Source organism: Streptosporangium fragile (assembly GCF_039534445.1).
Taxonomy (GTDB): domain Bacteria; phylum Actinomycetota; class Actinomycetes; order Streptosporangiales; family Streptosporangiaceae; genus Streptosporangium; species Streptosporangium fragile.
Genome location: NZ_BAAAVI010000077.1, coordinates 1 through 40,832 on the forward strand (window position 1 = coordinate 1; position 40,832 = coordinate 40,832).

Below are 40,832 nucleotides of genomic sequence, written 5' to 3' on the forward strand. Positions count from 1 at the left end.
CACCGGCCGGGCCGTGCCGCGGCGCCCGCGCCCCCGGCTAGGCGGGGACCACCGGGAGGATGATCCGGCTCGGGCGCGCGGCGGTGTGGAACACCGTCTGGCGGGCGGGCCGCATGTCCCCGGGGCCGGCGGTGTGGACGGGGACCAGCCGCTGGGGGTTGCGGTCGAAACGGGGGAAGTTGGAGCCGGCGACCTGCACGCGCAGCCGGTGCCCGCGCCGGAAGAGCTGGCTGGTGGTGCCCAGCGGGAAGCGGAACACCTCGGGCTCACCGGGGGTCAGCGGGACCTCCCGGTCCAGGCCGCGGCGGTAGCGCGAGCGCAGGATGCCGTCCACCACGCCGTACGCCCGGCCGTCGGGGTGCACGTCGACCAGGCGGACCGCCCAGTCGCAGTCCTCCGCGTCCGACGCGGCGTGCAGCTCGACCACGACCTCGCCGGTGACCTCCAAGTCCTCGGCCAGCGGCTCGCTCGTGTAGACCAGCACGTCCGCACGCGCCGCCACGGCCGCCTGGTCCTTGGGCCCGGAGTTGCGGCCCAGCAGCACCCCGGGCAGGAAGCTCGCCCCGCCCGCCGTCGGGACGGGGTCCGCCGGATCGGACACGTAGTGGTCCGCGGGCTCGCCCGGGCCCGGCGGCTCCTGGCTCAGCCGGCCGTCGCCGCGGGCCGAGTTGGCGGCGCCCCCGCCGCGCAGGAAGAAGGAGGTCTCCCGCGCCCGGGAGAGCGGCCACTCGTCCTCGTCGCGCCAGACGTTCGCGCCCATCACGAAGATCTTGGCGCGGGGCAGGTCGGCGGGGCGCCGCTCGGCCGCCGCGCGGAAGAACTCGGTGTGCACGGCGGTGAGGTCCAGGGCCGCCGACGCCCCGCCGTAGCCGTACCAGAGGTCGCCCTGGTAGTCGCCGAGGTTGCCGTGGGCCCAGGGGCCCACGATCAGGTGCTGGCTCTCCCTCGCCCAGAGCGAGGGCGCCCGCCCGCGCATGCCCGTGTAGTTGCGCAGGGTGCCCTCCAGGAAGATGTCGTGCCAGCCGCCGATGTGCAGCCCGGCCACGTTCATCCGCCCGTGCGCCGCGCCGGGGTCGATGACCTGCCAGAAGACGTCGCGGGCCGGGTGGCCGAGCCACTCGCGGTAGTACGGCGCCAGCTCGGCGAGGTCGTCCCGGTCCAGCGGGAGGCGGGCGTAGGCGGCGTGCGGGTCGCGCAGGATCTCCAGCAGCGTCTCTCGCGCCCGGTCCAGCTCTGGGCCCTCGGGCCGTCGCAGCAGATCGACCGGGGCCAGCGACTCGGCGACCCAGAGCAGCAGGAAGCCCAGCTGCAGGGCGCCGCCGGAGTACGACCAGCCGTCGTGGTACTCCGACGCCGTCAGCTGCGGGGCGACGGCCAGCAGCCCTTCGGGGGCCGCGCTCGCCGCGAGCATCTGGGTGGCGCCGATGTAGGAGGCCCCGTACATCCCGACCCGGCCGTCGCTGAAGTCCTGCGCCCGGACCCACGCGATCGTGTCCAGGCCGTCCTCGGTCTCGTCGAAGAAGGGGTTGAACGACCCGCCCGAGCTGTAGCGGCCCCGCGTGTCCTGGATGACGACCGCGAACCCCGCCTCGGCCGCCTGCACCGGCTCCAGCCCGACGATGTGCTGCGCCATGAAGGAGGAGGACTTGTTGTACGGCAGGCGCTGCAGGAGTGTGGGCCAGGGCCCGCCCTCCCCGGGGCGCCACACGTCGGCCCGCAGGATCGTCCCGTCCCGCATGGGCACGGGCACGTCACGCTCGACGTGGACGGTGGTGCGCATCAGCCGGCCTTCCTGAGATACGTCTGGCGGAGCCGGTCGACGGCGACCGCGAGGATGAGCAGGACGCCCGTGGCCACCTGCTGCCAGGAGGAGTCGACGTTGAGCAGGGTCAGGCCGTTGCTCAGCACGCCGACGATCAGCAGGCCGACGACGGTGCCGAAGATCGTGCCGGTGCCCCCGGACAGGCTGGTGCCGCCGAGGATGACGGCCGTGACCACCGCGAGCTCCAGGCCCACGCCGGTGTTCGCCGAGCTCGAACCGAGCTGGGAGGTGACCAGCAGCCCGGCGAGCGCCATGCAGGCCCCGGAGAGCAGGAACCCCGCGAAGATCGTCCGGTTGACGCGGATGCCGACGAGCCGGGCGGCGACCGGGTTCGCGCCGATGGCGTACATCTTCCGGCCGAACACCGTGTAGTGCATGAGCACGTAGAACAGGACGACGACGACCACCAGCACGACGGCCGGCATCGGGATGCCGAGGAACGGGCGGGCGGTGGCCCAGTCGAAGCCCTCGATGAAGATGCTCTGACCCTTGCCGATGACCAGCGTCAGCCCGCGGAAGATGCCGAGCATGCCGAGGGTGGTGATGAGCGCGTTCACCCCCACCACGGTGACGAGGAACCCGTTGAGCAGGCCGATGCCGACGCCCGCGAGGACCGAGAGGAGCAGGGCCGGGCCGAGGCCGAGGTCCGGGGCGGTCTCGACCAGGACGATGCCGACGAACGCCACACCGGACCCGACCGACAGGTCGAACTGGCCGGCGACGAGCAGCAGCGTCCCCGCCGCGGCGAGCACGCCGGTGATCGACACGGCCGTGAGAATGTTGCCCCAGTTGTCCCAGTTGAAAAAGTACGGGGACTGGACGGAGAAGAAGACGATCTCCGCGGCGAGGAAGACCAGGAGTCCGATGGTCTCGGGGACCCGGCGCTTCCGCGGGCCTGCCGCCCGGCCGTCCCCGGTGGCTCCCTTCCCGGTTGTCCGGGAGGTCTTCCCGGAGACCGTCGCGGTGCTCGTCCCGGAGGTCCTCCCCGCGCCCGTCCCCGGGCCGTTCCCATCGGGTGACGCCGGCGCGTGCGACGATTCGGACAGCGTGGTGTCTTCAGGCATTGATGACTCCTCCTGCGGCCTGGGTGAGCGCCTCGACCGTGATGGCGTCCCCGGTGAATTCGGCCACGGTCCTGCCGCGGACCATGACGATCGCCCTGTCGGCGAGTTCGACGACGTCTTCGTAGTCGGAGGTCGCGACGACGATCGCGCTTCCGCGCCCGGCCAGGGAGCGGATCGCCCGGTAGATCTCCTGGCGGGCGCCGACGTCGACCCCGCGGGTCGGCTCGACCAGGACGAGGATCCGGGAGCCGCGCTCCAGCCAGCGGCCCAGGACGACCTTCTGCTGGTTGCCGCCGGACAGCGTCCAGATCTGCTGCTCGGGGTCGTTGCGGGAGCGGATGCGCAGCGTGTCGTGCCAGCGCCCGTAGGCGACGGCCTCGCTTCTGCGGGTCAGGAAGGTGCCCGCGCGGGCGATGCTGCGCCAGGTCGGCGCGGCCAGGTTCTCCGCCACGGACCGCGACCGGAACATGGCCTCGCGCTGCCGGTCGCCCGGCAGGCAGCCGATCCCGGCGGCGATCGCGTCGGCGGGGTGGCGGAACCGGGCCCGCCTGCCCTCGACGGTCAGGGTCCCGCCGTCGACGGGATGCATGCCGAAGATCGCCTCGGCGACCTCGGAGGCGCCGGAGCCGACCTTGCCGTACAGTGTCACGATCTCGCCGGCGCGTACCGCCAGGTCGACGTCGGCGAAGGCGTCACCGCTGCGGGCGCCCGCGAGTTCGACCAGGACGGGCCCGCCGCCCGCCGCGGAGTCACCACCCGCCGGGAGTTCGCCGGACGCCGGAGAGCCGCCGTCCGACGGCGGTCCCTGCGCCGCCGGCCCGGCCGCCGGGAGCCCGCCGTCCGGCGCGGTCAGGTCCCGCCCACGCCTGCGGCGCTCGACCGTGCGGCCGACCATGGCCTCGACGACCTGGTCCTTGCCGACGGCCGACACCTTGTCGTGCAGCACGATGTGGCCGTCGCGCAGCACGCACACCTCGTCCGCGAGGCGGAAGACCTCGTCCAGGCGGTGTGTGATGTAGAGGATGGACACCCCGCGTCCGCGCAGGCCGTTGATCACCTCGAAGAGGCGCTCGGTCTCGGCGTCCGACAGCGCGGCCGTCGGCTCATCGAAGATCAGGCAGCGTCCCTGCCCGGCGAGGGCGCGGGCGATCTCCACGGTCTGCCGCTCGCCGAGGCGCAGGCTCCCGACCGGGCTGTCCAGGGGGAGGTCCACACCCAGTTCGCCGAGGACCCTCCTGGCCGTCGCGCGGGTCTCGCCGTTCCTGACGAAACCGCGCCGGGTCGGCCAGGCGCCGAGGACGATGTTCTCGGCCACGGTGAGCGGAGGTGCGTCGCTGATCTCCTGGTAGATCAGCCGGATACCGAGCCGCCGCGCGGTGGCGACGTCCCGGATGTCGTGCGGTGTGCCGTCGAGGGCGATCTCCCCGGCGTCGGGGTGCAGGTCGCCCGCTATCACGCGGACCAGCGTCGACTTGCCGGCCCCGTTCTCGCCCAGCAGGGCCAGCACGGAGCCGGGGGCGGCGTCGAGGTCCACGCCGTGCAGGACCTCGACGTCGCCGAACGACTTGCGGATGCCGCGCACGCTCAGGAAGGGCTGCTTCGTCACGTGTGCTCTCCGGAAGGTCAGCAGGCGTACTGCGGGTAGTGCTGCTTGACGTTGTCCTTGTTCACCACGGCGTGCGGCACGAGCAGCTGCTCGGGAACCTTCTCGCCCTTGATGGCCTTGATCAGGTACGGGACGAGGATCTCGCCGTAGCGCTCGGGGAAGTAGGCCACGCTGCCGATCCAGTTGGGGTGCTGGTAGATGACGCAGTTGGCCGGGTTCAGGTTCTGCACGCCGAGGTAGAGGTCGTTGGTGCGGTTCTGCGCGCGGGCCGCGGCCAGGGCGCCGAGGATGCCGTCCTCGTTGATCCCGACGACGATGATCCGCTTCTGGCCGGGGAGGGCGGTGAGGGTGTCGGTCATCAGCTTCTGGGCGACGTCGCCGCCCGCGCCGCCGGTGTCGAGCTTGCGCAGGTTGCGGACCTCGCCGCAGACGCTCGCGAAGCCCTCGCGGACGCCGCCCATGCGCTGCTCGTTGACCGCCCCGACCTGCAGCGCCTCAAGGGAGATGAAGGCGTCGTACTCGCAGTTGAACTTCTCCTTGAAGTACTTGCCCACCTCGTACCCGGCGAGCTGGCCGGCGTAGGTGTTGGCCGCGCCCATGAAGGCGGTCTGGCAGGGCTTCTGCTCGATGTCCACCGCGAGGACCGGGACGGAGGGGCCGGCCGCGCAGATGCGGGGCGCGGCGTTGGTGTCGGCCTGGAAGGTGATCAGGCCCTTCGCGCCGCGGGTCTTGAACAGCTTGGCGCAGTCGAGCGCCTTGGCCGCGTCGAGCTTGGAGTCACAGGTGATCAGCTCGGCCCCGGCGATCTTCGCCTGCGCCTCGACCCCCTTCTGGACGTCCTGGGGGAAACCCGAGGCCAGCGAGAGCTGGGTGAAACCGATCGTCAGGCCCTTGCCGCTGCCGGGTTCGGCCTGCTCGAACTCCACCACCCCCGCCGGAGGCTTGGGCGGCTCGGCGGTCGCCGGGACGCCGCCCGTGCCCGCCGACCCGCCGGTCGCCGGAGCCGCCGAAGACTCCGTCGCCGTCGACGCCCCGCCCCCGCACGCGAGAGCGCCGGCGAGAACCAGCACGGCCGCCGCGGCGGCACGTCCTGCCCGCTCCCATGAACCCTTCACAACTACCTCCTCAAGACGGCGGGACTTGTATGAAACGTTTCAACCGTCTTGGCGGTCGAGGCTAGGTTTGTAACGGAAGGTGCGTCAAGAGTTACGAGCAGGTTTCCAGGTCACGAAGGCGTTTCGATCCCCGGTGTTGCCTCCGGGTCGTTATTACGTTTCAATCGGCCTGTCCCGCGCTGTAGTACCCTGCGCTCAGGTGGATCACGGCGACCACCGCCGCGGTCCGGACGGGGCGATCCGTTTAGGCGACGAGGGGCCATGGCGATAGCGAGCATCAAGGAGGTCGCACAGCTGGCCAGCGTGTCGGTGGGCACGGTCAGCAATGTGCTCAACCGCCCCGAGGCGGTGTCACCGGCGACCAGGGAACGCGTCCTGAACGCCATGTCGGAGCTGGGATTCGTCCGCAACGAGTCGGCGCGGGCCCTGCGCTCCGGCCGCACCCGCACGATGGGCCTCGTCGTCCTCGACGTGACCAATCCCTTCTTCACCGACGTCGCCAAGGGCGTGGAGGCCGCGGCCGACGCGAGCGGCATGATCGTCACGCTCTGCAACAGCGACCAGGACGGCCCGCGGGAGCGCCGCTACCTCGACCACCTGGAGGAACAGCGCGTCCAGGGCATCCTCATCACGCCGGTCGAGGCCCGCAACCCCCACCTGGAGCAGATCATCGACCGCGGCACGCCCGTCGTGCTCCTCGACTGCCGCACCCGCAAACGGAACCGCTGCTCGGTGGCCGTCGACGACGTCCTCGGCGGGCGCCTGGCGGCCGAGCACCTCCTCGCCCAGGGTCACCGCCGCGTCGCCTTCGCCGGCGGGCCCAGGTCCATCAGCCAGGTGGCCGACCGGCGTCGCGGGGCGGCCGCGGCCGTGGCGGAGGCGGGTGGGGAGGCCGCCCTGACGTTCCTGGAGACGCCGTCGCTGAGCTTCACCTCGGGCAGGCACGCGGGGGAACAGCTGCTGGAGACCGACCCCGCGCGGCGCCCGACCGCCGTCTTCTGCGCCAACGACCTGCTGGCCCTCGGGCTGCTGCAGGAGCTGACCGCGCGCGGCCTGCGCGTACCCGACGACGTCGCGCTCGTCGGGTACGACGACATCGACTACGCCGCGGCGGCCGCGGTCCCGCTGTCCTCCGTCCGCCAGCCCCGGGAGGAGCTGGGCAAGGTCGCCGCGGAGCTCCTGCTGGAGGAGATCGACGAGGGCGAGAGCCACCGCCACCGCCACGTGCTCTTCGAGCCCGAGCTCGTCGTCCGCGCGTCGAGCGCGCGCCCCTGAGGTTGTCCTTCCGAGACCTTCCGGTCCGCTGATCGGGGGACCGGCCTTGCGCCCACGGGATCCGGGAACGCCGGTGACCGGGCCCCGTGGCGGGGCCCGGTCACGCTCAGGGACGGGTGCCGGGCCGGACCGGCGTCGGCGGCCGGGGCGGCGCGGCGAGAGGTGCCGCCGGGGTCGGACGGAGATCTACTGGGCGCCGGCGCCGGCGGTCACGATCGACTTGACGCTGGAGGCGCTGTCGAGCGTGTAGGAGTAGGGGATGGAGGCGACGCTGCCGCCGGCCTGGCCGGTGCCGGAGTTGACGAAGTGGTTGTTCCGGGCGACCAGCGTGCCCGGCCCCGAGTCGCCCTCGCCCAGGTGGTAGGGGTCGTCGGTGTTCTCGAAGTAGTTGCCCTCGACCAGGACGCCGGCACCCTCGGTGGAGGCCACGCCGTAGCCGGTGACGCCGCCGTAGTAGTTGTTGTAGACGTGCACCGGGTTGCCGAACCGCACGCGCGGGTGGCGCTGGGTGGAGCCGTCGAACCAGTTGTGGTGGTAGGTCACCCGCAGGTGCCCGATGTCCTCGCTGCCGTTGCCGTCGCTGTGGCCGAGCAGCATGGACTTGTCGTGGTCGTAGACCTTGTTCCAGGAGACGGTGATGTAGTCGCTGGCCCGCTTGATGTCGACGGCGCCGTCGTTGCCGTTGCTGAAGGTGTTGTGGTCGATCCACACCCGGGTGGAGTACTGGACGTTGATGGCGTCGTCGTTCCAGTCGCGGAAGGTCAGGTTCTGGACGATGACGTTGGACGCCTGGGAGATGTTGAGGCCGCAGCCGTCGATGGTCGCCCCGGAGTTGCCGACGATCGTCTTGTTGGAGCCGACCCTGATCATTCCGGAGCAGGAGATCGTGCCCGAGACCCGGACGACCGCCGCGTTGGTGCCGGAGACCGCGCTGGCCAGCGCGGCGGAGGAGTGACCGTGACCGGCGGGTTGCCGCCGCCGCCGGTGGTGCCGCCGCCCTGGGTCGCCCAGCCGACCAGGGCGGTCGCGGTGGCCGCGGCCTTCGCCGGGGCGGTGGAGGCGGAGGAGACGCCGGCCGCCGCTCCTGACAGGGCGAGGGTCATGCCGGCGACGATCGCCCCGACAACCTTGCCGTTGATCCTGCGTCGCACAGTTGAGCTCCTTGCTGGTCCGGCAGGCCGGTGCGGCCTGCGATACGGGATCCCCCCAGCGAGCACTCGCCGTTCACATCTGTGGCCACGTACGTGTGAGCGAACAGTCACACCGTAGGTAAGCGCTTTCCCCACTGTCAATGGCCGGGAAAGATTTATTGACCGTCGTCAGTGTCGTACCGGTGAAGTCGTGTCCCGCACCGGCGCCGGACCTGTGGCGGGACCGCCTCCCCGGAGCGCGGGCCCGGCGGCCCGGAAGGTGAAAGTTTCACCGGCGGACGGGGCTCAGTCGACCTCGGCGCTGCCGTTGACGCGGAGCTTGCGGCGGGCGCGGTCGTAGAAGCTCTTGGGGCCCAGGCGGACCACCCACGCGGCGGCGCGGATCGAGGTGACGGTGAGCTCGTCGCCGGGCAGCAGGTGGGCGGCGACCGCGCCGTCCACCTCCACGGCCAGCCGGCCGCTCGTCGGCAGCAGGTCGAGCGCGACCTTCTCGTCGGCCGACAGCACGATGGCCCGGTTGAACGCCGAGTGCGCCGCCGCCGGGACCACCAGGAACCCCTCCACCGTGGGGGAGACGATGGGCCCGCCCGCGGAGAAGCTGTAGGCCGTCGAGCCGGTGGGGGTGGCCACGATGACGGCGTCGGCCGCGTACCGCACGAACGGGTGGCCCTCCACGGTGATCGACACCGCCGACAGCCCGGCGCCCGGTATCCGCACCAGGGCGATGTCGTTGAACGCGGTCACCGTTGTGCCGTCCGGCAGGTTCGCCCGGACCGCCATACGCGGTTCGACCGTGTAGTCGTGGTCGTCGATGGCCGACAGCGCGGGGGGCAGCTCGTCGACGTCGATCTCCGCGAGGAACCCCAGCTTGCCGAGGTTGACCCCGAGGATCGGCGTGGGCCGCCCCTGGATGAGCCGCATGGTGCGCAGCATCGTGCCGTCGCCGCCCAGGCTGACGAGCAGGTCGGCGCGTTCGACCAGCGTGGCGGTGTCGACCGCGACGGCGCTGCAGTCGATCCGCCCCACCTCCTCGGGCAGCCCGAGGACCGTGACGTCGTGGGCGCGGGCCCACTCCACGATCGTGTCGATGGCCACCTTCGAATCACGTTTCGGGTGCAGCACCAGCCCTACGGTCTTGACCATCCCCATGGACCACACTGTACGGGGACGCCTGTGATCTCGTGCGCGGACGCCCGGCGTCGCGGACCCGGCGGTGGGGGTCCGGTGGTTTCCCCGCGGGAATTCCCTCCGGTGGCTCAGGGCTTCTGGCGGCGCTCCTTCATCCGCGCCTCGTGCAGATGACGGCGCCCGCCCGCCAGCCGCTCCCGGATCCGCCGCTCCACGTCGGCGAAGACGCCGTAGTAGCCGTCCTCGTACTCTTCCACGACCTGGTACGTCCACCGGTCGGGCAGCACGTTCCGGCCGATCAGCTCGGAGGTCACGATGTCGGCCATCTCGGGGTGTCCGGCGGCGCGCAGCATCTCCACGGCCTCGTCGAGCTGCAGGTCGGCGTGGCCGGTCAGCTGGTGGAAGGAGTACAGGTGGCCGCGGGCCCGCTCGGTCGTCTCCAGGGCCTCGGAGAGCTTGCCCAGCGCCTCGACGGTCGCCTCGTCGATGGGCACGCCGGACCGTACGTCGTGAATCACGCGACCTCCTTCACACAGGACCATTCACACCGCTTGAGCTGCGGAGATGTTCTCTCTACCCCGGCTGGTCGCGGTGAACCGCCGCCCCGGCCCCCGGAGGGCCGCCCCTGGTCTCCGAAGTCCCGGCCGGGAACGCCGCACTTTCCGTCACTCGATCGGTTCCATCGTGAACACACAGTGAAATCCCAGGAAAGGCGGGTAGCCTCCCTCGGCATGAACTGGCAGCGTAAGGCCAACGACGCCCTTGTCAGGCTCACCGGATTCCAGATCAACCGGGTAGGAAAAGCGGGCAGTGCGGCCCGTCCCGCACCCGCCCCTCCGGCGGAGGAGGCGTTCCGCCCGCCCGCCGACCCCGCGGCCGACCGGCTCCTGGTGGCCCCGGTCTTCGTCCTGTCCCCGGTCAGATCCGGCTCCACGCTGCTGCGGGCCCTGCTCAACGCCCACTCGATGCTGCACGCCCCGCACGAGCTGCACGTGCGGCGCCTCCGGGTGGAGTTCGGCACCTCGCTCGCGGAGCGGGCGATGGAGGCGCTCGGGCACAACCGGGCCGACCTGGAACACCTGCTCTGGGACCGGGTGCTCCACCGCGAGCTGGTCAGGAGCGGCAAGACCGTCGTGGTGGACAAGACTCCGGCCAACGCGTTCGCGTACAAGCGCATCGCCGCCTGCTGGCCCGACGCCCGGTTCGTCTTCCTGCTGCGCCACCCGGCGTCCATCGCCCGGTCCTGGTACGAGGCCGGCCCCGACAGGAGGACCCCCGATGAGGCGGCGCTCGACGCGCTGCGGTACATGAAGGCGGTGGAGCGGGCGCGCGGCGCGCTCACCGGGTGCACCGTGCGCTACGAGGACCTGACCGCGGACCCCGAGACCGAGACACGCCGCGTCTGCGACTTCCTCGGTGTGCCCTGGGAGCCGGGCATGCTCTCCTACGGGGAGCAGGCCGTGCTGAGCAAGGGGCTCGGCGACTGGAAGGACAAGATCCGCTCGGGGAGCGTCCAGCCGGGACGCGAACTGCCCGACCCGGAGAAGATACCGCGGTCGCTCCGGCCGATCTGCGAGAGCTGGGGGTACCTGCCGGGCGGCGGGGGGCCGACGTGAAGACGCCGCGGCCGGAGGCCATGAAGATCCGCTACATGCTCCTGCACGCGTACGGCATGGGCGGCACGATCCGCACGGTGTTCAACCAGGCGAACGCGATGGCCGCCGCCGGGCACGAGGTCGAGATCGTCAGCGTGGTGCGGCGGCGGGAGCAGGTGCAGTTCCCGCTCGACGAGCGCGTCCGCCTCCTGACGCTGGCGGACCAGCGCCAGAGCAGGCCGGTCGACTCCCTGGGGCGCCGGGCGTGGCGGCGGATCCGCGGCAAGATCGTGCCCGCGGGCGAGTTCGCGGCCTCCTACTTCACCGAACGGGTGGAGAAGGCCGCCATCGACTACGTCTCCGGGCTGGACGGCGGCATCCTCGTCACCACCCGCCCGGCGCTGAACCTCATCTCCGCCCGGAGAGCCGCCCCCGGGGTGGTGCGGGTCGCGCAGGAGCACATGAACCTGGCCGCCTACCCGGAGGGCGTCCGGTCGGCGATCGCCCGCTACTACGGGCGGCTGGACACGGTGGCGGTGCTCACCGGTACCGACCGGCGGGAGTACCAGCGGCTTCTGCCCGGCACCCCGATCGTCCGGATCCCCAACGCGGTCCACGGCACCGGCCGGCCCTCGCCCCGGCATGAGGACCGGCTCGTGGTCGCAGCCGGGCGGCTCGTCGGGCAGAAGGGCTTCGACCTGCTGATCCCCGCCTTCCGCCGGGTGGTCGACCGGCACCCGGACTGGCGGCTGCGTATCTACGGCACCGGCCCGAAGCGGGACAGGCTGCGCGACCTGATCAAGGAACACCGGCTGCGCGACAGCGTCACCCTGATGGGCCGGACCGACCGCCTCGACGAGGAACTGGCCAAGGCCTCCTTCTACGTGCTCAGCTCGCGGTTCGAGGGGCTGCCGATGGTGATGATCGAAGCGATGACCCAGGCGCTCCCGGTCGTCGCCTTCGACTGCCCGACCGGTCCGCGCGACGTGATCACTCCCGAGGTGGACGGCCTGCTCGTCCCGCCCCAGAACGTCGCCGCGCTGGCCGCGGCGATGGTCCGGCTCGTCGAGGACCGCGAGCTGCGGGACCGGATGGGCGCCGCCGCCGCCGTGACCGCGCGTGACTACTCGCCCTCGGTGGTCATGCCCCGGTGGGAGAGACTGTTCGCCGAGCTCCTCGGCCGCGGCTCCGGCACGCCCGCCGAGCCTTCCGGCACGCCTCGCTGATCGTTCCGCGCGGCCTCGGTGTGTTCCGCCGGTCTTTCCGTGTGGTCTCCGGCACGCTTCGTTGGTCGTTCCGCGTGACCCCGGCGCGTTCCGCCGACTCCGCTGCGCGGCCCGGCTGCTCCCCCCGTGGTCTCCGGCGGACCCTTCGGATTTCCCCGCCGCCGTTCGGGCGCGCCCCGCGTATCTCCCCGGCCGGGGCGCCGGTGCGGTGATTTCTCCACCATGTCGCCGGAAAACCTTTCCTGGCCGTTTCCTGGCCCCATCGCCTGCTTTCGTGTGATGCCCGTATCGGGGGTCCGGGTTTCTGTAGAAATTCATTCGATGTCCGTTTCCGGCCCCGTCGGCCCGCCGGGGCGGCCCGCCGACGGCGAGCGAGAGGTGGGAGAAGCGGCAGCTCGACGACTCTTCGTGGACAAGTGTCCATCGCCATAAACAAGACATCGAGCCCTTTTTCTGTATCTGGCGATAATGCCGTTGCCCAATCTTGGTCCGGGCGTATTCAATGCTTGACAAGATATTTAAGGGCAACCCAATATTGAGGCGTCCACGATGCGGGCCGTACCCGGGTGCGCATCGGGGGGCGGGTGATTCGCATTTCCGTCGCGGATACCCGACGTTTCCCCCCTTTTCCATTCATGGCTTCACTTTCCCCTGCCAGTACGAGTACGGATCGGTGGTGTGTGTTGTGACGGAGTTCGAGGCTGGCCGGTCGCAGCTGAGCCTGGGCACGGACGCCGCGCGGAACCTCGCGACGACGACCAAGTCGACGCCCCAGATGCAGGAGATCTCCTCGCGGTGGCTGCTGCGCATGCTCCCGTGGGTGCAGGTGTCCGGCGGCACCTACCGGGTCAACCGGCGTCTGACCTACACGGTCGGGGACGGGCGGGTGAGCTTCACCACCACCGGGTCCCAGGTGGCGGTCGTCCCGGCCGAGCTGTGCGAGCTGCCCGTCCTTCGCGAGTTCGACGACGCCGACGTCCTCACCGCCCTGGCCGACCGCTTCGTCCAGCGTGAGTTCCGCGCCGGCGACGTGCTCGTCGAGGCCGGGCGCCCGGCCGACGAGGTGGTGCTCATCGCGCACGGCAAGGTGAACAAGATCGGCACAGGCCCGTACGGCGACCAGATCGTCCTGAAGGTGCTGGCCCACGGCGACCACTTCGGCGACGAGACACTCGTCGGCGACGCCCGCGAGTGGGAGTTCACCGCCAAGGCGGTCACCAACGGCACGGCCATGGTCCTGCCCCGGCGCACGTTCCTTGAGCTGGCCGAGCAGTCCGAGGTGCTCCAGGCCCACCTGCGCCGGGTCGAGAGCGCCCCCAAGGGCCCGCAGAACAAGTACGGCGAGGCCGCCGTCGAGGTGGCCGCCGGCCACGACGGCGAGCCCGACTTGCCCGGCACGTTCGTCGACTACGAGCTCTCCCCGCGTGAGTACCAGCTGAGCGTCGCCCAGACCGTCCTGCGGGTGCACACCCGGGTGGCCGACCTCTACAACGACCCGATGAACCAGGTCGAGCAGCAGCTCCGGCTGACGATCGAGGTGCTCCGCGAGCGGCAGGAGCACGAGATGATCAACAATCGCGAGTTCGGCCTGCTGCACAACGCCGACCTCAAGCAGCGCATCCACACCCGCTCCGGCCCGCCCACCCCGGACGACCTCGACGAGCTGCTCAGCCGCCGCAGGAGCACGAGCTTCTTCCTGGCCCACCCGCACGCCATCGCCGCCTTCGGGCGCGAGTGCAACAAGCGCGGGCTCTACCCCCTGGGAGTCGACGTCGGCGGCAGCGGGGTGCCCGCCTGGCGCGGCGTCCCCATCTTCTCCTGCAACAAGATCCCCATCACCGGCACCCGCACGACCTCGATCATCGCCATGCGCGTCGGCGAGGACAACCAGGGGGTCGTCGGCCTGCACCAGACCGGCATCCCCGACGAGTACCAGCCCAGCCTCTCGGTCCGGTTCATGGGCATCAGCGAGAAGGCGATCATCTCCTACCTGGTCAGCGCCTACTACTCGGTCGCCGTCCTGGTGCCTGACGCGCTCGGCATCCTCGAAGACGTCGAGATCGGCCACTGAGAGCACCCGTCATGCGGCCCTTCGGCCTCCCCGGGCCTTCTCCGACGAGTTCGGGGCGGGCCTCGGGGACGATCCGCCGGGTCCGGACCGGCTGCTGAAGGAGGAGGAAGAAGGGACATGACGGCCACTGAGGTGACGCCCCACGCACGATCCACCCGCGAGGTCCTGGCCTGGAGCCGGGACATGGTGGAGACCGCCCTGCGCCCGGCGGCCGAGACGCTTCCCGCGTCGATGCGGCGCATCGCCGGTTACCACTTCGGCTGGTGGGACGAGCACGGCCGGCCGATCACGACCGCCGGGGGCAAGGCGATCCGCCCCGCGCTGGCCCTGCTCTCGGCCGAGGCCGTCGGCGCCGCCGCCGGTACCGCGCTGCGCCCGGCGGTGGCCGTCGAGCTGGCTCACGACTTCTCCCTGCTGCACGACGACGTGATGGACGGTGACCGGACCCGCCGCCACCGGCCCACCGCCTGGGCCGTCTTCGGGGTCAGCCCGGCCATCCTCGCCGGGGACGCTCTGCTGACGCTCGCCTTCGACGTGCTCGCGACCGGCGGCCCCCCGGCCGCCGCGGAGGCGACGCGCATCTTCAGCGCCGCCATCCAGGAGTTGCTGGACGGGCAGAGCGCCGACCTCGCCTTCGAGGGACGCGACGACGTCGATCCGGCCGAGTGCCTGGCCATGGCAGCGGGCAAGACCGGAGCGCTGCTGGGATGCTCCTGCGCCCTGGGCGCGCTGTCCGGCGGCGGCAGCCCCGAGCAGATCGAGCACCTGACCGCCTTCGGCAGGGATCTCGGGCTGGCCTTCCAGCTCGTCGACGACCTGCTGGGCATCTGGGGCGATCCCGAGGTGACCGGCAAGCCGATCCACTCCGACCTGCGCAGCCGCAAGAAGTCGCTGCCCGTCGTCGCCGCTCTGGCCTCGGGCACCGGGGCCGGGCACGAGCTGGCCGGGCTCTACCGGGGAGAGCGGCCGCTGACCGACGCCGACCTGGCCCGCGCCGCCGAGCTGGTCGAGGCCGCCGGCGGGCGGGCCTGGAGTCAGGCGAAGGCCGACGAGATGCTCGCCCGGGCGATGCGCCACCTGCGGTCGGCCGACCCGCGCCCGCGCCCGGCCGCCGAACTGGGCGCGCTCGCCCGCCTCGTCACCCGCCGCGACCGCTGACCGGCGCGGATCGCGCACTGACGGCGGAAGCCCGGGTCGCCCCGGGCTTCCGCGTCATCCGCCGTCGCGGGGCGACTTTCAGCGGCGGCTGTAGACCCGCACCCAGTCGGAGCGGCTGGCGCTCTCGGCGAGCTCGTCGGTGCCGTCGAAGACGGCCCGGTACTCACCGCTCCGGACGGCGCGCGCCTTGGCGCGGAAGGTGCCCTTCCACCCGGTGTCGGCGGAGGTCACGAACTTCCAGGCGCTCGAGCCGCGCTTGCGGAAGTAGATCTCCACCTCCTCACCGCGCAGGCTCTTCCACCGGTCGTCGTCGTTGACCTGCAGGCGGCCGGTGAAGTAGACCCAGCGGCCCTTGCGGACCGACCCGGGGTCGGCGGAGAACCGGTACACCCGGGTCTCGGCCTTGCCCTCCTCGTGCTGGACGGAGAAGTTGACCTCGTCGGTCACCTTCTTGCCGTCCTTGTCGTAGGCGTCGGCGATCGCGACCCAGCGACCCTCGAAGTCCGACTCGTCGAAGCTGGTCGTGAAGCGCCACAGGTCGCCGTGGCGGAAGAGCTTGGGCTCCTGGGCGTCCTGGGTGCGGAACCGGTCGGAGACCGGCTTGAGACGGAGCTCGACGCGGGTGGCGTCGGTGGTGCGGACCTCGATCGTGACCCGAGTGTCGCGGCCGTCCTCGACGACGACCGGGTTCGGGTTGACGCTGTCGATGCGCACGCTGAGGGCGGCCCGCTCTGCGGAAGCGGGACCGGCGCCCATGAGCAGGGACCCGCCCACGACGGCGGACAGCAGACCGACGGCGATTCGTTTCATAACGATCTTTCCTTCTTTCCCCGTTGCCAGAAGCGCTCAGGGGTAAGCGCCTCCGACTCATAAGACGTTACGGAATTGGCTGATGTGGCCTGAAGTCGAGAAAAAGCCCGAAGAAAGTTTCAGTAAGATTACGTTTCGCCATAAAAACTGCAGGTCGATCGCCATAATTAGTGATCTTTATAATTTTTCCTCCGAGACAGAAGATGTCCGATTTGTCGGGAATAGGGTTCCGGGTGTGGGGAGACCGGTGCTCCCGTGAAACTTCTCACAAAGCGACAAAACCGACATAAACTGGTGACGTCGAGGTGCCGGGGGCGGATAGCGTTTGCGTATGAGTGCCACGATCGTCGCCAAGGACCTCGCCGCCGGACACGGCGACCGAGCGCTGTTCTCCGGGCTCGACCTGGTCGTCGCCCCGGGCGACGTGATCGGCCTGGTGGGGGTGAACGGGGCGGGCAAGTCCACGCTGATGCGCATCCTCGCCGGTCTCCAGCCCCCCGAGCACGGCTCCGTCCGGCTCAGCCCCGCCTCGGCGACGGTCGGCTACCTTCCCCAGGAGCGCGAGCGCCGCGCGGACGAGACGGTCGCCGCCTTCCTGGCCCGGCGGACCGGAGTGGCCGCCGCGCAGCGCGCCCTGGACGCCGCGACCGAAGGGCTGGTCGAGGGCCGTCCGGGCGCCGACGACGCCTACGCCGCGAGCCTGGAGCGCTGGCTGGCGCTGGGCGGTGCCGATCTGGAGGAGCGGGCCGGGGAGGTCGTCGCCGAGCTGGGCCTCGCCGTGGAGCCGGACCGGCCGATGACGGCGCTCTCCGGCGGCCAGGCGGCGCGGGCGGGCATGGCGTCCCTGCTGCTCAGCCGCTACGACGTCTTCCTGCTGGACGAACCCACCAACGACCTCGACCTGGAGGGCCTGGAGCGGCTCGAACGCTTCGTCGCCGGCCTGCGCGCCGGGACGGTCCTCGTCAGCCACGACCGGGAGTTCCTCGCCAGGACCGTCAACCGCGTCGTCGAACTCGACCTCGCCCAGCAGCTCGTCCGGGTTCACGGCGGCGGCTACGAGGCGTACCTGACCGAGCGGGAGGTCGCCCGCAGGCACGCCCGCGACCAGTACGAGGAGTACGCCGAGACCGTCGCCTCACTCAAGGCCCGCGCCCTCAAGCAGCGCAACTGGATGGAGAAGGGCGTCAAGAACGCGCGCCGCAAGATGACCGACAGCGACAAGATCGGTCGCAACGCCCGCATCGAGACCACCGAGAAGCAGGCCACCAAGGCCCGTCAGACCGAGCGGCTGATCGAGCGGCTGGACGTGGTCGAGGAGCCCCGCAAGGAATGGGAGCTCCGGATGGAGATCGCGGTGGCTCCCCGCGCGGGGGCGGTCGTGGCGACCCTGCGCGAGGCCGTCGTCCGTCGCGGCGCCTTCACCCTCGGCCCGGTGAGCCTGCAGATCGGCTGGGCCGAGCGGGTGGCGGTCACCGGGGCCAACGGTTCGGGCAAGTCCACCCTCCTCGGGGCGCTTCTGGGCCGGATCCCGCTCCAGGAGGGCCACGCCTCGCTCGGGCCCGGCGTGGTCGTGGGAGAGGTGGACCAGGCGCGGGGGCTCTTCCTCGGCGGCGAGTCCCTGGCGGACGCCTTCGGCGCCGCGGTGCCGGAGCTGGTCCCCGCCGACGTGCGCACCCTGCTCGCCAAGTTCGGGCTGCGCGCGGCGCACGTGGGGCGCCCGGCCGCCACCCTGTCGCCGGGGGAGCGGACCCGCGCCGCGCTCGCCCTGCTCCAGGCGCGCGGGGTGAACCTGCTCGTCCTCGACGAGCCGACCAACCATCTGGACCTGCCCGCGATCGAGCAACTGGAGTCCGCCCTGGCCTCCTACCCCGGCACGCTCCTGCTGGTCACGCACGACCGGCGGATGCTCGACGCCGTGCACACCACCCGGCACCTCCACGTCGACGCCGGTCGCGTCACGGAGCGCTGAGCGGGTCCGCGTGGCCGTCTCCGCCGGTGGACGGCGCTCCCCTCCGGTGGACGGCGCTCCCCTCACCCCGGGCGGGCGGCGCGGTCCGCTCTCCGCGGTTCCCTCCCGGGCCTCCGCGGTTCCCTCCCGGCCTCCGGGGCGCCGGCCCGCCGGGCGCCCGGCGGGGCTTGCTGGGGAATTGCTGGTTTTTTCGCAAGCGGCCCGCAAGTAATTGCTTGTTCTGCTCTATAGTTTCATCATGACGCGACGGCTTGCAGAGGTGGCCAAGAAGGTCGGAATGAGCGAGGCGACCGTGAGCCGCGTGCTCAACGGCAAGCCCGGGGTGTCCGAGGCCACTCGCGAGGCCGTGCTCACCGCGCTCGACGTGCTCGGCTACGAGCGGCCGACCCAGCTGCGGGGCGACCGGGCGAGACTGGTCGGGCTCGTCCTCCCCGAGTTGCAGAACCCGATATTCCCCGCCTTCGCCGAGGTGGTCGGGGGAGCGCTGGCCCAGCAGGGGTTCACGTCCGTGCTGTGCACCAGAACCCTCGGCGGTGTCTCCGAGGCGGAGTACGTCGATCTGCTGCTCCAGCAGCAGGTGTCCGGCGTGGTGTTCGCCGGAGGCCTGTTCGCCCAGGCCGACGCCTCCCACGAGCACTACCGGTTGCTGCTCGAACGGCGCCTGCCGACCGTGCTGGTGAACGCCGCGGTGGCGCACCTGGCCTTCCCACAGGTCTCCTGCGACGACGCGGCCGCCGCCGAGATGGCGCTCGGTCACCTGCGCTCGCTGGGGCACGAGCGGATCGGCATGGTGCTGGGGCCGCCCGATCACGTGCCCTCCCGCCGCAAGCTGGAGGCGGCCGGCATCGACCCGGAGTTCGTGGAGCACACCATGTTCTCCCTGGAGGGCGGGCACGCGGCGGCGGCGCGGCTGATGAAGCGGGGCGTGACCGGCGTCATCTGCGCCAGCGACGTGATGGCCCTGGGGGCCATCAGGGCGGCCCGCAGGGCCGGGCTCACCGTGCCCGGTGACGTCTCGGTGATCGGCTACGACGACTCCGCGCTGATGAACTGCACCGACCCGCCGCTGACGACGTTGCGCCAGCCGATCGACGCGATGGGCCGCGCGGTCGTCGACCTGCTCGTCGCCCAGATCGACAAGGCTCTGGTCTCCGCCGACGAGCTCCTGTTCGAGCCGGAACTGGTGGTGCGGGCCTCGACGGGCCCGGTCAAGCGCTAGAGGGGGAGGGCCCCGTTCTCGCGGCCGTGACGCGGGGTGCTGCCTGGTGCCGCGCCGTACGCGTCCGGCACGCGGAAAACGGCCGGATACCCCGGATACCACCGGAGACGGCCCGGCCCTGGCGCGGCGTGTCCGGCCCCGGTCGGTGCGGGTGACGCCGGGAGACACGTGAAGCCCTTCACGACCGTTTCTCCCGGGCTTCACGCCTCTCCCGGGCTTCACGCCTCTCCCGGCTTCGTGCCTTTTCCGGGCTTCACGTTTTTCCGGGCCGGATCACGCGCACCGGCCGCGATCGGCCACGCGGCGCCGCGGGGTCTCAACCGGCGGGAACCGGGGTCACGGTGAATGTGACGTTGCTCGACCGCGGAAGGCCGTTGAAAAGAACGTCGACCCAGTAGTTGGTGGCCTTGTAGGCGGTGTCGGGAAAGGTGTTCGCGGCCCCGTACCGGTATACGCCGTTGCCCCCTGACGTGCCGTTGGCGGGTGCGACGAGTGGGCCGTTGGTGTACTGCGTGGAGAAGTATGAGCGGGTCGTCGAGTAGTACCCGGCTGTGGTGTGGTAGGAGGCGACGTAGGTGGTGTTGGCGGTGATGGTGACGGGGGTGGGGAAGGTCGCCTGCTGCCATCCGGAGGCGGTCTCGTCGGTGAAGGTGACGGTTGCGAGCAGTTGTCCGTTGCTCGTCCACAGGCTTCCGGTGTGGGGTCCGGTGTTCTGCGTGCCCTTGTAGAAGCGGATGCCCTTGATGAGCCCGTTCTGGGTCGCCCTGAACTTCACGCCCAGCGTGACCGCCTGGGGGTCGGGGCTGGACGGGACCGCCGGGACCGCCGCGTCGTCCCACAGGCTCTGCGGGGTGAACACCACGTCGACCCAGTAGTTGGTGGCCTTGTAGGCGGTGTCGGGAAAGGTGTTCGCGGCCCCGTACCGGTATACGCCGTTGCCCCCTGACGTGCCGTTGGCGGGTGCGACGAGTGGGCCGTTGGTGTACTGCGTGGAGAAGTATGAGCGGGTCGTCGAGTAGTACCCGGCTGTGGTGTGGTAGGAGGCGACGTAGGTGGTGTTGGCGGTGATGGTGACGGGGGTGGGGAAGGTCGCCTGCTGCCATCCGGAGGCGGTCTCGTCGGTGAAGGTGACGGTTGCGAGCAGTTGTCCGTTGCTCGTCCACAGGCTTCCGGTGTGGGGTCCGGTGTTCTGCGTGCCCTTGTAGAAGCGGATGCCCTTGATGAGCCCGTTCTGGGTCGCCCTGAACTTCACGCCCAGCGTGACCGCCTGGGGGTCGGGGCTGGACGGGACCGCCGGGACCGCCGCACCGCTCCACAGACTCGACGAGGCGGACGACTGGCGTGCGGCGCTCACCGCCCCGCCGGGAGCCGCGGAGCGCTGCGCCGCGTTCGCGCTTTCCGGCACGGAGCGCTGCGCCGCGTTCATGCTTTCCGGCACGGGCCGCTGCGCCGCGTTCGCGCTTTCCGGCGTCGCGGTGAGTACGCCTGCCGCGAGGACGGCCGCGAGAGCCGCCGCGAGCCAGGAACGTCCGATATTTCGGGGAAGCGCCCGAGGGTGACCGATATCAATCACGAATTTATCCATTTCGCCTGTGATGCATGGTGACGTCGCATATCAATAGGCGTCCGATCGCTCGATCCTACAGAATTCACATTTCGTTTCCGTGAATCGACATGCGGGTGGGCCCGGGAGCTCCTCGTCGGCGGGTTGCCTCGGGGAAGGGCACCCGGCCGCCTTCCCGTGAGGGACAATGCGCTGTTCGGGACCATGATCCCGGCCTGGGTGCCGAGGTGGGCCGGTGATCGGAACGGGTGCGGCGCCGGGCGCGACGGCCCGCGCGGCCACGTCGGGCACCGATTCCCTCCGGCGTGTCAATGCGCTTCCGCGGCACGGACCCGGATATTTTGATCGCGATCACGGCCGGTGGGGGCGTGTGCGTCCCCCGGCGCTCGGAAAAATCCAGCCACCGATTCATCGTGTTCGTCGGAAAATATAAAAAACAGATTAGGGAAGAGGAGGAACCGGTGCGTCGTGTCGTAATTCTGATGGCCGGTGCCCTTGCCGTTATGGCGACGGGCCTGCAACCCGCGAGCGCGGAGGACACCACCGTCACGTTCACCGTGACGGCGGGCCCCCTGACGATCGCGGTGCCCACGGCGGTGGACCTGGGCTCGGGAGATCCCAGCACCACGATCGCCGACTCGCTCGGTACCGTCACGGTCACCGACGCGCGAGGCGCGAACCCGTCCGCCTGGACGGCGACGGTGTCGTCGACGGACTTCACCGCGTCGGGCGTGCCGGCCATTCCGGCCTCCGCCGTGACCTACACGCCGGGGGCGGCCACCGCGACGAGCGGTGACGGAAACTTCACCCCGGGAACGCCCGCCGCCCTGAGTTCCACTCCCATCACCGCCTTCACACATAGCGCGGGCACCGGCAGCAACACCTGCTCCTGGAACCCGACGCTGTCCGTCGCCGTGCCCAACACCGCCACGGCGGTCACCTACACCGGGACAGTGACCCATCTGGTGGCATGACCGGGTGCTTCCAGTGCTTGCGATGACGCTGCTGTTCACACTCTGCCAGGGTGTGGACAGCAGCGGGCCGGCGGCGTCGGCCGGGACTCGGGCCCGGAGCGCGGCCGAGGACGACCGGTTCGGCATCCGGCTGCTGGAAGCCCCCGTCAAGCGCCGGGGCGACCCACGAGCGCTCTACCAGATCGTCGACCACCTCGCCCCCGGTACGACCATCCACCGGCGCGTACAGGTGACGAACCTGTCCGCGAAGGCACTGCACTTCCAGATGGGTGCCACGGCGGCCGGGATCGACAGGAGCAGGTTCACCGTCGCCGCCGCGAACACGGCGAGCGAGCTGACGAGCTGGATCTCGTTCGACCGTGACTCCTTCGAGGTACCCGCGTACGGCAACGCGCCGGTGAAGGTCACGATCAAGGTCCCGCCGGACGCGTCGAAGGGGGAGAGATACGCCGTCATCTGGGCGCAGGTCGCGGCCCCGGCGAACGACGTCCGCAACGTGGGCGTGAACACCCAGGTGGGCATCCGGGTGTACCTCGACATCGGGCCCGGTGGGGAACCCCCGTCCGACTTCCGGATCGAGAAGCTGATCCCCGCGCGGGCCAAGGAGGGCCAGGCGGAGGTCAGCGCCATGGTGCACAACACCGGCGGGCGCGCGCTGGACATGAGCGGGTCGTTCACCCTGTCCGACGGGCCGGGAGGGCTGAGGGCCGGTCCGTACCCCGCGACGCTCGGCACCACGCTGGCTCCCGGCGACAGGGCGCCTGTGGTCGTGCGGCTGGACGAGCGGCTGCCCAACGGCCCGTGGGAGGTCCGGCTGTCCCTGTCGAGTGGGCTGATCAAGCGGACGGTGACGGCCACGTTGACCTTCCCGGCCGCGGGCGGCACGGGGCCGCCGGTGGAGGTGAGATCGAACGGCGTGCTCCACGGCGCCCTTCTGGCGGGGGTGCCGGCCGTCGCCGTCCTGCTCCTTCTCCTCGTCCGGCGACGTCGCTCCGGTAGGGGATAGGCGGCTGCGCGGTCCGGCGGCCGCTGTCCCCGTCCGGGCCGCACGTGGGGGTACGGCATCCTTCGTCCCCGTGATGACGCGTTCGGTACGGCGACCGGCCGTACCCCGCGCGGGTCGTCCGGCCGGACCTCGGCCGCCGCGCCCCCTGACGGGTGCGAGTTCGTCCGGGTCGTGATCGACGCGCCGCGTCCGCGTCACGCGGCGAGCGGTACGGCGCGACCCGGGCCGCCGCCGGCGGCGTGCCCTTCCCTCGGGAACCGGCGAGCACGCCGCCGGGGCACGGTTCAGCCGGCGAGGTACAAGCTCTTCCACGTGCCCGAGTACAGGCAGGTGAGCGAGGGCTTGGCGGCCCGCGGGCCGGAGCACACCTTCAGCTCGACCTGGTAGAGGTCGTGCTGGCGGAAGGAGAAGGGCTTCGGCGTGCCGTACGTGCAGTCGACGACGCTGCGGTGCTTGAAGGGCAGCCCGCCGTTCTCCGTGCGGTAGGTGATGCGGAAGACCGCCCAGCCGCAGGAGGACCCCCGGGTCAGGTCGCGGAGCCGTCCGGAGATCCTGCCGGTCGCGGCCGCGGGGATGTCGGCCTGGTCCTCGCCGTACGTCGCCACGGTACCCTGCACCTTGGCCTTGCCGCCGGGGGCGTAGTAGGGGCCCCACTCGGCGGCGGAGTGACCGTCCGCGGCGGCCGTACCGGTCGAGGCGTGGGCGGTCGCCGGGGCGGTCACGAGGAGGGCGGCGGCGAGGGCGAGGCCGGTGAGGGGGCGGGTGATGGTCATGGGAGCGGTTCCTTTCCTGCTGGGGTACCCGCAGTGTGCGGCGGCGGGCTTTCAGCCGGGTTGACCGCGTACTGCAGACGAGTATCAGCCGTCTGTCACGGGGAAAGGGGTCAGGGCAGGAGGTGCGCATCATGGAAGCGCTGGGAATCGACATCGGCGGGTCAGGGATCAAAGGTGCGCCGGTGGACGTCACCACGGGGCGGTTGACACGGGAGCGGTTGCGGATCCCCACACCCGTCCCGTCCACGCCCGAGGCGGTCGCGAACGTGGTGGCGAAGATCGTCGAACACTTCGCCTGGGACGGACCGGTCGGCGTGACCTTCCCCGGCGTCGTGGTCGACGGGGTCGCCAGGTCGGCCGCCAATGTGGACAAGCACTGGATCGGCACCGACGCGCGGAAGCTGTTCACCACGGTGGCCGGTGTGCCGGTGACGGTGCTCAACGACGCCGACGCGGCGGGGCTGGCCGAGGTGGCGGCCGGAGCGGCCAAGGACAGGCCGGGAGTGGTGATGCTGCTGACCTTCGGCACCGGGATCGGCAGCGCTCTGCTCGTCGACGGGAAGCTCGTGCCCAACACCGAGCTCGGCCACCTGGAGATCAGGGGCAAGGAGGCCGAGAAGCGCGCCTCCGACCACGCCCGCGAGGTTCACGACCTGAGCTGGGAGGAATGGGCCGACAGGGTGCGGGAGTATCTGGAGCACGTCGAGGCGTTGTTCTCCCCGTCGCTGTTCATCATCGGGGGAGGCGTGAGCAAGAAGGCCGACAAGTTCCTCCCGGAACTGAAACTGCGCACCCCGATCGTCCCCGCCACGCTGCGAAATGAGGCGGGTATCGTGGGCGCGGCGATGGCGGCCGTGAAAATGTAGCGGCCTGATGCGTTAAATGCCGGGAAGGCCGTTTATGTTTTGATCTTCTTTTTGCGGACACGCCCTCCGGCCTGGGTAAATAGCGGTCGTCAGGTAGATCGCATCTGCTGGAGGCGGAGAGACGTGAAGCAGCCGACGGAGATTCTGTCCCGCTGGGCGATGATGGCCGCGGTGGCCGCGATGATCGCGGGGGCGGCGGGTCCGGTGATGGCGGCGAGGGCGGACGGGGAGGTCCAGCTCTCGCCGTACCGGACCGAGCCGGGCGCTACCGTCAAGATCATTGTGTTCGAGTGCGAAGGGCCGGCCTTCGCCGAGTCCGAGGGCTTCGTGGAGGACGTCGCGTTGGAGGACGACGACCTCGGGACCATGGTGGGCTGGGCGCGGATCGACGACGACGCCCTCGGCGGCTCCTACGGCATCGAGGTCGACTGCCAGGGGGGCGGCGGCAGACGCTTTGGCACGTTCCATGTTCTCGGTGAATACGGCTTCGGGGGGTACGGTCCGGAGACCGGCGGGGGAGGCCTGGCGTCGGCCGACGCGGCGGGTGAAGCCGGCGCGGCCGGACGCGGGTCCGCGGTATCCGGCGCGACGGCCGGGTCCGGTGCGGTCACCGGGGGTGAGGGCGCGGACAGATCCGGCGCGACGGCCGGGTCCGGTGCGGTGATCGGGTCCGGTGCGGTCGCCGGACGGGGGAGTGCGGCCGGTGGGGCCGGGGCGCGGACCGGGTCCGAGGCGGCGGGCGGGCCGGAGAGGGTGCCCACCGCGCTGCTCGGCTGGGGCGCGGGTGCGACCGCCGCGCTGGTCGCCGTCGGCGGCCTCGTTCTCGCGGTGCGCCGCAGGGCGGCGGGGCGTGGCTGATCTCAGGGCGGCGACGGCCCTGGGGCTCGGGGTCGTCCTGCTGCTCTCGGGCTGCGTCCGAGCCGTCGGCAGGGAGGCCGACCCGCGGCTGGTCCGCGCCCTGCCGGTCGTCGCCCCCGTCCCGCCCCGGCTTGCCGGAGCGGTCGGCCCCGGGCGGGTCGCCAGGGGCGCCCCGGCGGCCGGGACGGGCGAGGACGGCTGGCCCCGGCCGCTGGAGCAGTCACCGGGCAGGTCCGAGCCGGTGACGGTCGTGGTGCCGCGTGCCGGGGTGAACGCCCCTGTCGTGCAGGTCGACTCCGAACTGGACGGGAGCGTGGAGGTGCCCTCCCTGTACCGGGCGAACCTCGCCGGCTGGGACCGCCTGGGGCCGACCCCCGGGGAGAACGGTTCCGCGGTCATCCTCGGCCACCTCGACACCAAGACCGGCCCCGCCGTCTTCGCCCGTCTGTCACAGGTGCGCCGGGGGGACGCGGTGGTCGTACTGCGCGATGACGGGACGGCGGTGGTCTTCCGGGTCTCGGCCGTCGAGCGGGTCCGCAAGGCCGCCTTCCCGGTGAAGAAGGTCTACCAGGTGCTCCCATACCCGGCCATCAGGCTTGTGACCTGCGGAGGAAGGTACGACTTCGACCGTCACTCCTACGAGGACAACCTGATCGTCTACGGTGACTTCGCGGCCCTGTACCGGACCTCCGACTTCCTGCGCGGCTGACGGCCGCGACCGGCGGGGCGGGCGCTGCCCCCCGCGGGGACACCGCCCGCCCCCCGCCCGCCCCGCCGGCGGCGCGACCGGCCTCGGGTCCGGGCGGCCGGGACACGGGGGCGGACCAGGGCGTGTCAACAGCCCCAGGACTGGTGGTAGACCCCGTAGATGTTGTACCAGAAACCGACGTTCTTCCTCGCGTTCGCCGGTACGCAGTGGAACTCGTTCGCGGACCAGGGCTTGGTGACGAAGATCAGCTCACTGCGGTGGTCGCAGTTGCGGTAGACGCCGGACGTTCCGTCTTTGTACAGGCCGCACTTCTCGGCGGCCGTACGGGCCCGCCCGCCGGCGGTGATGTCCGGGGCGGCGGCCGACGCCGTGCCCCCGGTCGGCAGAACGGCCGCGGCCAGCATGGCGGCGGCCAGCATGGTGGCGGCAGTCGAGCCACGGCGCGGGATGCTTGGTTTCTTCACGATCTCTCCCCGGTGGGGGAGCCGCGGATCTCCGCGGCTCCCCGCCGACTTCCTTCCGACAACGATCACTTGGGACGCGGGGTGCCCTTCTCGAACGGCGGCCCCGGGGGCGTTCGCCTAGTAGAGATACCGCCCTGCGGCCCTCACGACCCGGTAGGAGGTGGCGGCCTCGGTCAGGCACCAGCCGGACGAAGCGTGCTGGTCGATGCAGATCCTGCGCATCTCATGCCAGAAACGCTCGTCGATCCACCTCCTGGTCTCCTCGTCCGGGCCCAGCTTCAGGTGGCTCCTGCCGCCGTAGTTGCGGTAGCCGAAGTCGTGCTGGACGCAGGCGATGTGGAACCTCCTGGCCTGCGGTCCGGGCATCGCGTTGCAGCCGTTGTTGCCCCAGTCGAAGGGCGCCACGTGCGGCTGCCTGACGAAGTCCGCGGCGTTCAGGTTCATGAGGTGATCGGCCGTCGCCCGCAGGGACCTGCCCTGGGCCTCGGCCGAGGTCCCGGTGCCGGCCAGGAGCCCGAGGCTGAGGACGGCGGTCGTGGCCGCGGTGATGGCTTTCCTGATGAATCGGGGCTGATTCACTTTTTCTCCTATCTGTCCGCGCCGCCGGACGCGGCGGCGAGTTCGACAGGTGAATCGTCGTGTCAGCCGGCAGGCGGAAAGAAGGGGTTTCCCGTCGCCTCGGAGGACGGGCGACTGGGAAACCCGACACCTTTCACTCATCCTGGAATAAGGGAAATACGTAGCCTGTCGGGCGAAATAGGTGAGACCGATCGTTGGGAATTCATTTCTGTGTTTCCTCGTTTCCTCGCATCGGATTCACCGGTTCCCGTCGGCCACTACCGTGGGTGATGAATTGGATTCACCCAGGCCGGCAGGGGAAAGCGGGATCGGAAATGCAGTGGGAAAGGCCCGGCGGCCCACACGCGACGGCCCGGTACGGGGACGCCGACGTCCAGGCGGAGGAGCCGGAGACCAGCCCCGGGGCCAGGCTGCGGCGGCTGCGGGTGGAGCGAGGGCTCTCCCTGAACGAGCTGTCTCGGCTGACGCACTACAGCAAGGGCTATCTCAGCAAGATCGAGACGGAGGAGAAGACGCTGACTCCCGGGGTGGCCCGCCGGTGCGACGAGGCGCTGCAGACCGGCGGTGAGCTGACGGACCTGGTCGTGCGCGTGGCCGAGGTGTGTCCGTACCGGGGATTGAGCGCCTACGGGCCGCGCGACTCCCGCTGGTTCTTCGGCCGGGACCGGGCCGTGGGCGTGCTGGTGGGGTGGTTGGCCGAGCGTCTGCACGGGCGCGAGCACGGGCCGCTGGCCGTGGTCGCCCCGTCGGGGGCGGGTAAGTCCTCCCTGCTGCGGGCCGGGCTGCTGCCCGCCATCGGCCGTGGGGCGCTGCCCGCGGCGGGTTCCCGCACATGGCCGGTCGTCGTGTGCACACCCGGTGCGCGCCCGGTCGGTGAACTGCTGGCCCGTCTCGGCGTGGTCACCGGCCTGGCCGTCCCGGCCCTGGCCCAGGCACTCGCCGAAGACCCCGCGGCCTTCGCCGCCCAGGTGCGGACCGGGCTGACCTGCCGGTACCGACCGGACCGGCCGGGTGAGGACGCGGCGACCGGCGCCCCCGCCGCGCCGCGGCGTCTGGTGCTGGTGGTGGACCAGCTGGAGGAGATCTTCACCCTCTGCGGTGACCCGGCCGAGCGGCGGGCCTTCCTCACCGCGGTGCACGCCCTGGCCGCCGGCCCGCCCTCCGGAGACCCGGCCCGGGGAGCGGCGGCACTGGTCGTGCTCGGGGTGCGCGCCGACTTCTACGGCCGCTGCCTGGCCTACCCCGACCTGGTGGCGAGTCTGCGCACCGGGCAGCTGCCGCTCGGGCCGATGAGCCTGCCCGAACTGCGCGAGGTCATCACCGGTCCCGCCCGCGCGGCCGGTCTGACCCTGGAGCCCGGACTGGTGGAGTTGCTGCTGCGGGACATGGGCGTGCCGGCCGAACCGGCCGGGCCCGAGACGGACCCGGTACACGAGCCCGGTGCGCTGCCGCTGCTGTCGCACGCGCTGCTGAGCACCTGGCAGCAGCGCCGGGGCGACACCCTGACCGTGGAGGGCTACCGGCTGACCGGCGGGATCGGCGGTGCGGTGGCCGCCACCGCCGAAGGCGTCTTCACCCGGTTGGACCCCCACCGGCAGGAGATCGCCCGCCGGGTGCTGCTGCACATGGTGTGCGTCGGCGAGGACGACACCGAGACCCGCCGCCCGGTCGACATCCGGCACCTGCCCGATGCCCACTTTCCCCCCGAGGCCACCGCCGAGGTGATCGAGTCCTTCGTCCGGGCCCGCCTGCTCACCCTGGACGCCGACCACGTCCAGCTCGCTCACGAGGCCCTGCTGCGGGCCTGGCCGCGGCTGCGCGAGTGGATCCTCGCCGACCGCGCCGGGCTGCGCGTCCACCGGGAGCTGGCGGAGGCGGCCCGGGGATGGGAGCGCGAGGGCCGCGACCCCTCCCTGCTGTATCGCGGCGCCCGCCTGCGGGCGGCCCACGAGTGGGCCGCGTCCGCCCCCGCCGCGCTGACCGTCGTGGAACAGCGCTTCCTGGACGCCGGCCTGGCCGCGCGGGCAGCGGAGCAGGCCGCGGCCCGTCGCCGTGCCCGCCACCGGCGCCACCTGACGGCCACGCTCACCGCCCTGCTGGTGCTGGCCGTCGCCGCCGGCGTCTTCGCCGTCCGGCAACGCGACTTCGCCCTGTCGCAGCGCGCCGAGGCGCTCTCCCGCCAGCTGGCCACGCAGAGCGAACTGCTGACCGGTGACCCGGCCACCTCCGCACGGCTGGCCGCCGCGGCCTGGCGGCTCGCCCCGACGGCAGAGGCCCGCGCCGGCATGGCCTCCCTGCTCCGCAGACCTGACCGCGCCGTCATCCCCGGCAGCGTGTCGGCGGTGGCGTTCAGCCCGGACGGGCGCACCCTGGCCGGTGCGGCCGATGACGGGACGGTGCGGTTGTGGGACGTGGCCACCCGCCGCGCGGCCGGCGCCCCGCTCACCGTCCACCGGAGAGGCGCGCAGTCGGTGGCGTTCAGCCCGGACGGGCGCACCCTGGCCGGTGTCGGCGGCGGCACGGTGCGGTTGTGGGATGTGACCACCCGCCGCGCGGTCGGCCATCCGCTCACCGGGCAGGACAGCTGGGTGGTCTCGGTGGCGTTCAGCCCGGACGGGCGCACCCTGGCCGGGGCCTCCCATGATGAGACGGTGCGGTTGTGGGAGGTGGCCACCGGTCGCGCGGCCGGTGCTCCGCTTACCGGGCACCGGAAGGGTGTGCGGTCGGTGGCGTTCAGTCCTGACGGGCGGACTCTGGCCGGTGCGGCCGATGACGGGACGGTGCGGTTGTGGGAGGTGACCGCCCGCCGCCCGATCGGCCATCCGCTCGCCGGGCACCGGGGCGGTGTGCGGTCGGTGGCGTTCAGTCCTGACGGGCGGACGCTGGCCGGTGCGGCCGATGACGGGACGGTGCGGTTGTGGGACGTGGCCGCCCGCCGCCCGGCCGGTGCCCCGCTCGCCGGGCACGAGAGCCGGGTGACCTCGGTGGCGTACAGCCCGGACGGGCGGACGCTGGCCAGCGCCTCTCACGACGGGACGGTGCGGTTGTGGGACGTGGCCGCCCGCCGCCCGGTCGGCACTCCGCTCGCCGGGCACGAGGGCTCGGTGACCTCGGTGGCGTACAGCCCTGATGGGCGGACGGTGGCCAGCGCCTCTCACGACGGGACGGTGCGGTTGTGGGACGTGGCCACCCGCCGCCCGGCCGGTGCCCCGCTCACCGGCCACGACGGCCCGGTGATCCGGGTGGCCTTCAGCCCGGACGGGCGCGTCCTGGCAAGTGCCGGTGAGGACAGGACGGTGCGGTTGTGGGACGTGGCCGCCCGCCGCCCGGCCGGTGCCCCGCTCACCGGGCACGACGGCCCGGTGATGGGGGTGGCCTTCAGTCCGGACGGGCGAACCCTGGTCAGCGCCTCCCACCTCGCGACGGTGCGGCTGTGGGACGTGGCCACCCGCCGTCCGATCGGCACCCTGCCCGACAACCACGACGGCTACCTGTGGTCGATGGCGTTCAGTCCTGACGGGCGGGTTCTGGCCGGTGCGGGTGAGGACGGGACGGTGCGGTTGTGGGAGGTGACCGCCCGCCGCCCGGTCGGCACTCCGCTCGCCGGGCACCGGGGCGGTGTGCGGTCGGTGGCGTTCAGTCCTGACGGGCGGGTTCTGGCCGGTGCGGGTGAGGACGGGACGGTGCGGTTGTGGGACGTGGCCACCCGCCGCCCGATCGGCCATCCGCTCGCCGGGCACGAGGATATGACGATCTCGGTGGTGTTCAGCCCCGATGGGCGGACGCTGGCCAGCGCCTCCCACGACGGGACGGCGCGGTTGTGGGACGTGGCCACCGGTCGCGCGGTCGGCGCTCCGCTCGCCGGGCACCGGGGCGGTGTGCGGTCGGTGGCGTTCAGCCCTGACGGGCGCGTCCTGGTCAGCGCGGGGGAGGACAAGACGGTGCTGTCATGGGACGTCGTTCCGCCCGGTGACCTGCTCACGTCCCTGTGCGCCATTGCCGGTCGATCCTTCACCCCGCAGGAATGGAGCCGCTACGTGCCGGGGGAGAAGTACCAGCCGGTATGCCCGCCCTGATCGCCGCGTCGTCCCGGCCACGTCGGCGCGCACTCCCGCGGCCCGCGCCGCACCCGCGCCGCCTCCGGACGGCACGGGGTGAGACCCGTCCGGAGGCGGCGCGGAGCGGGCTCTGAAACTTTCATCGGGTTCGGAACCCGTTCGGTGAGGTCAGGGGCGGGAACGGTCCCGCTCTCCGGTCTTCGGCGCGCAACAAGCTGTACACATGCGTGAAACCTCCGGACTATGGGAGCGCTCCCACCATCGTCCTGGAGATGATCACGAATGAGAGTACATCCGCGTCGCCATGCCTGGCGCAACCGGGCGGCGACCACGGCGGCCGTGCTGGTGGCCGCCGCCGGCCTCGCCACCGGGCAGGCCGGTACGGCGCACGCCGCAGTCGCCTGCGACGTCGCCTACTCGACCAACGACTGGCAGGGCGGGTTCACCGCCAGCGTCACCGTCAAGAACCTCGGTGACGCGCTGAACGGCTGGACCCTGGGCTTCACCTTCACCGGCGGGCAGAAGCTCCAGCAGGGCTGGTCGGCGACCTGGGCCCAGGAGGGCACCAAGGTCACCGCCAAGAACCTCGACTGGAACGGCGCCCTGGCCACCGGAGCCTCCACCAACCTCGGCTTCAACGGGTCGTGGACCGGGAGTAACCCCAAGCCCACCGACTTCACGATCAACGGGGTGGCCTGCGGCGGGCAGAACCCGACCAACCAGGCCCCCACGGTCAGCCTGACCAGCCCGGCCTCCGGCGCCTCCTACAACGCCGGTCAGGCCGTGCCGCTCGCGGCCACGGCCAGTGACGACGGGGCGGTCAGCAAGGTCGAGTTCTACGTCGACGGTGCGCTGGTCAACACCGACACCAGCGCCCCCTACTCCTACTCCGCCACGGGCCTGTCGTCCGGCTCCCACACCGCCAAGGCCAAGGCCTACGACAACGGCTCCCCGGTGCTCTCCAAGGAGAGCGCCGAGGTCCCCTTCACCGTGGGCGGCACCGGGGGGACCCCGTCGATCGTCGCCTCCCCGACCTCCGTCAGCGTCCCAGAGGGCGGCTCGAAGACGGTCGGCTACAAGCTCAGCCAGGAGCCGAGCGGCAACGTCACGGTCAACCTGACCAAGACGGGTGACGCCGACCTCACCATCGCGCCGTCCACGCTGACCTTCACCAGCGCCAACTGGAACACCGCGCAGAACGTGACGGTCTCGGCGGCCCAGGACGCCGACCAGGCCAACGGCACCGCCACCATCACGGCCGCCGCCACCGGTCACACCGGAGCCTCCGTCACCGCGACCGAGGCCGACGACGACGGCACCAACCCGCCGGGTGAGCACGTCGACAACCCGTACGACGGCGCCACCGGCTACGTCAACCCCGACTGGTCGGCCAAGGCCGCCGCGGAGCCCGGCGGTGACGCGGTCGCCGACATCTCCACCGGCGTGTGGCTGGACCGCATCGCCGCGATCGCAGGCACCTCCTCGGCGATGGGTCTGCGCGCGCACCTCGACGAGGCCCTGGAGCAGGACGCCGCCAACGGCAGCAAGCCGCTGACGATCCAGTTCGTCATCTACAACCTGCCCAACCGCGACTGCTCGGCGCTGGCCTCCAACGGCGAGCTGCTCATCGCGCAGAACGGCCTGAACCGCTACAAGAACGAGTACATCGACCCGATCGCCGAGATCATGTCCGATCCCAAGTACGCCGCCCTGCGGATCGTGACGGTCGTCGAGATCGACTCCCTGCCCAACCTGATCACCAACCTCAACGTGCCCAAGTGCCAGGAGGCCAAGAGCACCGGCGCCTACGTCGACGGCATCCGCTACGCCCTGGACAAGCTGCACGCGATCAAGAATGTCTACACCTACGTCGACGCCGCCCACCACGGCTGGATCGGCTGGGACACGAACTTCGGCCCCACCGCCGACCTGTTCGCCAGCACCGTCGCCGGCACCGCCAAGGGCTTCGACAGCGTCGACGGCTTCATCACCAACACCGCCAACTACTCCGCGCTGAGGGAGCCGTTCTTCTCCATCGGCACCACTGTCAACGGCACGACGGTCCGGCAGTCCAAGTGGCTCGACTGGAACTTCTACGTCGACGAGCTCTCCTTCGCCCAGGCGTTCCGGCAGGAACTCATCAGGAAGGGCTTCAAGAGCAACATCGGAATGCTCATCGACACCTCCCGTAACGGCTGGGGCGGCACCGCGCGGCCGACCCAGGCCAGCACCTCCACCAACGTCGACACCTTCGTCGACCAGTCCCGCGTCGACCGCCGCATCCACGCCGGCAACTGGTGCAACCAGAGCGGCGCCGGTCTCGGCGAGCGCCCGCAGGCGAACCCCGCCCCCGGCCTGGACGCCTACGTCTGGATCAAGCCCCCGGGTGAGTCCGACGGCTCCAGCAAGGAGATCCCGAACAACGAGGGCAAGGGCTTCGACCGGATGTGCGACCCGACCTACACCGGCAACGAGCGCAACAAGTACAACATGAGCGGCGCCCTGCCCGACGCGCCGATCTCCGGCCAGTGGTTCTCCGCCCAGTTCCGTGAGCTGCTGAAGAACGCGTACCCGCCCGTCCAGTAACCCGCCGCCCCCGGGCCCCGTACCCGCGAGTCCCACGCCCGCGGGGCCCGACCGTCAGCGGATCATCGGGTCACCTCCGGCCGCACGCGAGTCCCGCGCCCGCGGGGCCCGACCGGCGGTCCCAGGACCGATGCCCGGCCCCGCCGTCCCCGAACCCGGGGGCGGCGGGGCCTTCCGCGTCGTGCGTCGTGCGACGGTCCGGGACACGGCGTTCCGGGCCGCCACGCCAGGGACGCGGTGGCCCGGACAGGACGGCGACCGGGGGAGGGGAGCGGTGGGAGGCGGCACGCGGGCGGCAAGGCGACTGCCGGCGGTGTGTGGGCGGAGGCGGGCACAGGGGGCGAACGGGATGGCTGCCGGAGGTTACGGTCGGCGGGGGAACGGACGGGGCAGGGACGGGCCGCGGGATATTGGGATGCGGCGGTGCCGAGTCCGGGGCAGCATGGTCTGTTGGTCCCGGACTCGGGGGCCGAAAGTATCCTGGGCTCAGTATGGGAACGCCTCCTTTGACATCTCCGCTCGCCGACCTGCACGCCCGCCTGCCCGACCTCACCATCCGCGACCAGCGACGGCTGCGCCGCCGGCTCGACGGTGCCCGCAAGGTCAGGAACCGCGCCGCGCAGCAGAAGATCGCCGAGGAGATCACCTCCGACATCGAACGCGCCGAGCAGCGGGTCGCCGCGCGCCGTGCCGGCGTGCCCGTGATCAGCTACCCGGAGGCGCTGCCGGTCAGCCAGCGCAAGGACGACATCCTGGAGGCGATCCGCGACAACCAGGTCGTGATCGTCGCCGGGGAGACCGGCTCGGGCAAGACCACCCAGCTGCCGAAGATCTGCCTGGAACTGGGCCGGGGCGTCCGGGGCCTGATCGGGCACACCCAGCCCCGCCGCATCGCCGCCCGGACCGTCGCCGAACGCGTCGCCGAGGAGCTCGACACCCCGCTCGGTGACGCCGTCGGCTACAAGGTGCGCTTCACCGACCAGGTGAGCGACAGCACCCTCGTCAAGGTCATGACGGACGGCATCCTCCTGGCCGAGCTGCAGAGCGACCGCGACCTCGCCCAGTACGACACGCTGATCGTCGACGAGGCGCACGAGCGCAGCCTCAACATCGACTTCATCCTGGGCTACCTCAAGCAGCTCCTCCCGCGCCGTCCCGACCTGAAGGTCATCATCACCTCGGCGACCATCGACCCGGAGCGCTTCTCCAAGCACTTCGGCGGCGCCCCCATCGTGGAGGTGTCCGGCCGGACGTACCCGGTCGAGGTGCGCTACCGGCCGGTCGGCGAGGACGACGACCAGATCCAGGCGATCAGCAACGCCGTCGACGAGCTGTGCGCCGAGGGGCCCGGCGACATCCTCGTCTTCCTCAGCGGCGAGCGGGAGATCCGCGACACCGCCGAGGCGCTGTCCAAGCGCAAGGACGCCGAGATCCTCCCGCTGTACGCCCGGCTCTCGGCGGCCGAGCAGCACCGGGTCTTCCAGCGGCACACCGGGCGGCGGGTCGTGCTGGCGACCAACGTCGCCGAGACCTCGCTGACCGTGCCCGGCATCAAATACGTCGTCGACCCCGGCTTCGCCCGCATCTCGCGTTACAGCCACCGCACCAAGGTCCAGCGCCTGCCCATCGAGGCCATCTCCCAGGCCTCGGCCAACCAGCGCAAGGGCCGCTGCGGCCGCGTCTCCGAAGGCGTGTGCATCCGGCTGTACGAGGAGGAGGACTTCCTCGCCCGGCCGGAGTTCACCGACCCGGAGATCCTGCGCACCAACCTCGCCTCGGTCATCCTGCAGATGACGTCGGTCGGCCTGGGTGACATCGCGGCCTTCCCGTTCGTCGAGCCGCCGGACCAGCGTCAGGTCAAGGACGGCTACGACCTGCTCCAGGAGCTGGGCGCCTTCGACCAGGCCAAGCAGATGACGCCGCTCGGCCGCAAGCTGGCCGGGCTCCCGGTCGACCCGCGCCTGGCCCGCATGGTGCTGGAGGCGGACCACAACGGCTGCGTCCGCGAGGTCATGGTCATCGCCGCCGCCCTGTCCATCCAGGACCCGCGCGAGCGCCCCGTCGACAAGCAGCAGGCCGCCGACGAGAAGCACCGCCGCTTCGCCGACAAGGAATCCGACTTCATCTCCTACCTGAACCTCTGGAACTACCTGCAGGAGCAGCAGAAGGAGCTCTCCTCCAGCGCGTTCCGGCGGCTGTGCAAGGCCGAGTTCCTCAACTACCTGCGCGTCCGCGAGTGGCAGGACGTCTACAGCCAGCTCCGGCAGATGTCGAAGTCCCTGGGCGTCACGCTCAACAGCGTCCCCGGCGACGAGCAGAAGATCCACGCCTCGCTGCTCTCGGGCCTGCTGTCCCACATCGGGGTCAAGGACATCGACCGCAAGACGACGAACGACGGCCCCCGCCGCCCCATCACGGAGTACCTCGGCGCCCGCAACGCCCGCTTCGCGATCTTCCCGGGGTCGGCGCTCGCCAAGAAGCAGCCGCTCTGGGTGATGTCCGCCGAGCTCGTGGAGACCTCCCGGCTCTGGGCCCGGGTCAACGCCAAGATCGAACCCGAGTGGGTCGAGCCGCTCGCCCAGCACCTCGTCAGGCGCACCTACTCCGAGCCGCACTGGGAGAAGAAACAGGGCGCGGTGATGGCCTACGAGAAGGTCACCTTGTACGGCGTGCCGATCGTGGTCCAGCGCAAGGTCAACTACGGCCGCATCGACCCCGAGCTGAGCCGGGAGCTGTTCATCCGGCACGCCCTGGTCGAGGGCGACTGGGAGACCCACCACGCGTTCTTCCGGGAGAACCGCAGGCTGCTCGAGGAGGTCGAGGAGCTGGAGGAGCGGGCCCGCCGGCGCGACATCCTCGTCGACGACGAGACGCTCTTCGACTTCTACGACCAGCGCGTCCCGCAGGACGTCGTCTCAGGCCGCCACTTCGACTCCTGGTGGAAGAAGACCCGCCAGAGCCAGCCCGACCTGCTGAACTTCGAGAAGTCGATGCTGATCAGCGAGGCGGCGGGCGACGTCAGTCAGCGCGACTACCCCGACATGTGGCGCCAGGGCGGTCTGCGCTTCCCGCTGACGTACCAGTTCGAGCCCGGCACCGACGCCGACGGCGTCACCGCGCACATCCCGCTGGCCCTGCTCAACCAGGTCAACGTCGAAGGATTCGACTGGCAGATCCCCGGCCTGCGCGAGGAACTGCTCACCGCGCTCATCCGCAGCCTGCCCAAGAACATCCGGCGCAACTTCGTGCCCGCCCCCAACTTCGCCAAGCAAGTCCTCCAGCGGGCCCAGCCCACCCAGGAGCCGCTGCTGGCGGTGCTGGAGCGCGAGCTGCTCAACCTCACCGGCGTCCAGGTGCCGCGCGAGGCCTGGCAGCCCGACCTGGTCCCCGACCACCTGAAGATCACTTTCAGGGTCGTCGACGGGCGCAAGCACAAACTGGCCGAGAGCAAGGACCTGGCCGAGCTGAAACGGCGGCTGGCCCCCAAGCTCCGGCAGACCCTCTCCCGGGCCGCCGACGGGCTGGAGCGGTCGGGCCTCACCTCGTGGACCGTGGGAGAGCTGCCCAGGACGTTCGAACAGCGCCGGATGAAGGCCTACCCGGCGCTCGCGGACGAGGGCGCCACCGTGGCCGTGCGGATGTTCGAGACCGAGGCCGAGCAGCGCCGGGCCATGTGGGAGGGCACCCGCAGGCTGCTGCTGCTCAACACCCCGTCCCCGGCCAAGTGGGTGCTCGGCCGCCTCGGCAACCAGTCGAAGCTCGCCCTGAGCCGGAGTCCGCACGCCGGTGCCGTCGCCCTGTTCGACGACTGCATCGCCTGCGCCGCGGACAAGCTCATGACCGACTACGGCGGGCCGGTCTGGGAGGAATCCGCCTTCACCGCCCTGCACGACAAGGTTCGCGCCGAACTGTTCGACACCACCGCCGAGGTGGTCTCCCGGGTCGAGGACATCCTCAAGGTCTGGCACACCGTCTCCACCCTGCTGGCCGACGCGCGTTCCACCCCCGCGGTCGAGGACATCCGCGACCAGGTCGCCAACCTCGTCTACCCGGACTTCGTCACCGAGACCGGCTTCAAGCGCCTGCCCGACCTGCTCCGCTACCTCAGAGGGGCCGAGCGGCGGCTGGAGAAGATCCCGGACGACCCGTTCCGCGACGAGGAGCGGATGCACAAGATCCATGACATCGAGGACGACTACCACGAGCTGGTCGAGAAGCTCCCCCAGGCCCGCCGTTCCGGCGACGACGTCCGGGAGATCCGCTGGATGATCGAGGAGCTCCGGGTCAGTTTCTTCGCCCAGACCCTCGGCACCCCGTACTCGATCTCCGAAAAGCGCATCCGCAAGGCAATGGAACGGCTTCCGGGCTGAGCTGTCACAGCGGCAGGACCGGGTCCGGGTCGAGTTCCGGAACCGGGACGTCGAGTCGTTTCAGCGCCGCCCGCAGCGCGGTGTCGCCGGCCACCACCGGGTCGTACACGTCGGCCGACCGGTGGGTGTCGGTGACGGCCCGGAGAAGCTTGAGGAGGTCCTCGGCGCTCTCCCGGCGGTCTTCCGGCATGCCGGCCAGGGTTCGCCGTCCCTGACCTGTCTCCCCGGCGCCCGGCTGGACAGCCTGCCGTGCCTGACCCATGACCTCGACGGCTCCCGGACAGGCAGTCCCGGACGATCCTCTCGGCAGGCCGGAAACCCGCGTGGTCCCGGGTGGGCACCCGCGGAGGTGTCACGGGCGCGGATTACAGGAAGATCGAGGTGTCCAGGTCGAAGTCGACGGGGGAGGGCAGCCTGAGGGGCTTGCCCATCTCGGTCCGGGTCGTGGTCCGGTAGTCGCCGTCCTCGGGGTCGCTGAAGACGGTCACGGTCGGCGGGGAGGCGACGGGGTCGATGAGCAGCATGACCGGGATGCGGCAACCCGCGTAGAGCCCCGGCTTGGTGATGCGATCCAACTCCTTGCTGCCGGGCGAGACGACCTCGGCCACCATGATCAACGCGGAGGAGAGGATCTCCCGGTCGCCCCAGAGAGGGGCGTTCACGGGAACCAGGCAGTAGTCGGGGACCACGGTGTCACGCGGCCCCTCGACGCAGATGTCGACGTTTCCCGTGAAGCTTTCCCAGCCGTGCTCCTCCTGGACGGGGAGCAGGGCGAAGGCGAGGCGCATGGCCATTCGGCCGTGCTTGGGGAGGCCTGAAGGACTCACGATGAGGTTCCCGTTGATGATCTCGGCGCGAAGACGCGGGTTGGGGGGGAGGGATTCGAAGATCTCTCTCGGCGTGCGAGGCAGTGGGCGGTCGTCCGGGGTGGTGTGCTCGGTGGAGCGTTCTGGCGCTGTCATCACCATCGACCTGTATCCCTCCGTATCCGAATGATCACTCCCAGTGTTCCATGGGCTTCCGCCGATCATGGGAGACATGCGCACCGGTTATGGATCAACGCGGGTGGTGGTTTGCCGTCCGTCTCCCGGCCGTCGCCTCCGGTGGCGTCGCCTCGCCGTGCGGCACCGGCCCCTGTGCGGCGCCGGCTCCGTGTGACGCCGCCCCCGTACGAGACCGGTCAGATGCGGGACCGACCTCGTGTGGCGCCGACCCGCGTCAGGCCGACCCGCGTGACGTCGTCCCACGGGCGTCGGACTACGATCGGTGGGCCGTACGGAGGGGGGAGGCATCGTGGTCCGGACGCTGGTGTTCGACGTGGGCGAGACACTGATCGACGAGACGCGGATCTGGTCGCGCTGGGCCGACCGGCTGGGCGTCCCGCGGTTCACGATGCTCGGCGTACTGGGCGGCATGGCCGCGCTCGGCCAGTCGTTCGAAGAGGCTTTCCAGGTGCTCAGGCCCGGTTTCGACGTCGAGGCGGAGCAGGAGGCGTGGAAGCGCGAGGACCCGGACGGGCTTCGGGTGAACTTCGACGCCGACGACCTCTATCCGGACGTACGGCCCTGCCTGACCGCGCTGTGGGACCTCGGCTTCGAACTGGTTGTCGCGGGCAACCAGCCACCGCAGGCCCGCGACGCGCTCGCCGCGATGAACCTGCCCGTCGACGCGATCCACACCTCGGACGGCTGGGGTGTGGCCAAGCCCGCTCCCGAGTTCTTCGCCAGGGTCGTCGAGGTGACGGGGCGGGAGCCCGGCGAGATCCTCTACGTGGGCGACCGGCTCGACAACGACGTTCTCCCCGCCCGCGCGGCGGGTATGCGGACCGCTCTGCTCCGCCGGGGGCCGTGGGGATACCTGCACGCTCTCCGGCCGGAGGCCGCCATCGCCGATCACATCGTCGACGGCCTCGACGACCTGGTGTCGGTGCTCGGCGCGACGAAGATCTGACCGACCGGAGCCGGCGCTCCGAGGGCGCGGGCCCGGTACGAGCGGACCGCGAAGCGCCGGTGCGCGGGACGGGAGGTCGCCGCGCCGGTGTGGGCCGCGCGGGACGGGAGGTCGCCGCGCCGGTATGGGCCGCGCGGTACCGGGAAACCTGACGGTCGCGTGGCGATATGCCGCGCGGCCGCGCCGTGTCGTTCTCCGGGAAAACGGGCCGGGCGTTCCAAGCCGGCGGGCGCCGTTCCGAGGCGGATGTCGTCTTCCCGGCGCCGCCCCTCCGATCTCCCCGGCGGCGCTCCCGCGATCGTTGTCATGGCGAGGCCGCGCGGACCGGCGTCATCAGGGGTGACGGCGCGCCGGTCGTGTCGCCGGAAACGGGGTTCCTAGCAGGCCGCAAGTCGTCGCTCAGCGGCCGCTAGAGGGTCCTGACCGATCGCTAGAGGTTGCGGTGATTCTGTCTGCGGATCGAGATCGCGCCGGAAAAACTCCCGCGAATCGCGGGTTCTGGCGTGGGCCGTCCTGAAAGGGCCGGGGGCGATTCAGCCGGCGCCCGGCCGTCTCGGTCCGTGCGGGTCGATGTCAGGCACAGGGGGAGGGGTCCGGGGACGTGGGTGTACAGAGTGCGGAAGAGCGCGAGTGGCACGGCGTGAACCGTCACCTGCTGGAGGACATCGCCAAGGCGGCCCTGGAGCGCGTGGCGAGCCGGGCGGCCGGAGACACGGACGAGGGCGTGGTGCCCGGCGGTGACAGGCCGGTCTCTTCCGGAAGGGAAATCGTCGCCGGTTGGGGGATCCGCCGTCGTGCGCCGTGGACGTATCTGACGCCGCCGGACGCGGCGACCCGGGACCAGGGCTGGAAGCTGCACGTGTCGG

The 40,832-nt window shown here is 71.3% G+C and carries 31 protein-coding genes; 17 read left to right on the forward strand and 14 right to left on the reverse strand.

Annotated features, from left to right (window positions below):
• Positions 1 to 37 precede the first annotated feature (37 nt).
• The 4 genes from ABD841_RS34180 to ABD841_RS34195 are packed head-to-tail and all read right to left on the reverse strand — an operon-like array spanning position 38 to position 5,607.
• Positions 38 to 1,780, reverse strand: coding sequence for a CocE/NonD family hydrolase (locus tag ABD841_RS34180; protein WP_344980442.1), 1,743 nt, complete (start codon positions 1,778 to 1,780; stop codon positions 38 to 40).
• Positions 1,780 to 2,886 (reverse strand): ABC transporter permease, encoded by a 1,107-nt coding sequence (locus ABD841_RS34185; RefSeq protein WP_344980444.1) that lies wholly within the window; start codon positions 2,884 to 2,886, stop codon positions 1,780 to 1,782. The genes ABD841_RS34180 and ABD841_RS34185 overlap by 1 nt, the downstream gene beginning before the upstream one ends.
• Entirely contained in the window at positions 2,879 to 4,492 is a 1,614-nt protein-coding gene (locus ABD841_RS34190) for a sugar ABC transporter ATP-binding protein (RefSeq protein WP_344980446.1), read from the reverse strand. Before ABD841_RS34190 ends, ABD841_RS34185 begins: the two co-directional genes overlap by 8 nt.
• Positions 4,493 to 4,509: 17 nt before the next feature.
• Complete coding sequence (locus tag ABD841_RS34195) at positions 4,510 to 5,607, reverse strand: sugar ABC transporter substrate-binding protein (protein ID WP_344980448.1); 1,098 nt, start codon at positions 5,605 to 5,607, stop codon at positions 4,510 to 4,512.
• A 261-nt stretch (positions 5,608 to 5,868) separates the two neighbouring features.
• Between ABD841_RS34195 and ABD841_RS34200 the strand changes: the two genes are divergently transcribed.
• Positions 5,869 to 6,882 carry a LacI family DNA-binding transcriptional regulator gene (locus tag ABD841_RS34200; protein ID WP_344980450.1) on the forward strand — a complete coding sequence of 338 codons (1,014 nt, stop codon included), beginning with the start codon at positions 5,869 to 5,871 and terminating at the stop codon, positions 6,880 to 6,882.
• Positions 6,883 to 7,068: 186 nt separating this feature from the next.
• Here ABD841_RS34200 and ABD841_RS34205 read toward each other — a convergent pair whose 3' ends face one another.
• The 3 genes from ABD841_RS34205 to ABD841_RS34215 form a co-directional block, all read right to left on the reverse strand.
• The gene (locus ABD841_RS34205; protein WP_344980452.1) at positions 7,069 to 7,752 is read right to left on the reverse strand and encodes a pectate lyase family protein; all 684 of its coding nucleotides are present in this window, start codon (positions 7,750 to 7,752) and stop codon (positions 7,069 to 7,071) included.
• Between the two features lie 566 nt (positions 7,753 to 8,318).
• Complete coding sequence (locus ABD841_RS34210; protein WP_344980454.1) at positions 8,319 to 9,182, reverse strand: NAD(+)/NADH kinase; 864 nt, start codon at positions 9,180 to 9,182, stop codon at positions 8,319 to 8,321.
• Between the two features lie 107 nt (positions 9,183 to 9,289).
• Positions 9,290 to 9,679 (reverse strand): hypothetical protein, encoded by a 390-nt coding sequence (locus ABD841_RS34215; protein ID WP_344980455.1) that lies wholly within the window; start codon positions 9,677 to 9,679, stop codon positions 9,290 to 9,292.
• Positions 9,680 to 9,892: 213 nt separating this feature from the next.
• Between ABD841_RS34215 and ABD841_RS34220 the strand changes: the two genes are divergently transcribed.
• The 4 genes from ABD841_RS34220 to ABD841_RS34235 all read left to right on the forward strand — a co-directional run bounded on the left by ABD841_RS34220 (position 9,893) and on the right by ABD841_RS34235 (position 15,211).
• Positions 9,893 to 10,777 carry a sulfotransferase family protein gene (locus ABD841_RS34220; RefSeq protein ID WP_344980457.1) on the forward strand — a complete coding sequence of 295 codons (885 nt, stop codon included), beginning with the start codon at positions 9,893 to 9,895 and terminating at the stop codon, positions 10,775 to 10,777.
• The gene (locus ABD841_RS34225; protein WP_344980458.1) at positions 10,774 to 11,982 is read left to right on the forward strand and encodes a glycosyltransferase family 4 protein; all 1,209 of its coding nucleotides are present in this window, start codon (positions 10,774 to 10,776) and stop codon (positions 11,980 to 11,982) included. The genes ABD841_RS34220 and ABD841_RS34225 overlap by 4 nt, the downstream gene beginning before the upstream one ends.
• A 685-nt stretch (positions 11,983 to 12,667) precedes the next feature.
• A complete protein-coding gene (locus ABD841_RS34230) occupies positions 12,668 to 14,053 on the forward strand; it encodes a family 2B encapsulin nanocompartment shell protein (protein WP_344980460.1) in 1,386 nt (461 codons plus the stop codon).
• 117 nt (positions 14,054 to 14,170) lie between these two features.
• Positions 14,171 to 15,211, forward strand: coding sequence for a family 2 encapsulin nanocompartment cargo protein polyprenyl transferase (locus ABD841_RS34235; protein WP_344980461.1), 1,041 nt, complete (start codon positions 14,171 to 14,173; stop codon positions 15,209 to 15,211).
• Between the two features lie 78 nt (positions 15,212 to 15,289).
• Here the strand turns inward: ABD841_RS34235 and ABD841_RS34240 are convergent, their stop codons facing one another.
• Positions 15,290 to 16,021: a hypothetical protein gene (locus tag ABD841_RS34240; RefSeq protein ID WP_344980463.1), complete on the reverse strand. Its 732-nt coding sequence runs from the start codon at positions 16,019 to 16,021 to the stop codon at positions 15,290 to 15,292.
• A 331-nt stretch (positions 16,022 to 16,352) separates the two neighbouring features.
• On the opposite strand from ABD841_RS34240, the gene ABD841_RS34245 reads away from it, so the two are divergent.
• Both ABD841_RS34245 and ABD841_RS34250 read left to right on the forward strand, forming a co-directional pair.
• Positions 16,353 to 17,990: an ABC-F family ATP-binding cassette domain-containing protein gene (locus ABD841_RS34245; protein WP_344980465.1), complete on the forward strand. Its 1,638-nt coding sequence runs from the start codon at positions 16,353 to 16,355 to the stop codon at positions 17,988 to 17,990.
• Between the two features lie 238 nt (positions 17,991 to 18,228).
• Positions 18,229 to 19,209, forward strand: coding sequence for a LacI family DNA-binding transcriptional regulator (locus ABD841_RS34250; RefSeq protein ID WP_344980466.1), 981 nt, complete (start codon positions 18,229 to 18,231; stop codon positions 19,207 to 19,209).
• Positions 19,210 to 19,525: 316 nt separating this feature from the next.
• On the opposite strand, the gene ABD841_RS34255 is transcribed toward ABD841_RS34250, so the two are convergent.
• Positions 19,526 to 20,635, reverse strand: a complete 1,110-nt coding sequence (locus tag ABD841_RS34255) for a DUF4082 domain-containing protein (RefSeq protein WP_344980468.1) — start codon at positions 20,633 to 20,635, stop codon at positions 19,526 to 19,528.
• Positions 20,636 to 21,084: 449 nt separating this feature from the next.
• Here ABD841_RS34255 and ABD841_RS34260 point away from each other — a divergent pair, with 449 nt between their 5' ends.
• Together ABD841_RS34260 and ABD841_RS34265 are read left to right on the forward strand one after the other, a co-directional pair.
• The gene (locus ABD841_RS34260; protein WP_344980470.1) at positions 21,085 to 21,747 is read left to right on the forward strand and encodes a WxL domain-containing protein; all 663 of its coding nucleotides are present in this window, start codon (positions 21,085 to 21,087) and stop codon (positions 21,745 to 21,747) included.
• Between the two features lie 4 nt (positions 21,748 to 21,751).
• Positions 21,752 to 22,753 carry a hypothetical protein gene (locus ABD841_RS34265; protein ID WP_344980471.1) on the forward strand — a complete coding sequence of 334 codons (1,002 nt, stop codon included), beginning with the start codon at positions 21,752 to 21,754 and terminating at the stop codon, positions 22,751 to 22,753.
• Between the two features lie 284 nt (positions 22,754 to 23,037).
• Here the strand turns inward: ABD841_RS34265 and ABD841_RS34270 are convergent, their stop codons facing one another.
• Entirely contained in the window at positions 23,038 to 23,526 is a 489-nt protein-coding gene (locus tag ABD841_RS34270; RefSeq protein ID WP_344980473.1) for a hypothetical protein, read from the reverse strand.
• Positions 23,527 to 23,657: 131 nt separating this feature from the next.
• Between ABD841_RS34270 and ppgK the strand changes: the two genes are divergently transcribed.
• The 3 genes from ppgK to ABD841_RS34285 all read left to right on the forward strand — a co-directional run bounded on the left by ppgK (position 23,658) and on the right by ABD841_RS34285 (position 25,959).
• Positions 23,658 to 24,392, forward strand: coding sequence for a polyphosphate--glucose phosphotransferase (gene ppgK, locus ABD841_RS34275; RefSeq protein ID WP_344980475.1), 735 nt, complete (start codon positions 23,658 to 23,660; stop codon positions 24,390 to 24,392).
• 123 nt (positions 24,393 to 24,515) lie between these two features.
• Complete coding sequence (locus ABD841_RS34280; RefSeq protein WP_344980476.1) at positions 24,516 to 25,250, forward strand: hypothetical protein; 735 nt, start codon at positions 24,516 to 24,518, stop codon at positions 25,248 to 25,250.
• Positions 25,243 to 25,959: a class F sortase gene (locus ABD841_RS34285; RefSeq protein WP_344980478.1), complete on the forward strand. Its 717-nt coding sequence runs from the start codon at positions 25,243 to 25,245 to the stop codon at positions 25,957 to 25,959. The genes ABD841_RS34280 and ABD841_RS34285 overlap by 8 nt, the downstream gene beginning before the upstream one ends.
• A 125-nt stretch (positions 25,960 to 26,084) precedes the next feature.
• Here ABD841_RS34285 and ABD841_RS34290 read toward each other — a convergent pair whose 3' ends face one another.
• Entirely contained in the window at positions 26,085 to 26,423 is a 339-nt protein-coding gene (locus tag ABD841_RS34290; RefSeq protein ID WP_344980480.1) for a hypothetical protein, read from the reverse strand.
• Positions 26,424 to 26,540: 117 nt separating this feature from the next.
• Positions 26,541 to 27,002, reverse strand: coding sequence for a phospholipase A2 (locus tag ABD841_RS34295; RefSeq protein ID WP_344980482.1), 462 nt, complete (start codon positions 27,000 to 27,002; stop codon positions 26,541 to 26,543).
• A gap of 314 nt (positions 27,003 to 27,316) precedes the next feature.
• On the opposite strand from ABD841_RS34295, the gene ABD841_RS34300 reads away from it, so the two are divergent.
• From ABD841_RS34300 to hrpA, 3 genes are all read left to right on the forward strand, one after another.
• Positions 27,317 to 31,078 (forward strand): nSTAND1 domain-containing NTPase, encoded by a 3,762-nt coding sequence (locus ABD841_RS34300; RefSeq protein ID WP_344980484.1) that lies wholly within the window; start codon positions 27,317 to 27,319, stop codon positions 31,076 to 31,078.
• 264 nt (positions 31,079 to 31,342) lie between these two features.
• Positions 31,343 to 33,646, forward strand: a complete 2,304-nt coding sequence (locus ABD841_RS34305) for a glycoside hydrolase family 6 protein (protein WP_344980486.1) — start codon at positions 31,343 to 31,345, stop codon at positions 33,644 to 33,646.
• A 491-nt stretch (positions 33,647 to 34,137) separates the two neighbouring features.
• Entirely contained in the window at positions 34,138 to 38,016 is a 3,879-nt protein-coding gene (gene hrpA / locus ABD841_RS34310) for an ATP-dependent RNA helicase HrpA (RefSeq protein ID WP_344980489.1), read from the forward strand.
• Between the two features lie 4 nt (positions 38,017 to 38,020).
• Here hrpA and ABD841_RS34315 read toward each other — a convergent pair whose 3' ends face one another.
• Positions 38,021 to 38,206, reverse strand: coding sequence for a hypothetical protein (locus ABD841_RS34315; protein WP_344980492.1), 186 nt, complete (start codon positions 38,204 to 38,206; stop codon positions 38,021 to 38,023).
• Between the two features lie 175 nt (positions 38,207 to 38,381).
• Positions 38,382 to 39,056, reverse strand: a complete 675-nt coding sequence (locus ABD841_RS34320) for a Uma2 family endonuclease (protein ID WP_344980494.1) — start codon at positions 39,054 to 39,056, stop codon at positions 38,382 to 38,384.
• 253 nt (positions 39,057 to 39,309) lie between these two features.
• Between ABD841_RS34320 and ABD841_RS34325 the strand changes: the two genes are divergently transcribed.
• Positions 39,310 to 39,966: an HAD family hydrolase gene (locus ABD841_RS34325; protein WP_344980496.1), complete on the forward strand. Its 657-nt coding sequence runs from the start codon at positions 39,310 to 39,312 to the stop codon at positions 39,964 to 39,966.
• A gap of 601 nt (positions 39,967 to 40,567) precedes the next feature.
• On the forward strand, positions 40,568 to 40,832 hold a 265-nt coding region (locus ABD841_RS34330), incomplete at its 3' end, for a class III lanthionine synthetase LanKC N-terminal domain-containing protein (protein WP_344980498.1).

Coding starts and splice junctions, on each gene's coding strand:
- ABD841_RS34180 (WP_344980442.1), bottom strand. CDS start 1,780: ATGCGCACCACCGTCCACGTCGAGCGTGACGTGCCCGTGCCCATGCGG.
- ABD841_RS34185 (WP_344980444.1), bottom strand. CDS start 2,886: ATGCCTGAAGACACCACGCTGTCCGAATCGTCGCACGCGCCGGCGTCA.
- ABD841_RS34200 (WP_344980450.1), top strand. CDS start 5,869: ATGGCGATAGCGAGCATCAAGGAGGTCGCACAGCTGGCCAGCGTGTCG.
- ABD841_RS34205 (WP_344980452.1), bottom strand. CDS start 7,752: ATGATCAGGGTCGGCTCCAACAAGACGATCGTCGGCAACTCCGGGGCG.
- ABD841_RS34210 (WP_344980454.1), bottom strand. CDS start 9,182: ATGGGGATGGTCAAGACCGTAGGGCTGGTGCTGCACCCGAAACGTGAT.
- ABD841_RS34220 (WP_344980457.1), top strand. CDS start 9,893: ATGAACTGGCAGCGTAAGGCCAACGACGCCCTTGTCAGGCTCACCGGA.
- ABD841_RS34235 (WP_344980461.1), top strand. CDS start 14,171: ATGACGGCCACTGAGGTGACGCCCCACGCACGATCCACCCGCGAGGTC.
- ABD841_RS34240 (WP_344980463.1), bottom strand. CDS start 16,021: ATGAAACGAATCGCCGTCGGTCTGCTGTCCGCCGTCGTGGGCGGGTCC.
- ABD841_RS34245 (WP_344980465.1), top strand. CDS start 16,353: ATGAGTGCCACGATCGTCGCCAAGGACCTCGCCGCCGGACACGGCGAC.
- ABD841_RS34250 (WP_344980466.1), top strand. CDS start 18,229: ATGACGCGACGGCTTGCAGAGGTGGCCAAGAAGGTCGGAATGAGCGAG.
- ABD841_RS34255 (WP_344980468.1), bottom strand. CDS start 20,635: ATGAACGCGGCGCAGCGCTCCGTGCCGGAAAGCGCGAACGCGGCGCAG.
- ABD841_RS34260 (WP_344980470.1), top strand. CDS start 21,085: ATGCGCTTCCGCGGCACGGACCCGGATATTTTGATCGCGATCACGGCC.
- ABD841_RS34270 (WP_344980473.1), bottom strand. CDS start 23,526: ATGACCATCACCCGCCCCCTCACCGGCCTCGCCCTCGCCGCCGCCCTC.
- ppgK (WP_344980475.1), top strand. CDS start 23,658: ATGGAAGCGCTGGGAATCGACATCGGCGGGTCAGGGATCAAAGGTGCG.
- ABD841_RS34300 (WP_344980484.1), top strand. CDS start 27,317: ATGCAGTGGGAAAGGCCCGGCGGCCCACACGCGACGGCCCGGTACGGG.
- ABD841_RS34305 (WP_344980486.1), top strand. CDS start 31,343: ATGAGAGTACATCCGCGTCGCCATGCCTGGCGCAACCGGGCGGCGACC.
- hrpA (WP_344980489.1), top strand. CDS start 34,138: ATGGGAACGCCTCCTTTGACATCTCCGCTCGCCGACCTGCACGCCCGC.
- ABD841_RS34315 (WP_344980492.1), bottom strand. CDS start 38,206: ATGCCGGAAGACCGCCGGGAGAGCGCCGAGGACCTCCTCAAGCTTCTC.
- ABD841_RS34320 (WP_344980494.1), bottom strand. CDS start 39,056: ATGTCTCCCATGATCGGCGGAAGCCCATGGAACACTGGGAGTGATCAT.